54 protein-coding genes and 1 tRNA gene (2 of these 55 only partly in view) are annotated in these 55,710 nt (G+C 65.9%); 40 read left to right on the top strand and 15 right to left on the bottom strand.

Translation table 11 applies throughout. The features are described from left to right. The 3 genes from HWX25_RS13425 to HWX25_RS13435 form a co-directional block, all read right to left on the bottom strand. Window positions 1–1,206, bottom strand: the 5' portion of a protein-coding gene (locus HWX25_RS13425) for a M36 family metallopeptidase (RefSeq protein WP_175908788.1). It extends 507 nt beyond the left edge of the window; 1,206 of the gene's 1,713 nt are visible here — the first part of the coding sequence; its start codon is at window positions 1,204–1,206; the stop codon falls past the left edge of the window. A 479-nt stretch (window positions 1,207–1,685) separates the two neighbouring features. Then, a complete protein-coding gene (locus tag HWX25_RS13430) occupies window positions 1,686–2,630 on the bottom strand; it encodes a GlxA family transcriptional regulator (protein WP_175908789.1) in 945 nt (314 codons plus the stop codon). A gap of 142 nt (window positions 2,631–2,772) precedes the next feature. Next, the gene (locus HWX25_RS13435; protein ID WP_059819532.1) at window positions 2,773–3,735 is read right to left on the bottom strand and encodes a helix-turn-helix domain-containing protein; all 963 of its coding nucleotides are present in this window, start codon (window positions 3,733–3,735) and stop codon (window positions 2,773–2,775) included. A gap of 240 nt (window positions 3,736–3,975) precedes the next feature. Here HWX25_RS13435 and HWX25_RS13440 point away from each other — a divergent pair, with 240 nt between their 5' ends. Genes HWX25_RS13440 through HWX25_RS13465 form a run of 6 tightly spaced genes read left to right on the top strand, consistent with a single transcriptional unit; the run spans window position 3,976 to window position 7,930 of the window. Beyond that, the gene (locus tag HWX25_RS13440) at window positions 3,976–5,133 is read left to right on the top strand and encodes an amine dehydrogenase large subunit (protein ID WP_175908790.1); all 1,158 of its coding nucleotides are present in this window, start codon (window positions 3,976–3,978) and stop codon (window positions 5,131–5,133) included. A gap of 7 nt (window positions 5,134–5,140) precedes the next feature. Continuing rightward, entirely contained in the window at window positions 5,141–5,695 is a 555-nt protein-coding gene (locus tag HWX25_RS13445) for a MauE/DoxX family redox-associated membrane protein (protein ID WP_175908791.1), read from the top strand. Then, window positions 5,692–6,327, top strand: a complete 636-nt coding sequence (gene mauD / locus HWX25_RS13450) for a methylamine dehydrogenase accessory protein MauD (protein ID WP_175908792.1) — start codon at window positions 5,692–5,694, stop codon at window positions 6,325–6,327. The genes HWX25_RS13445 and mauD overlap by 4 nt, the downstream gene beginning before the upstream one ends. A gap of 39 nt (window positions 6,328–6,366) precedes the next feature. Further along, entirely contained in the window at window positions 6,367–6,912 is a 546-nt protein-coding gene (locus HWX25_RS13455; RefSeq protein WP_059534225.1) for a methylamine dehydrogenase light chain, read from the top strand. Next, the gene (locus HWX25_RS13460) at window positions 6,909–7,409 is read left to right on the top strand and encodes a cytochrome c (protein WP_175908793.1); all 501 of its coding nucleotides are present in this window, start codon (window positions 6,909–6,911) and stop codon (window positions 7,407–7,409) included. Before HWX25_RS13455 ends, HWX25_RS13460 begins: the two co-directional genes overlap by 4 nt. Window positions 7,410–7,420: 11 nt before the next feature. Then, complete coding sequence (locus HWX25_RS13465; protein ID WP_175908794.1) at window positions 7,421–7,930, top strand: cytochrome c; 510 nt, start codon at window positions 7,421–7,423, stop codon at window positions 7,928–7,930. 108 nt (window positions 7,931–8,038) lie between these two features. Here HWX25_RS13465 and HWX25_RS13470 read toward each other — a convergent pair whose 3' ends face one another. Further along, on the bottom strand, window positions 8,039–8,803 hold the full coding sequence (locus HWX25_RS13470) for an SDR family oxidoreductase (RefSeq protein WP_175908795.1): 765 nt from the start codon (window positions 8,801–8,803) through the stop codon (window positions 8,039–8,041). 142 nt (window positions 8,804–8,945) lie between these two features. Here HWX25_RS13470 and HWX25_RS13475 point away from each other — a divergent pair, with 142 nt between their 5' ends. The 3 genes from HWX25_RS13475 to HWX25_RS13485 all read left to right on the top strand — a co-directional run bounded on the left by HWX25_RS13475 (window position 8,946) and on the right by HWX25_RS13485 (window position 11,879). Further along, on the top strand, window positions 8,946–9,863 hold the full coding sequence (locus HWX25_RS13475) for a LysR family transcriptional regulator (RefSeq protein ID WP_175908796.1): 918 nt from the start codon (window positions 8,946–8,948) through the stop codon (window positions 9,861–9,863). A 172-nt stretch (window positions 9,864–10,035) separates the two neighbouring features. After that, window positions 10,036–11,163: an aminotransferase class V-fold PLP-dependent enzyme gene (locus HWX25_RS13480; RefSeq protein WP_175908797.1), complete on the top strand. Its 1,128-nt coding sequence runs from the start codon at window positions 10,036–10,038 to the stop codon at window positions 11,161–11,163. A 146-nt stretch (window positions 11,164–11,309) separates the two neighbouring features. Beyond that, window positions 11,310–11,879, top strand: coding sequence for a YdeI/OmpD-associated family protein (locus tag HWX25_RS13485; protein WP_175908798.1), 570 nt, complete (start codon window positions 11,310–11,312; stop codon window positions 11,877–11,879). A 263-nt stretch (window positions 11,880–12,142) separates the two neighbouring features. Here the strand turns inward: HWX25_RS13485 and HWX25_RS13490 are convergent, their stop codons facing one another. Beyond that, a complete protein-coding gene (locus tag HWX25_RS13490; RefSeq protein WP_175908799.1) occupies window positions 12,143–14,443 on the bottom strand; it encodes an NADP-dependent malic enzyme in 2,301 nt (766 codons plus the stop codon). Between the two features lie 135 nt (window positions 14,444–14,578). Here HWX25_RS13490 and HWX25_RS13495 point away from each other — a divergent pair, with 135 nt between their 5' ends. The 7 genes from HWX25_RS13495 to HWX25_RS13525 all read left to right on the top strand — a co-directional run bounded on the left by HWX25_RS13495 (window position 14,579) and on the right by HWX25_RS13525 (window position 21,631). Further along, on the top strand, window positions 14,579–15,550 hold the full coding sequence (locus HWX25_RS13495) for a LysR substrate-binding domain-containing protein (protein WP_175908800.1): 972 nt from the start codon (window positions 14,579–14,581) through the stop codon (window positions 15,548–15,550). Between the two features lie 317 nt (window positions 15,551–15,867). After that, complete coding sequence (locus HWX25_RS13500; protein ID WP_175908801.1) at window positions 15,868–16,821, top strand: choline ABC transporter substrate-binding protein; 954 nt, start codon at window positions 15,868–15,870, stop codon at window positions 16,819–16,821. A 100-nt stretch (window positions 16,822–16,921) separates the two neighbouring features. Next, window positions 16,922–17,851, top strand: a complete 930-nt coding sequence (locus HWX25_RS13505; protein ID WP_059534240.1) for a 3-keto-5-aminohexanoate cleavage protein — start codon at window positions 16,922–16,924, stop codon at window positions 17,849–17,851. Between the two features lie 86 nt (window positions 17,852–17,937). Then, window positions 17,938–18,903 carry an L-carnitine dehydrogenase gene (locus HWX25_RS13510; protein ID WP_175908802.1) on the top strand — a complete coding sequence of 322 codons (966 nt, stop codon included), beginning with the start codon at window positions 17,938–17,940 and terminating at the stop codon, window positions 18,901–18,903. Between the two features lie 6 nt (window positions 18,904–18,909). Next, a complete protein-coding gene (locus tag HWX25_RS13515; protein ID WP_059819522.1) occupies window positions 18,910–19,398 on the top strand; it encodes a thioesterase family protein in 489 nt (162 codons plus the stop codon). Between the two features lie 57 nt (window positions 19,399–19,455). After that, window positions 19,456–20,412: an alpha/beta hydrolase gene (locus HWX25_RS13520; RefSeq protein ID WP_175908803.1), complete on the top strand. Its 957-nt coding sequence runs from the start codon at window positions 19,456–19,458 to the stop codon at window positions 20,410–20,412. A gap of 22 nt (window positions 20,413–20,434) precedes the next feature. After that, window positions 20,435–21,631, top strand: a complete 1,197-nt coding sequence (locus tag HWX25_RS13525) for a TauD/TfdA family dioxygenase (RefSeq protein WP_175908804.1) — start codon at window positions 20,435–20,437, stop codon at window positions 21,629–21,631. A gap of 186 nt (window positions 21,632–21,817) precedes the next feature. Here HWX25_RS13525 and HWX25_RS13530 read toward each other — a convergent pair whose 3' ends face one another. From HWX25_RS13530 to HWX25_RS13540, 3 genes are all read right to left on the bottom strand, one after another. Next, window positions 21,818–22,120 (bottom strand): DUF4148 domain-containing protein, encoded by a 303-nt coding sequence (locus HWX25_RS13530; RefSeq protein WP_175908805.1) that lies wholly within the window; start codon window positions 22,118–22,120, stop codon window positions 21,818–21,820. 214 nt (window positions 22,121–22,334) lie between these two features. Then, complete coding sequence (locus HWX25_RS13535; RefSeq protein WP_175908806.1) at window positions 22,335–23,321, bottom strand: oxidoreductase; 987 nt, start codon at window positions 23,319–23,321, stop codon at window positions 22,335–22,337. A gap of 144 nt (window positions 23,322–23,465) precedes the next feature. Continuing rightward, window positions 23,466–23,756, bottom strand: coding sequence for a DUF3331 domain-containing protein (locus tag HWX25_RS13540; protein WP_044847789.1), 291 nt, complete (start codon window positions 23,754–23,756; stop codon window positions 23,466–23,468). A 676-nt stretch (window positions 23,757–24,432) separates the two neighbouring features. Here HWX25_RS13540 and HWX25_RS13545 point away from each other — a divergent pair. The 9 genes from HWX25_RS13545 (at window position 24,433) to HWX25_RS13585 (ending at window position 33,682) form a co-directional block, all read left to right on the top strand. Then, window positions 24,433–25,197 carry an SDR family oxidoreductase gene (locus HWX25_RS13545; RefSeq protein ID WP_059534356.1) on the top strand — a complete coding sequence of 255 codons (765 nt, stop codon included), beginning with the start codon at window positions 24,433–24,435 and terminating at the stop codon, window positions 25,195–25,197. Between the two features lie 66 nt (window positions 25,198–25,263). Beyond that, complete coding sequence (locus HWX25_RS13550; protein ID WP_059534249.1) at window positions 25,264–26,106, top strand: ureidoglycolate lyase; 843 nt, start codon at window positions 25,264–25,266, stop codon at window positions 26,104–26,106. A gap of 23 nt (window positions 26,107–26,129) precedes the next feature. Continuing rightward, entirely contained in the window at window positions 26,130–27,407 is a 1,278-nt protein-coding gene (locus tag HWX25_RS13555) for an L-fuconate dehydratase (protein ID WP_175908807.1), read from the top strand. A gap of 88 nt (window positions 27,408–27,495) precedes the next feature. Next, complete coding sequence (locus tag HWX25_RS13560) at window positions 27,496–28,272, top strand: SDR family oxidoreductase (protein ID WP_175908808.1); 777 nt, start codon at window positions 27,496–27,498, stop codon at window positions 28,270–28,272. 12 nt (window positions 28,273–28,284) lie between these two features. Further along, window positions 28,285–29,826 (top strand): sugar ABC transporter ATP-binding protein, encoded by a 1,542-nt coding sequence (locus tag HWX25_RS13565; RefSeq protein WP_059702311.1) that lies wholly within the window; start codon window positions 28,285–28,287, stop codon window positions 29,824–29,826. 30 nt (window positions 29,827–29,856) lie between these two features. Then, entirely contained in the window at window positions 29,857–30,894 is a 1,038-nt protein-coding gene (locus HWX25_RS13570; RefSeq protein WP_059534257.1) for an ABC transporter permease, read from the top strand. Window positions 30,895–30,970: 76 nt separating this feature from the next. Next, window positions 30,971–31,912 carry an ABC transporter substrate-binding protein gene (locus HWX25_RS13575; RefSeq protein WP_059534259.1) on the top strand — a complete coding sequence of 314 codons (942 nt, stop codon included), beginning with the start codon at window positions 30,971–30,973 and terminating at the stop codon, window positions 31,910–31,912. A 43-nt stretch (window positions 31,913–31,955) separates the two neighbouring features. Further along, on the top strand, window positions 31,956–32,846 hold the full coding sequence (locus HWX25_RS13580) for an amidohydrolase family protein (RefSeq protein WP_175908809.1): 891 nt from the start codon (window positions 31,956–31,958) through the stop codon (window positions 32,844–32,846). Window positions 32,847–32,920: 74 nt separating this feature from the next. Then, the gene (locus HWX25_RS13585) at window positions 32,921–33,682 is read left to right on the top strand and encodes a FadR/GntR family transcriptional regulator (RefSeq protein WP_059534261.1); all 762 of its coding nucleotides are present in this window, start codon (window positions 32,921–32,923) and stop codon (window positions 33,680–33,682) included. 16 nt (window positions 33,683–33,698) lie between these two features. Here the strand turns inward: HWX25_RS13585 and HWX25_RS13590 are convergent, their stop codons facing one another. Continuing rightward, on the bottom strand, window positions 33,699–34,940 hold the full coding sequence (locus HWX25_RS13590; RefSeq protein ID WP_059819514.1) for an FAD-binding oxidoreductase: 1,242 nt from the start codon (window positions 34,938–34,940) through the stop codon (window positions 33,699–33,701). Window positions 34,941–35,451: 511 nt separating this feature from the next. Between HWX25_RS13590 and HWX25_RS13595 the strand changes: the two genes are divergently transcribed. From HWX25_RS13595 to HWX25_RS13630, 8 genes are all read left to right on the top strand, one after another. Beyond that, on the top strand, window positions 35,452–36,159 hold the full coding sequence (locus tag HWX25_RS13595; RefSeq protein WP_175908810.1) for a YfiR family protein: 708 nt from the start codon (window positions 35,452–35,454) through the stop codon (window positions 36,157–36,159). Continuing rightward, window positions 36,156–37,424, top strand: coding sequence for a diguanylate cyclase (locus tag HWX25_RS13600; protein WP_175908811.1), 1,269 nt, complete (start codon window positions 36,156–36,158; stop codon window positions 37,422–37,424). The genes HWX25_RS13595 and HWX25_RS13600 overlap by 4 nt, the downstream gene beginning before the upstream one ends. Before the next feature lie 84 nt (window positions 37,425–37,508). Continuing rightward, window positions 37,509–38,018, top strand: a complete 510-nt coding sequence (locus tag HWX25_RS13605) for an OmpA family protein (protein ID WP_175908812.1) — start codon at window positions 37,509–37,511, stop codon at window positions 38,016–38,018. Window positions 38,019–38,162: 144 nt separating this feature from the next. Continuing rightward, window positions 38,163–38,468, top strand: coding sequence for a hypothetical protein (locus HWX25_RS13610; RefSeq protein WP_059819511.1), 306 nt, complete (start codon window positions 38,163–38,165; stop codon window positions 38,466–38,468). A gap of 456 nt (window positions 38,469–38,924) precedes the next feature. Further along, on the top strand, window positions 38,925–39,878 hold the full coding sequence (locus HWX25_RS13615) for a LysR family transcriptional regulator (protein WP_175908813.1): 954 nt from the start codon (window positions 38,925–38,927) through the stop codon (window positions 39,876–39,878). Window positions 39,879–39,941: 63 nt separating this feature from the next. Next, window positions 39,942–41,351, top strand: a complete 1,410-nt coding sequence (gene tcuA / locus HWX25_RS13620; RefSeq protein WP_175908814.1) for an FAD-dependent tricarballylate dehydrogenase TcuA — start codon at window positions 39,942–39,944, stop codon at window positions 41,349–41,351. Further along, entirely contained in the window at window positions 41,338–42,552 is a 1,215-nt protein-coding gene (tcuB, locus tag HWX25_RS13625; RefSeq protein ID WP_175908815.1) for a tricarballylate utilization 4Fe-4S protein TcuB, read from the top strand. The genes tcuA and tcuB overlap by 14 nt, the downstream gene beginning before the upstream one ends. Before the next feature lie 58 nt (window positions 42,553–42,610). Next, window positions 42,611–43,930: an MFS transporter gene (locus tag HWX25_RS13630; RefSeq protein WP_175908816.1), complete on the top strand. Its 1,320-nt coding sequence runs from the start codon at window positions 42,611–42,613 to the stop codon at window positions 43,928–43,930. Window positions 43,931–44,151: 221 nt separating this feature from the next. Here HWX25_RS13630 and HWX25_RS13635 read toward each other — a convergent pair whose 3' ends face one another. After that, window positions 44,152–44,772: a hypothetical protein gene (locus tag HWX25_RS13635; protein ID WP_175908817.1), complete on the bottom strand. Its 621-nt coding sequence runs from the start codon at window positions 44,770–44,772 to the stop codon at window positions 44,152–44,154. An 812-nt stretch (window positions 44,773–45,584) separates the two neighbouring features. On the opposite strand from HWX25_RS13635, the gene HWX25_RS13640 reads away from it, so the two are divergent. The 5 genes from HWX25_RS13640 (at window position 45,585) to HWX25_RS13660 (ending at window position 50,557) form a co-directional block, all read left to right on the top strand. After that, window positions 45,585–46,703, top strand: a complete 1,119-nt coding sequence (locus tag HWX25_RS13640) for a branched-chain amino acid ABC transporter substrate-binding protein (RefSeq protein ID WP_175908818.1) — start codon at window positions 45,585–45,587, stop codon at window positions 46,701–46,703. 173 nt (window positions 46,704–46,876) lie between these two features. Next, the gene (gene livH, locus HWX25_RS13645; protein ID WP_175908819.1) at window positions 46,877–47,803 is read left to right on the top strand and encodes a high-affinity branched-chain amino acid ABC transporter permease LivH; all 927 of its coding nucleotides are present in this window, start codon (window positions 46,877–46,879) and stop codon (window positions 47,801–47,803) included. Between the two features lie 11 nt (window positions 47,804–47,814). Then, a complete protein-coding gene (locus HWX25_RS13650; protein ID WP_175908820.1) occupies window positions 47,815–49,086 on the top strand; it encodes a high-affinity branched-chain amino acid ABC transporter permease LivM in 1,272 nt (423 codons plus the stop codon). Next, the gene (livG, locus tag HWX25_RS13655) at window positions 49,083–49,856 is read left to right on the top strand and encodes a high-affinity branched-chain amino acid ABC transporter ATP-binding protein LivG (protein ID WP_175908821.1); all 774 of its coding nucleotides are present in this window, start codon (window positions 49,083–49,085) and stop codon (window positions 49,854–49,856) included. The genes HWX25_RS13650 and livG overlap by 4 nt, the downstream gene beginning before the upstream one ends. Next, complete coding sequence (locus tag HWX25_RS13660; protein ID WP_006484776.1) at window positions 49,856–50,557, top strand: ABC transporter ATP-binding protein; 702 nt, start codon at window positions 49,856–49,858, stop codon at window positions 50,555–50,557. Before livG ends, HWX25_RS13660 begins: the two co-directional genes overlap by 1 nt. A 68-nt stretch (window positions 50,558–50,625) precedes the next feature. Here the strand turns inward: HWX25_RS13660 and HWX25_RS13665 are convergent, their stop codons facing one another. Further along, window positions 50,626–51,927 (bottom strand): aspartate aminotransferase family protein, encoded by a 1,302-nt coding sequence (locus tag HWX25_RS13665; RefSeq protein ID WP_175908822.1) that lies wholly within the window; start codon window positions 51,925–51,927, stop codon window positions 50,626–50,628. Window positions 51,928–52,004: 77 nt separating this feature from the next. Between HWX25_RS13665 and HWX25_RS13670 the strand changes: the two genes are divergently transcribed. Next, window positions 52,005–52,889 (top strand): LysR family transcriptional regulator, encoded by an 885-nt coding sequence (locus tag HWX25_RS13670; protein ID WP_175908823.1) that lies wholly within the window; start codon window positions 52,005–52,007, stop codon window positions 52,887–52,889. 231 nt (window positions 52,890–53,120) lie between these two features. Here the strand turns inward: HWX25_RS13670 and HWX25_RS13675 are convergent. Continuing rightward, window positions 53,121–53,205: transfer RNA gene (locus tag HWX25_RS13675), tRNA-Leu, on the bottom strand. Window positions 53,206–53,345: 140 nt separating this feature from the next. Here HWX25_RS13675 and HWX25_RS13680 point away from each other — a divergent pair. Continuing rightward, complete coding sequence (locus tag HWX25_RS13680) at window positions 53,346–54,671, top strand: leucine-rich repeat-containing protein kinase family protein (protein WP_175908824.1); 1,326 nt, start codon at window positions 53,346–53,348, stop codon at window positions 54,669–54,671. Window positions 54,672–54,715: 44 nt separating this feature from the next. On the opposite strand, the gene HWX25_RS13685 is transcribed toward HWX25_RS13680, so the two are convergent. From HWX25_RS13685 to HWX25_RS13695, 3 genes are all read right to left on the bottom strand, one after another. Continuing rightward, a complete protein-coding gene (locus HWX25_RS13685) occupies window positions 54,716–55,345 on the bottom strand; it encodes a LysE family translocator (RefSeq protein ID WP_059819495.1) in 630 nt (209 codons plus the stop codon). A gap of 92 nt (window positions 55,346–55,437) precedes the next feature. Next, window positions 55,438–55,614, bottom strand: coding sequence for a hypothetical protein (locus tag HWX25_RS13690; RefSeq protein ID WP_175908825.1), 177 nt, complete (start codon window positions 55,612–55,614; stop codon window positions 55,438–55,440). Between the two features lie 32 nt (window positions 55,615–55,646). Continuing rightward, on the bottom strand, window positions 55,647–55,710 hold the 3' portion of the coding sequence (locus HWX25_RS13695) for a copper chaperone PCu(A)C (protein WP_175908826.1). The gene runs 383 nt beyond the window's last position; only the last 64 of its 447 coding nucleotides appear in the window; its start codon lies beyond the right edge, outside the window; its stop codon occupies window positions 55,647–55,649.

The following is a 55,710-nucleotide window of genomic DNA, read 5'->3' on the forward strand; positions in this document are numbered from 1 at the left end:
CGCATCCTCCGCATCGTCGACACCGCCCTGTCCGAAGGTGAGCCGGCCGCTGCTCGACGAGTACGACGAGTTGTCGTCGCCCGATTCGCCGTGCGGGTCGTACTGCACGCCGCCCGTGTACTGATACGGCATCGCCTTGATGCCGAGCGTCTGGTTCACGTAACGAAGGAACGTGTCGATGTGGTAATACGTGTTCACCGCCTCGAAGTACAGGTTGCCGCGCGTGAACTCGAACGCGGGCGTCGCCTGTGCCGGGCACGCGTTGTCGCGCGGCGCATCGAAATCGACGCACGACGCATACGGGCCCGACAGCACGTAGCGTGAATTCGATTGCGCAAGATCCTTCAGCGTCACGCGTACGCGCGAGGCCGTGAGCTGCGTGGAGTCCGCGTCGTTGTTGTCCTTGTAGCCCGTGCTGCCGTAGCTGCTCTTCGTCGACGAAAGCGGATCCGGCCGGAACACGAAACCGGTGCCGTCGGTCGCATAGAACGCCTTGTCCTCGGCGCGCAGCACTTCGCCGCTGCCCGCGTCGATCAGCAGTTCCCAGTCGCCTTTCGGGCCGTCCTGAGGGCGGCCGCGCACCTTCCATGCGGTATGCGTGCCGGCCTTGTCGACGAACGCGACGAGCTGCGCGTCGAGGTTCGTGAAGCCGCCGACGCCGAGATACGCGCGCGCGCGGTCGAGCGCCTGCTGCTGGTCGACGGCCTGCGCCTTGCGCGCGGTGGCGACCACGCCGTTGATCGTGTTGCTCGCGACGTACAGGATGCGGCCATCCTTCGCGACCGTCACCGCGATGTCGCTGCCGTATACGGGCAGCCCGGCCGCCTGCTGCTGGAAGCGCACGACGGTGAAATTGGCGTCGTCGCGCTCCGACGTGACCGCGAGGCTCGCGAGCGCGGCCGGGTCGAGCCCGAGCTGCGTCGCCTGCGACGCGACGAAATCGCGCGCAGTGGCGGCGGGCGTGGCGGCCGCCTTCTTCGCGCGATACGCGGGGTTGTACAGCGTGACGGCGACGCCGTCCGCGCGGAACTGGCCGGCGGCCGTATCGGCCTTGGCCGCGGCCGGTGCCACGCCGCGCGTCAGGCTTTCGCGCAGGCTCGACGCCTGCGGATTCGCGACCTTGGTATCGGCCGCGCTGCCGCCGACGATGCCGAAACCGAGCGCGAGACCCAGGGCGAGCGGCAATGCTTTGCGTGATGTCTGCATACGTGATCCTCATCTCAACGGTTGGACACGCCCGCGCGCTTGTGGCGAGCAGGCACGACACGGCTCGCGCGCCGGCTCGATGGAACCGGTGCGGCGAAGCGGTGCAGGGAGATTCGACTGACTGAGGAGGACTAAGCGTCAGGTCGAAAGGAATCGGAACGGAACGGCGGCGGGGAAGCGAACGGCAGGCAGGTGCGGCGACGGCGAAGCGAGCATCGTCATGTCATACCCCTCGGATCGGCATTGATGGCGGTTTGGCAGCCTGCGTGGCGCGACGTGCGTCAGGCCCGGGCTCTCATCTCCTTAGGGCTGCCTATCTAATTGCGAGGTATGTTACAGAATATTTTCGACGACATTGCAATTTATTTTCGAAGGCCGCTTCGGTCCGTCGATCAATCGGCGGCATTGTTCATCGATTGACGTGAAACGCTGCCGAAGCGCGCAATAGCGCGCCGGATTGTACGTAAAAGCGGCGCTGCTCAGCGCGTCGCGCGGCGGTCGCTGCGCGGGCTCACGCCGAAACGCGCGCGATACGTGCGCGAGAAATGAGACGGCGATTCGAAGCCGCATGCGACGCACACCGACGTGATGCTCATGTCGGTCTGCTGCAGCAGCTCGCGGGCGCGATCGAGGCGCAGGTTCAGGTAGAAGCGGGTCGGCGTGTCGTTCAGCGTCGCGCTGAACAGCCGTTCGAGCTGGCGCCGCGTGATCGACACGTCCTGCGCGAGCGCGTCGGAGCCGAGCGGGCTTTCCATGTGCCGCTGCATCGTGTCGATCACGTGGATCAGCTTGCGGTTGTGCACGCCGTAGCGCGCGGCGATCTCGAGCCGCTGGCTGTCCGAGCGTTGCCGGATGCGGCTGACGACGAACTGCTCGGAGATCGCCGCCGCGAGGTCGGCGCCGTGCCGCCTGCCGATCAGGTCGAGCATCATGTCGATCGACGCGGTGCCGCCCGCGCAGGTGATGCGCCGGTCGTCGATCTCGAACAGTTCCTGCGTTGCATTCAGGCCCGGGTAGCGTTCGCGGAACGCGGAGAGCGCTTCCCAGTGCAGCGTGAGCGTTTGCGATGCGTCGAACAGCCCGGCTTCCGCCAGCACGAAGCTGCCGGTGTCGATGCCGCCGAGCGTCGCGCCGTGCCGGTTCTGGCGGCGCAGCCAGTCGCCGAGCGCGCGGTCGTAGCACACGAGCGGATCGAAACCGGCGACGACGAACACCGTCTCGACCTGCGCGACGTCCGCATACGCGGCTTCTGCTGCGACCGGGATGCCGTTGCTCGCGGCGACGGGCGCGCCGTCCGCGCTGATCACGTGCCAGCGGTACAGCTCGGTGCGAAAGCGGTTCGCGACGCGCAGCGGTTCGACCGCCGACATGAAGCCGAGCGCGGAGAAGCCGGGCAGCAACAGGAAGTGGAAATCCTCGGGCATCGGGGCGTGGGGTGGAATCGGGTGGTCGTCACGGACGGACGCGGCGCGGTGCGGTGCGGCGTGCGACCGGACATACGCACGCCGCGCCCGGCTCGCGCAAGTCGGACGTTCAACACACGATTATCGCGGGTTTTGCGAGTGTTCAGCGCGTTTTTGCGCCGCGCACCGTCCGGCGCGCCGTCGTCGAAGGCAGCTCGCCGAACTGGGCCTTGTACGCTTTCGCGAAATGCCCGAGGTGGATGAACCCCCAGCGCGCGGCCGCTTCGCTGATCGGCAGGTCGGATTGCCGTGTATCGAGCAGCAGGCGCCGCACTTGCGCGAGGCGCAGCGAGCGCGTGTAGTTCAGCGGACCGGTCTGCGCGACCGACTGGAAGCTGTTCTGCATCGTGCGCCGGCTCACGCGCAACTGCGTGCACAGGCTCAGGATGTCGACGGGCGCCTCCGGGTGCTCGATCACGTAGTCGTGCACGCGCCGCACGATGTCGGCATGGCACGCATGCGTCAGACGATTCAAAGGCTCGGGCATTCGATACGTGAGCAGATCGACGAGCACGTTCGCGACATCGCTGCGCAGCACGGACTGCGCACGCGCCGTGTCGAACGTATCGGGCGCCGACAGCACGCGTTCGAGCAGCGTCGCGAGCTGCACGCTCGCGCGTTCGCGCGCGGCGACCGGCACGTCGGCGACGCCGCGCCGCAGCGCGCGCTCGTCGAGCCGGAGATCGGCAGCATCCTCGATTTGCTGCATCAGCTCGGAATCGACGACCACGCCGATCAGCGACATGTCGTCGGGCGAATGGAGTTCGAAAGGCGAGCCGCCGCGCGCCAATACGATCGTGCCACCCTCGATGCGCGCATCGCCGAATGCGAAGGTGCCCGAGCCGGTGAGCGGCATGCCGAACACCGTATGGCCGTGCGGCAGGCGCCCGCGCTGGATGACCCGCACGTTCGCCGCTTCCTGGAACAGCTGCACGCCGTCGAGCTCCACTTGCTTGACCGCGCTGCGATACGAGCCGGAGCCGATCTGGTCGTAGCGCTGGTCCCAACCGCGCAGCGCCTCGGCATGCCGGTCCGCGTCGTCGAACATCTGATGAAACACGAGCATGGCGCCTCCGGCGGTCGTTCGGACCGCGCAAGATTAAACCGACCGCACGGTCGGTGCAATACGGATGAGCGCTATTTCCGTGGGGTTTTGGAGGGGGCGGAAGATGTCGACCTCGGGTGCCTTTCAGGCGGTTTTCCAATATCCCGAATCGGCACGCACGCGTTGCCGGTACGGGTGCTGAGCGGATTTATTGTCGAACTACAGTCGCCCCACATAACGTGAATCCCAACTGGAGGCGACATGAGAACAAGGCGACGCACCGCGGCTTTCGCGGCGACGCTGGCGTTCGCGGCGGCGTGGGCCGGCAGCGCATACGCGACGGAAAAGCCCGAGGAACTGGTCGTGCAGAAGATGCCGCCTTGGCATCCGCACGAGGTGTACGTCGTCGATATCGCAATGCCGACGATGACCGACGGGCGCATCTTCGTGTACGACGCCGATGCGAAGAAGCTGCTCGGCCAGATTGACGGCGGTTTCGCGCCCGGCTTCGCGATCTCGCCCGACCGCAAGACGAGCTTCGTTGCGACGACCTATTTCTCGCGCGGCTCGCACGGCACGCGCACCGACGTCGTCGAGATAACCGACAACACGACGCTCGACCACGCAGGCGAGATCGTGATTCCGGCGAAGCATGGGCAGCACGTGCCGTCACCGTACAACACGGCGTTCAGCGCGGACGGCAAGCTGCTGTACATCGCGAACATCACGCCGGCCGCGTCGGTGACGGTGATCGATGCGGTGTCGAGGAAGGTGCTGTCGGAGATCGACACCGCGGCATGCGTGCTCGCCTATCCGTCGGGGAACAATCGCTTCACCGCGCTGTGTGAGAGCGGCAAGGCGCTCACCGTCACACTCGACGCCAACGGCAAGGAGGTGAAGCGCACGATGTCCGACGCATTCATTGACGTCGAAAATGATCCGGCCTTCATCAACGCTTCGCGCTACCACGGCGGTTATCTATTCACGACGTACCACGGCAACGTGCGCAGCGCCGACTTCAGCGGCGACAAGCCGACGTTCGGCAAGTCGTGGTCGTTGCTGAGCGACGCCGAGCGCGCCGAAGGCTGGCGCCCGGGCGGCATGCAGCAGACGGCCGTGCAGGTCGGGCAGAACCGCTACTACGTGCTGATGCACAAGGGCGGCGACGGCACACACAAGGATCCCGGCACGCAGGTCTGGGTGTACGACCTGAAGTCGAAACAGCGTGTCGCGCGCTGGGACCTCGCGCAGCTGAATGTCGATCCGCTGGTGTCGATCCAGGTCAGCGAGGACGAGAAGCCGCTGTTCTACGGACTGACGGGCACGTCCGATCTCGTCGTGATGGACGCGCAAACGGGCAAGCCGCGGCACGTCGAGAAGCAGATCGGCAGCACGTCGACGCTGCTCGTGAACCCGTGAGGCCGCAATGATGCTCGATCCCGTACTCGCCACCAGCGCACAGGCAGGCGCGGCCGTCGTCGTGCTGCTCGGCGCCTTCGCCAAGATGCGACGGCCTGCGACGTTCCGGCAGGCGCTCGCCGGCTATCGCCTGCTGCCCGACGCGCTCACCGCGCCCGTCGCATTCGCGATTCCGCTTGCGGAAGCCGTCTGCGCCACGGCGCTGCTGTTTCCGGATACGCGCATGACCGGCGCGCTCGGCTTGATCGCATTGCTGCTCGTATTCGCGGCCGGCATCGCGATCAACCTCGTGCGCGGCCATACCGATATCGACTGCGGCTGCTCCGGTTTCGCCGCCGCGCGCGCGGACGCGCCGCGCGGCATCGGCTGGCTGCATGTCGCGCGCGTGCTGCTGCTCATCGTGCTGACTGCGACCGCGTTCGTCGAACCGGGCAGCCGCGCGGTCGTGTGGTTCGACTACCTGACGCTGTTCTCTTCCGTGCTACTGATCGTCTGCGCGCTGCTCACCGTCGACGTGCTGCTCGCCAACGTACCACGCCTTTCCCACCTGAGGAATTCATGATGCAAACCGCTCTCACCGTTTCCACAGCCTTGCTGTGGGTCACCGTTCTCGCGCTCGGCGCAATCTGCCTCGCGCTCGTGCGCCAGATCGGCATCCTGTACGAACGCATCATGCCGGCCGGCGCATTGATGATCGACAAGGGGCCGGCGGTCGGCGCGATCGCGCCGACGTTCGAACTGACCGACATTCGCGGCTCGCAGGTGAAGGTCGGCGGTATTGATGCATCGGGCAAGGCGACGCTGCTGTTCTTCCTGTCGCCGACGTGCCCGGTCTGCAAGAAACTGCTGCCGCTGTTGCCGTCGTTGCAGGCGAGTGAATCGACGCCAGTGAACATCGTGCTCGCGAGCGACGGAGATCTCGACGAACACACGCGCTTCGCACAGAAGCACGACCTCGCACGTTTCCCGTACGTGCTGTCGCAGGAGCTGGGCCTTGCGTATCAGATCGGCAAGCTGCCGTACGCGGTGCTGCTCGACGACACCGGTGCCGTGCGCGCAAAGGGGCTCGTCAACACCCGCGAGCATCTCGAGAGCCTGTTCGAAGCGAAGGAGCGTGGCGTTGCATCGCTGCAGCAGTTCGTGCACGGCGATCACGACCATGGCGGTCACGAAGGGCACGCGCAGCACGCGTGACCGGCCGACCCTCTTTCAACGTCAACGGAGAACAACCACATGGGCCTGTTTGATTCATGGTTCGAGCGGTCGGCGCGCGGCGTCGCGCAGCATAGTTCGCGGCGTAGCGCGATGGCGAAGCTCGGCAAGGTGCTGGTCGGATCGGCGATGCTGCCGCTCTTGCCCGTCGATCGCACCGCGTATGCAGCTGATGCGGCGTCGGGCGCATCGGCGGCTTCGGGTGCTGCCGCGCCGGGTGCGAGCGACGATCCGATGAGCTGCGATTACTGGAAATACTGCGCGATCGACGGCTGGCTGTGCAGCTGCTGCGGCGGTACGTCGAGCAGTTGCCCGCCGGGCACGACGCCATCGCCGATCACGTGGATCGGTACGTGCCGCAACCCGCACGACGGGTCGGACTACATCGTGTCGTACAACGATTGCTGCGGCAAGACATCGTGCGGAAAGTGCTTCTGCAATCGCAACGAGCGCGAGAAGCCGCTGTACAAGCTGTCGCTGAACAACGACATCAACTGGTGCATGGCGAACGGAAATTCGAACTACCACTGTTCGGTTTCGGTCCTGCTAGGAGCGGCGAAGCAATGAAAACGAAGCATGGTGGAAAGTTCGTTGTCGCGTGTGTGGCGGCTGTCGCGGGTTTTGCGTTGCCGGGCTTCGCCGATGCGCAGCAGGCCGTTCACTACCCGGCCGGCAAGAGCCTGTTCGATGCGCAGTGCGCGGTGTGTCACCAGGCGGGCGGCAAGGGGCAGGACGGCCTCGCGCCGCCGCTGACCGAGTATCCGGGCAGGTATGCAACGGCCGACGCGGGCCGCGTGCAGCTCGTCGCGACGTTGCTGCACGGGATGTTCGGCGAGATCACGGTGCACGACAAGCGCTACAACTTCAAGATGCCGTCATTCGCGAGTGCGAGCGATGACGATATCGCGAACGTGCTGAACTATGTCGTGTTCGATCTCAACGACAAGCACGGCGACGCGAAGCCGTTCACGGCGGCCGACATTCGCGCGGCGCGCGCGAACGAGATGGACGGCACGGCCGTTCATGCGCAGCGTGCGGTCGTGACGAAGGGGCTGGGGCTTTGAATGCCGTGCGCATGGGCTTGCGTGGCGGCCGGCGCGCGGCGGCGTGCCCGAACGGTTCGTTCATGGCACGGTGCCTGTCTTCGATGCTGGTCACTGCCGCATTCGCGATTGCCGTACCCGCGCATGCCGACGGCGTGATCGACGCGACGCTCGCGCGACAGCACTGGGTGCTCAACTGCATGGGCTGCCACACGGCGACGGGCGGCGGCATTCCGGGCAAGGTGCCGCCGCTCGCGAATTCGCTCGGTTATTTCACACATCTACCGGCGGGACGCGAGTACGTGATGCGCGTGCCCGGCGCGTCGAATTCGGCGCTGTCGGACGAGGATCTCGCCGACGTGCTGAATTGGGTGCTCACGACGATGAACCGCGATGCGCTGCCGCACGACTTCAAGCCTTATACCGCCGCCGAAGTCGCCGCGCATCGGCGTCCGGCGTTTTCGGACGTCGCGACGGTACGCGCCGGGCTGGTCCGCGCACTGCACGAGCGCGGAATCGCGGGTGTGTCCGAGCGGTACTGATCGGCTTTGCCGACGGCGCTTGGGCGCCGGCGTCGTCCGGTTGCCCCTGCTGCGGCGCGACTCGCGGGGGCGCTTCGTCGAGATGGCGGCGGTGCGCCTGCGCCACGCTCAGATCTGCTGCTGGCCGCCATCGACGAACAGCTCGATGCCGTTCACGAAGCTCGCGTCGTCCGACGCGAGGAACAGTGCGGCGCCCGCGATCTCTTCCGGCTCGCCCAGGCGCCCCATCGGAATCTGCGCGGCCAGGTAATCGGCGAGACCTTGCCGTTGCGCGGCGTCCTGGCCGGCGAGGTCGAGCAGGCCCGGCGTGCGGGTTGCGCCCGGGCTGATCGTGTTCACGCGGATGCGGCGCTCCTTCAGATCGAGAATCCAGCTGCGAGCAAACGCGCGCACCGCTGCCTTCGAAGCCGAATACACGCTGAATGCAGCGGTGCCCGCGCTGCCGGCCGTCGAGCCGGTGAGGATCACCGATGCGCCGTCGGCGAGCAGCGGCAACGCCTTTTGCACCGTGAACAGCACGCCTTTCACGTTGCGATTGAAGGTGTCGTCGAAGTGTTCTTCCGTGATGCTGCCGAACGGCAGCATCGAACCGCCGCCGGCGTTCGCGAACAGCACGTCGAGTCGCCCGTGTTCTTCGTTGATTTGCGCATAGAGCGCGTCGAGTTCGTCGAGCTTCGTGGAGTCGACGCGTACGCCCGTCGCGTTGCCGCGGCCTTCGCGGATCGCGTTGACCGCGGCATCGAGTTCGGCCTGCCGGCGGCCGGTCAGGTAGACGTGCGCGCCTTCCGCCGCGAAGCGCTGCGCGGTGGCGAGGCCGATGCCGCTGGTGCCGCCGGTGACGAGTGCGATCTTGTTGTCGAGCTTGCGTGCCATGGTGTTTCTCCTTTCGTTCAGTGAGTGGGTGACTGCGTTTCGGTGTTGCGTGCTGCGATGTAAGGAGAATATCGACGCGCCATTCGTTTCGAAATAGAATTGATCGCAAGTCAACGTTGCAGAAATGAAAAGATGAGGGGAAATGGCCAGGCTGCCTGACTTCGAAGGGCTCGCGATGTTCGCCAAGGTCGCCGAGGAAGGATCGTTCGCGGCGGCGGCGCGCGCGATGGGGGTATCCGTGGCGACCGTTTCGCGCGGCGTCGCCCGTCTGGAAGACCGTTTGGGCGGACGACTTTTCAACCGGACGTCCCGTCAACTGGCGCTCACCGAGTTCGGCCGGACGATCTGCGAAAAGGCCGGCGAGGTGTATCGCCATGCCGAAGAAGCGGAAAGTGCCGCGCGCGAGATGGCCGTGCAGCCGCGCGGGCTGGTGCGCCTCGCGGTGCCGATGTCGTTCGGGTTGCGCTGGGTCGCGCCGCTGCTGCCCGGTTTCTTTCGTGCATATCCGGACGTGTCGATCGACTTGCATCTGTCGGATGCGTCGGTCGACCTGATCGCCGACGGTTTCGATGCCGCATTGCGTATCGCCGCGCTGCCGGATTCGTCGCTGGTGGCCCGGCGGTTGTGTGCAGTGACGCAATACGTGGTGGCATCGCCTGAGTACTTGAAGCGCGAAGGACGGCCCGCGCATCCGCGCGAACTGACGGGGCGGCCATGTCTCTCGTACGCGTATCGGGCGCACAGCGATGTGTGGCGTTTCACGAACGACGCGGGTGACGAGGAGGCGGTCATGCCGAACGGTCCGCTGCGCGTGACGAATGCCGATGCGCTGTTGCCGACGTTGCTCGCCGGTCTCGCGATTGCGGAGCTGCCCGAGTTCATCGCCGGCGAATATCTGGCCGATGGCCGCCTCGAAGCGATCCTGACCGAGTGGTCGTTGACGAGAGGCGGCCTCTACTTCGTCACGCCGTCCGCGCGCGCACGGCCCGCGAAGGTCGCCGCGCTGTCCGACTACTTCGCCGAACATCTGTCGGATCCGTCCTGGCGATGGCCGAAGTGATCGATTGCCGCAGTGCGCCATGCGGCACACCAAAATCCCCTGACGTCAGACGGCTTTCGCTAGAATCGATCATCGTTCAGGTACAAGCGCAGAAATGCATCGGTGCGGCGGTATCCACTACGCGAATGCCGCTCGCGCTCATCCCATGGTTCATCCTTTACCGGAGGCGAACGTGCCAGGCTTACTTCCCGATGTCGACCGCGACGGGCTTCTCGAATATTCGGTGGTGTACACCGACCGGTCGATCAATCACATGTCGCAGCGCTTTCAGGGCGTCATGCGCGATATTTCCGCGGCGCTGAAGAAGGTCTACAACGCGAAGGCGGTGGCGATCGTTCCGGGCAGCGGGACGTTCGGCATGGAAGCCGTTGCGCGCCAGTTCGCGACGGACAAGAAGTGTCTGGTCATCCGCAACGGCTGGTTCAGCTTCCGCTGGTCGCAGATTTTCGACATGGGCCGCATTCCGTCCGAGTCGATCGTGTTGAAGGCGCGTCCGATCGAGCCGGGCAGGCAGGCGGCGTTCGCGCCGGCTCCGATCGAGGAGGTCGTCGCCGCGATTCGCGAACACAAGCCGGATCTGGTCTTTGCTCCGCATGTCGAAACCGCCTCCGGGATGATGTTGCCCGACGCGTATCTGCGCGCGGTGGCCGACGCCGTGCACGCGGTCGGCGGCATGTTCGTGCTCGATTGCATTGCGTCCGGGACGATCTGGGTCGACATGGAGGCGAGCGGCGTCGACGTGCTGATCAGTGCGCCGCAGAAGGGTTGGAGCGCGTCGCCAGGCTGTGCGCTGGTGATGATGAGTCCGCTTGCGCGCGAGCGAATCGATGCGACGACCAGCACCAGTTTTGCATGCGATCTGCGCAAGTGGCTGCAGATCATGGAAGCGTACGAGAACGGCGGGTTCGCGTACCACGCGACGATGCCGACGGACAGCCTCGCGACGCTGCGCGACGTGATCAAGGAAACGGAAGCGTACGGCTTCGACAAGGTGAGGGCGGAACAGCTCGAGCTCGGCACGCGGATTCGTGCGTTGCTGGCGGAGAAAGGGTTCCGGAGCGTGGCGGCGGAAGGCTTCGAGGCGCCGGGCGTCGTCGTGAGCTACACGGACGATGACGACATCCGGTCCGGCAAGAAATTCGTCGACGTCGGCATGCAGATCGCGGCCGGCGTGCCGTTGCAATGCGATGAGCCGGCGGATTTCAAGACGTTCCGGATCGGCTTGTTCGGGCTCGACAAGCTGCATGATGTCGATGCGGCGGTCGGGCGATTTGCTGACGCGTTGGAACGCGTTCTGTAGCGCGCGTTTTCGATCGGCCGAGGTCGGAAGCCGCCAAATCCGGCGATGACTTCCGACCCAAACAAGCCAGACGTTGCCGTTCGTGTAAGCACTGTTGGACTGCGGACGGATTCCCATGCCCGTACTCGACCATTTTGGACAGTGACATGACCGAATGCGCTCTGACATTTGCCAGTCAAACCGAATGGGAAAGCTGGTTGGCGCAAAACGGCGGCACTTCGAGCGGAGTATGGCTGCGTCTGGCGAAAAAAGGTGCCACGCAGCGAACCGTCACCTACGACCAAGCGTTGGAAAGCGCGCTCTGTCATGGCTGGATCGACGGCCAAAAACGGGCTGAGAGCGAGACGTACTGGTTACAACGCTTCACGCCGCGCTCCGAAAAAAGCATCTGGTCCAAACTCAACAAGGACCGGGCCGAAGCGCTGATCGCCGCAGGCAGGATGCGCGCGTCCGGCATGCGCGAGATCGAGAAGGCGCGGCGGGACGGCCGCTGGAAGGCTGCTTATACGTCGGCCAGCAACTCGACCGTGCCGGACGACCTGCAGGTGGCGTTGGACGCAAATTCGAAAGCCAAGGCGTTCTTTGCAACGCTGAATAGCCGCAACCGCTACGCCATCCTGTACCGGATACAGAATGCGAAAAAGCCGGAAACACGGGCGCGTAAAATCGCGGAATTCGTCGACATGCTGAACCGCGGTGAAACCTTCCATCCGTGAATCTTGTGCTTCTGATGGAGATCTTGCAAAACGCGGGCATCGAATCCGTGATGGCCGTTTCGTTCCGGCAGCCGTCATGCGCGGGAAAGGTTGTGTCCGCAACAAATGTCGAAAGTTGTGTCTGCTCGCGTGCGCTTCATTCGGCGATTCGTTGATCGTCCGAAGAATCTCGTCGGCCAGCGCGATGTCCGCACCGGTTGCAATGCAGACCTCAATCCGCCGACCGACGGGGTCGGCCGTAGCCGACCCCGCGTCAACCGCAATTACACGGCCGCGTTGCGATTCGCCTCGATCACCGTCAACGCCGTCATGTTCACGATCCGTCGCACGGTCGCACTGGACGTGAGGATGTTCACCGGCCCGTTGACGCCCAGCAGGAACGGCCCGACCGCAACGTTACTGCCGGCCTCGGTCTTGAGCAGGTTATAGGCGATATTCCCTGCATCGACGTTCGGACACACGAGCAGGTTCGCCGCACCCTTCAGCGGCGACATCGGCAGCAGCCGCGCACGCAGCGCCTCGTCGAGCGCGCAGTCGCCGTGCATCTCGCCATCCGCCTCGATATCCGGCGCATGCGCGCGAATGATTTCCAGCGCCCGGCGCATCTTCACGCCCGAAGCCGCGCTCCCCGACCCGAAGTTCGACCGCGACAGCAGCGCAACCTTCGGCGAGAGATTCAGCCACTCCATCTGCCGCGCGGCCGCGATCGTGAATTCCGCGATCTGCTCCGCATCCGGGTTGTCGTTGACGTGCGTATCGACCAGCGCGACCGTCCGCTGATTCAGCAGCAGGATGTTCATCGCGGCATAGGTCGACGCATCGGGCTTCCTGCCGATCACTTCGTCCACGAATCGCAGGTGATTGTGGTACTCGCCGACCGTCCCGCAGATCATCCCGTCCGCATCGCCGAGCCGCACCATCATCGCGCCGATCAGCGTCAGGCGGCGCCGCATTTCGACGCGCGCCATTTCCTTCGAGATGCCGTCGCGGCAGCGCAATTCCCAATACGTCGTCCAGTATTGCGGGAAACGCTCGTCATATTCCGGATTGGTCACTTCGACATCCTGACCGAGACGCAGGCGCAGGCCGAACCGCTCGATACGCGCGAGCAGCACCTCCGGGCGCCCGACCAGGATCGGACGCGCGAGCTTCTCGTCGACGATGACCTGCACCGCGCGCAGCACGCGCTCGTCCTCGCCCTCGGTGAACACGATGCGTGCCTTGCCGCCGTCACGCACGAGCTGACGCGCGGTCGCGAACAGCGGCTTCATGAACGCGCCCGAGTGGTAGACGAACTGCTGCAGCTGCTCGACGTACGCGTCGAGATCCGCGAGCGGGCGCGTCGCCACGCCGCCTTCGATCGCGGCCTTGGCCACGGCCGGCGCGATGCGAACGATCAGGCGCGGATCGAACGGCTTCGGAATCAGGTATTGCGGACCGAAGGACACTTCATCGCCGCCATAGGCCGCCGCGACGATGTCGTTCTGCTCTTCCTGCGCGAGGCCGGCAATCGCGTGAACCGCGGCGATTTCCATTTCGCGGGTGATCGTCGTTGCGCCCACATCCAGTGCGCCGCGGAAAATGTACGGGAAGCAGAGAACGTTGTTGACCTGGTTCGGGAAATCCGAGCGGCCCGTCGCGATCACGACGTCGTCGCGCGTCGCATGCGCGAGTTCCGGGAAGATTTCCGGCGTCGGATTGGCGAGCGCGAGAATCAGCGGGCGCGCGGCCATCGCCTTCAGCATCTCCGGCTTCAGAATGCCGCCGACCGACAGCCCAAGGAATACGTCGGCGTCGCCGATCACTTCGGACAGCGTGCGCGCGTCGGTTTCCTGCGCGAAGCGTTCCTTGGCGGGATCCATCAGCGTGGTGCGGCCGCGGTAGACGACGCCTTCGATATCCGTCGCCCAGATGTTCGCGACCGGCAGCCCGAGGTCGACGAGCAGGTCCAGGCAGGCCAGCGCCGCGGCACCGGCGCCCGACGTCACGACCTTCACCTCGGAAATCGACTTCCCGACCACCTTCAGCCCGTTGATGAATGCGGCGGCCACGGTAATGGCGGTGCCGTGCTGGTCGTCGTGGAAGACCGGAATCTTCATGCGCTCGCGCAGCTTGCGCTCGACGGTGAAGCACTCCGGCGCCTTGATGTCCTCGAGATTGATGCCGCCGAAGGTGGGCTCGAGGCCGGCGATGATGTCGACGAGCTTGTCCGGATCGGTCTCGTTGATCTCGATGTCGAACACGTCGATCCCCGCGAACTTCTTGAACAGCACGGCCTTGCCTTCCATGACCGGCTTCGACGCGAGCGCGCCGATGTTGCCCAGACCCAGCACGGCGGTGCCGTTGGTGATGACGCCCACCAGATTCCCGCGACTCGTGAAGCGATGCGCGTTCAGCGGCTCGGCGGCGATCGACTCGCACACGCTGGCGACGCCCGGCGTGTAGGCGAGCGCGAGATCGCGCTGCGTCACGAGCGGCTTGCTGGCGACGACGGAGATCTTCCCCGGGGTCGGAAACTCGTGATAGTCGTACGCGGCCTGCTGCTGAGTCTCTGTCTGTTTCATGTTTTTGGGTCCGGGCGTGCGCGCCAGGCCAGTCCCGACGCGATCCATGAGGTGATTCTAGGGATCAGCCATAAGGAGATGATTCTGTTTTAATATCGGTCCATCACTTTTTCATGATGGTATGGCGGTTCGGCAATGACATTCGACGCGAACGACGTGGTCCGGCGGCTCGGTGCGCGCCTGAAGATGCGGCACCTGATGCTGTTGCTGCAGATCCAGCAGCACGGGTCGCTGACGCGCGTCGCGGAGCACATGGCCAGCAGCCAGCCTGCCGTGACGAACGCGCTGTCCGAGCTGGAAAGCATGTTCGGCACGCCACTGTTCGAGCGCTCGTCGCGCGGGATGCGGCCGACCGCGCTCGGCTCGGTCGTTCTCGAGCGCGCCAAGGCGATGCTGAAGGACCTCGACCATCTCGCTCGCGAGATGGAGGCGGTCGCCGCCGGCCACGCGGCCCACCTGCATATCGGCGTGATTCCGTTTATTTCGGGCCAGATGCTGTCGGCGGCGCTCAAGCGGCTGCAATCCCGGATGGAGCGCCGCCTGACCGTGACGATTCATGAAGGCACCAGCGACCAGTTGCTGCTTCAGCTCAAGGACCACAGCGTCGATCTCGTGATCGGGCGGGCGTCGTCGGCGGTCGATCTGGGGCAGGTTTCCTTCGAAGTTCTGTACCAGCAGCAGCCGCGGATGATCGCGAGCCGGCGCCTCGCCGCGAAACTGGCGCGCATGAAGCTCGACTGGGAGAAGCTGCGCGAGCTGGACTGGATTCTCGGCGCGCCGCATACGCCGATGCGGGAGCAGGTGACGGACCTGTTCCTGTCGGCCGGCATCGCGCCGCCCGTGCCGATCGTCGAAAGCTACTCGTCGAAGCTGATCGGCGAAATGATCGCGTCGAGCGACGACGCCGTATCGATCGTGCCGGCCGATATCGCCGAAGAAATGGTGCGCATCGCCGGCGTGGCGATCGTGCCTTACTCGCTGGTCTGGACGTTGCCGCCCATCGCGCTGTTTACGCGCGCCGCCGATTCGCATGCGCCGACGCGGGATCTGCTGGTCCAGGCGCTGCGCGAGATCTGCAGGGAAACCTACGTCGAGGTACCGCGATAACGTGTCGGGTGCCGGCCCGCACCGGCCCGGCCGGAATCGACATCACGCGCGTTCCGGCGCCACAGCCGAAGCACGCTCCGTCGGCATCCATCACGCCGCATCCGGGCAACCCCCGCTTCGCCAAAATTCGCCTCAAACCCCCGCCGTACAAGCCATTGCACGCGCATAGTGGTTTCCACTCATAGTCGCAAATAGTCAAGAAAAGGTCGCCGCCGGTCGTCTTTCGACCAATATGGCTCGTTACTTTTACTCCCACGATGCAGGCCGGGACGCACTCCGCGAACCCGTCGGACATCGGTCCAATCGGGAGAGAAACCATGAAGTCGACAAAGATCGCCGCGTTCGTCGCGGCCGTGCTGGCGACCGGCGCATTCGCGACCGCGGCGCACGCCGAAACGGAAGCAGCGACCTGCCGCAACGTACGCTTCGCGGACATCGGCTGGACCGACATCACGTCCACCACGGCGCTCGCGTCGACGGTGTTCGAAGGGCTCGGCTACAAGCCGACGACGACGATCGCATCGGTGCCGATCTCGTTCGCAGGCCTGAAGAGCAAGCAGCTCGACATCTCGCTCGGCTACTGGTGGCCGGTGCAGCAAAAGCAGCTCCAGCCGTTCCTCGACAGCAAGTCGATCAACGTGGTCGAGCCGCCGAATTTGTCGGGCGCGAAGGCGACGCTCGCGGTGCCGAGCTATGAATACCAGGCCGGCCTGAAGACCTTCGAGGACATCGCGAAACACCGCGCGGAACTCGACGGCAAGATCTACGGGATCGAGCCGGGCAGCAGCGCGAACGCGACGATCCAGAAGATGATCGACACGAACCAGTACGGTCTGGGCGGCTTCAAGCTGGTCGAATCGAGCGAAGCGGGGATGCTCGTGACGGTCGAGCGCGCGATCCGCGAGAAGAAGTGGGTCGTGTTCCTCGGCTGGGAACCGCATCCGATGAACATCCAGATCAGCATGAACTACCTGTCCGGCGGCGATGCGAGTTTCGGCCCGAACTACGGCGAAGCGCGCGTGTACACGCTGACGGCGCCCGACTTCATCTCGCGCTGCCCGAACGCGGGCAAGCTCGTCGAGAACCTGCGCTTCACGACGCAGCTCGAGAACCAGCTGATGCAGTCGGTGATGAACAAGACGAAACCGGCCGACGCCGCGAAGGCATACCTGAAGAAGAATCCGCAGGTGCTCGATGCCTGGCTCGCCGGCGTGAAGACGTTCGACGGCAAGGACGGCCTGCCTGCCGTGAAGGCGTATCTCGGCCTGTAACGGCTCGTGCGCGACGCAAGCGGGCGGCGCGCAGCGACAAATAATCTGCAGTACGACGGAAAACGAGCGACACGAACAGCATCAAGCGAGGGCATTCAGCATGAACCACGAAGTCATCATCACCTGCGCGGTCACCGGCGCGGGCGACACGGTCGGCAAGCATCCGGCGATTCCGGTCACGCCGAAGGAAATCGCGGCCGCCGCGATCGAAGCGGCGAAGGCCGGCGCGACGGTTGCGCACTGCCACGTGCGCGACCCGCAGACGGGCCGCGGCAGCCGCGACCCGAACCTGTACCGCGAAGTGGTCGACCGGATCCGCTCGGCGGACGTCGACGTGATCATCAACCTGACGGCCGGCATGGGCGGTGATCTGGAGATCGGCCCGGGCGAGGACCCGATGCGCTTCGGCAAGGGCACCGATCTCGTCGGCGGCCTCACGCGCCTCGCGCACGTCGAGGAACTGCTGCCGGAAATCTGCACGCTCGACTGCGGCACGCTGAATTTCGGCGACGGCGACTACATCTACGTATCGACGCCCGCGCAACTGCGCGCCGGCGCGAAACGCATCCAGGAACTCGGCGTGAAGCCGGAACTGGAAATCTTCGATACGGGCCATCTGTGGTTCGCGAAGCAGTTGCTGAAGGAAGGGCTGCTCGACGATCCGCCGCTGTTCCAGCTGTGCCTCGGCATTCCGTGGGGCGCGCCGGCCGACACCGGCACGATGAAGGCGATGGTCGACAACCTGCCGCCGGGCGCGCACTGGGCCGGCTTCGGGATCGGCCGCATGCAGATGCCGATGGTCGCGCAGGCGATGCTGCTCGGCGGTCACGTGCGCGTCGGCCTCGAAGACAACATCTGGCTCGATCGCGGCGTGCATGCGACCAACGGCACGCTCGTCGAGCGTGCGCGGGAAATCGTCGAACGCCTCGGCGGCCGCGTGCTGACGCCGGCCGAAGGGCGGCGCAAGCTCGGCCTGCCGGCGCGCGGCGAGCGTCCGCTCGAACGCCGCGCGGTGACCGAATTCGCGTGAGTTTGCAAGGCTGATTTCGATTCAATGCGGCGGCGCGCACGGGCGCGGTCGCCGTCCGATTTCCCCAGATTTGAAGGATGCGTGACATGGCAGTGAAGACCGACATCAAGACGTTCGCCGCGATCGGCACCGGCGTGATCGGCAGCGGATGGATTTGCCGTGCGCTCGCGCACGGTCTCGACGTGGTCGTGTGGGACCCCGCGCCGGGCGCCGAGGAGCGGTTGCGCGCGAACGTCGCGAATGCGTGGCCCGCGCTCGAACGCGTCGGCCTCGCGCCGGGCGCCGATCCCGCGCGGCTGCGCTTCGAGTCGACGATCGAGGCCTGCGTCGCCGACGCGGACTTCATCCAGGAAAGCGCGCCCGAGCGCGAGTCGCTGAAGCTCGAACTGCACGAACAGATCAGCCGCGCGGCGAAGCCCGACGCGATCATCGCGTCGTCGACGTCGGGGCTGCTGCCAACCGACTTCTACGCGCGTGCGACGCACCCGGAGCGCTGCGTGGTCGGCCATCCGTTCAATCCGGTCTACCTGCTGCCGCTCGTCGAGGTGCTCGGCGGCGCACGCACGTCGCCGGAAGCGGTCGAGGCCGCGATGGCGATCTATCGCAAGCTCGGCATGCGGCCGCTGCACGTGCGCAAGGAGGTGCCGGGCTTCATCGCGGACCGGCTGCTCGAAGCGCTGTGGCGCGAGGCGTTGCATCTCGTCAACGAAGGCGTCGCGACGACCGGCGAGATCGACGATGCGATCCGCTTTGGCGCGGGCATCCGCTGGTCGTTCATGGGCACGTTCCTGACCTACACGCTGGCCGGCGGCGATGCCGGCATGCGACACTTCATGCAGCAGTTCGGCCCCGCGCTCGAACTGCCATGGACGAAGCTGGTCGCGCCGAAACTGACCGACGAACTGATCGACAGCGTCGTCGAAGGCACGAGCGAGCAGCAGGGCACGCGCAGCATCAAGGAACTCGAACGCTATCGCGACGAGTGCATCACCGAGGTGCTGAAGGCGATCGCCGCGGTGAAGGCGCGGCACGGGATGCGATTCGAGGACTGAACGAACATGACCGGCGATACCCCGCTGACGATTTACCACGACGTCGTGCGGCCCGAGTGGGTCGACTACAACGGCCACCTGCGCGACGCGTTCTATCTGCTGATCTTCAGCTTCGCGACCGATGCGCTGCTCGACCGCATCGGTCTCGACGATGCCGCGCGTCGCGAGCGGGGCCGCTCGGTCTACACGCTCGAAGCGCACGTGAACTATCTGCAGGAGATCAAGGAAGGCACGCGCGTGCGCGTCGATGCGCGGGTGTTCGCGCATGACGCGAAGCGGCTGCACCTGTATCTCGAGTTGTTCGCGGACGGCCATGACGGCGCGGTGTCGGCGAGCGAGCAGATGCTGCTGCATGTCGACACGCGCGACGGCGCGAAATCGGCGCCGTTCGACGACGACGTCGCCGCGCGCGTGGCCGAACTGCATGCGTTGCAGCGCGATTGCGCGGCGCCCGCGTATGCGGGGCGCGTGATCGGACTGCCGCCGCGTCGCTAGCGTCGACGTTCAACGTTCAAATTTCAGCGTTCAACCCTCGACCGCGGAGCGCACACGATGCTCGAACCGGAAATCGCGACGTTCGTTGCAGCCGTCGACGCGTGGTATCCGGCCGACGCGGCGGCGCGTTCGCCCGTCGAGCAACGCCGCGTCTACGATCGCTTCGCGGCCGCATGGACGCCCGACGAACTGCCGCCCGGCATCGTGCAGCAGGACGCCGCGTGGCACGCGCCGGACGGCCGCGCCATCGCACTCCGGCGCTACGCGCCTGCGCACGGCGAGCCGCGCGGCACCGTGCTGTTCTTTCATGGCGGCGGCTTCGTCGTCGGCTCGCTCGACAGTCACGCGCTGATCACCGCGCAACTGGCCGCCGACACGGGGCTGGCCGTGATCGCGGTCGACTACCGGCTCGCGCCCGAGCATCGTGCGCCGGCCGCGCTTCAGGATTGCCTGGCCGTCACGCGCGCCGCACGCGACGCAACCCGCTGGCCATTCGGCTCGTGCGCGCGACCGCTAACGCTCGCGGGCGACAGTGCGGGCGGCAATCTCGCGGCGGCCGTCGCGACCGCTCTGCGCGACGCGGGCGAAGGCGGCATCGACGGGATCGCACTCGTGTATCCGATGCTCGGCATCGAACCGCAAGCGCCGGCGCGCGAGACGGAAGCGCACGCGCCGATGCTGACGCTCGACGACGTTCATCGCTATCGCGCGCTGTATTGGGGCGATGCGGATGAAACCGCGCTGAACGACGATCCGCTGCTGCGCGCATCCGTGCCGCTTGCGGCGACACGCTTCGGCGGGCTGCCGCCGGTGCTCGCGATCGGCGCGGAACACGATCCGCTGCGCGACGATGCGCGCGTCTACGTCGAACGCATCCTTGCGGCCGGCGGCGCCGCGCGTTACTGGAGGGGAGAGGGGCTGGTGCACGGCTGCTGGCGCGCGCTCGGAACGAGCCCGCAGGCGGCGCGGATGCACCGGATGATCGGCGGGTTTCTGCTCGCACCACACGCGTAGCGGGCGTTTCCGGGAGGCAACGATGCAGGCAGCGCAACACCGTATCGAGGACTGGCGGACCTTTTCCGCCGACGCGGCCATTGCGGCGGCGACGATCGGCGATGGAGCGGTGGACGTCGAGTGGAGCGACACGCGACGATCGCCGTTTCACTTCGACTGGCTGCGCGACAACTGCGCGTGTTCCGCGTGCGTGCACGCGCTCACGCGCGAACAGGTGTTCGAGATCGCCGACGCGCGCGAGGATCTGTCGGCGCTCGCCGTGCATGTCGAAACCGACGGCGCGCTGCGCGTCGAGTGGAACGACGGACATCGCAGCACCTGGTCGCCGGGATGGTTGCGTGCGCATGCATACGACGATGCGTCGCGCGCGGAACGCCAGGCCGCGCACGGGCGGCACGTATGGGCCGGCGACGATGCGACGGCGATCGGCGTGTTCGCGTGGCGTGACGTGATGGAGGACGACGGCGCGTTGCGCGCGTGGCTTGCCGCGTTGCAGCGCACGGGATTGACGCTCGTCGAGGGCGTGCCGGCCGAACTCGGCCGGGTCGACGAGATCGCGCGTCGTGTCGGCCTGATCCGCGAAAGCAATTTCGGCGTGCTGTTCGATGTCGAATCGAAGCCGCGACCGGACAGCAATGCCTATACGTCGCTCAACCTGCCGCCGCACACCGACTTGCCGACGCGTGAATTGCAGCCGGGCGTGCAGTTCCTGCATTGCCTCGCGAACGACGCAACGGGCGGAGACAGCATCTTCCTCGACGGCTTTGCGCTCGCGCAAGCGCTGCGGCGCGACTACCCGGCCGATTTCGAATACCTTGCCTCGACGCCGTTCGAGTTCTGGAACAAGAGTGCGAACAGCGACTACCGCTGCTCGGCGCCGGTGATCGGCCTCGATGCACGCGGCAACGTGACGGAAGTGCGCGTCGCGAACTTCCTGCGCGGGCCGCTCGATGCGCCGGCCGGATCGGTCGCGGCCGTCTATCGCGCGTACCGGCGGTTTCTCGCGCTCGCGCGCGAGCCGCGTTTCCGGGTGCAGCGCCGCCTGCGGGCGGGTGACATGTGGGCGTTCGACAACCGGCGCGTGCTGCATGCGCGCACCGAGTTCGATCCGTCGACGGGCCGCCGGCATCTGCAGGGCTGCTACGTCGATCGCGACGAACTGCTGTCGCGCTGGCGTGTGCTGTCGCGTGCGGCGCCTGCTGCAACCGCTGGGCGTTGACCGACGCATACGGCAACGCCACGCATACCTCGCCGTGGAAAAAGCGCCCGGACGCAGCGCGCCCGGGCGAAGCCACCCGCTGCCGGGCGGCGGAGGTATGCGTTTCACAAAACAAGACGAGCCCGCATCAGGGGCTCGTCCGGGTACAGCTTCGTCGCGCGATGCGCCCGCTAGGGGCGCGTCGGCTTACTGGCCGAAGAAGATCGAGTCGCGCGCGTTCGACGACGCTGCGGCGACCGGGGCGCCCGAGTGGACGACCGGAACCGGTTGCGCGCCGTAGCCGCTGGCGTCGACACCATGAACACGCGCTTCCGCCGACTGGATGTCGTTCGGGTAGTACGGGCTCGACACGCCCGGCTTGTAGCCGGCTTGTTCGAGCTGGACCAGTTCGTTGCGGACTTGCGCGCGGGTCACGGTGCTTTGCGCGAAAGCGCCGAACGAAGCGGACAGGGCGACAGCGGCAACGACTGCGGAAACGAGCGATTTCATGATGACCTCCGGTGTTTTATTGGGTTCGCTTTCGACACCATGTCTGCAGCGATTGACTAAATGTTAGTCACCGGGTCGTGCAGGGTAAACGCTGATTTTGACGATAGATTGTTTCCGGACTGGTAACAGTGAGCCGTTCAATCATGCTTTCACCAAGCTTTCATTTCTGCAGGTGCAATAAGCATGACAAATGTTGAGGCGAGCGGCGCGTGATTCAACGCACCTCGGTCGCCGGGTCGAACGGCGTGGCGGGCGGGCGACCCGCGGCCACGCCCGAGCTCAGGAAATGCACGCCCGTCGCGGCTTCGGATGCCTCCCACAGCAGCGCGGCGGTCGCCACATCGCGCGCCGCGCGCGGCACGCTCGCGGGCGCCGGCAGGCCGCGCGACTCGAACCAGCCGGACGGTCCGATGTACGAGCCGCCGGTGAGGTCGGGCGACGTCGCCGCGTGAATCGCGGGAAGCGCACCTTGATCGGCCGGTTGCGCGAGATAACGGTTCGCCGCGCGCATCAACGCGGCGCGCGTGGGCGAACTGTCCATCGCGGGGCCCGCGAACTGCAGATTGGTCGCCGCGTAGCCGGGGTGCGCGGCGACGCTGATGCCCGCGAACGCCGCGCGCTGGAAGCGGCGCTGCAGTTCGATCGCGAACACGAGGTTCGCGAGCTTGCTGTCGCAGTAGGCGAGATAACGGTTGTAACCGCGCTCGGCCCGCAGGTCGTCGACGCGGATCCGGCCGCCGCGGTTGAAGCCGCTCGACATCGTCACGACCCGCGCGCGCCGCGCGGCGCGCAGCGCGGGCAGCAGATGCCCGGTCAACGCGAAATGGCCGAGGTGATTGGTGCCGAACTGCATCTCGAAGCCGTCCTGCGTGTGTCGCAGCGGCAGGAACATCACGCCGGCGTTGTTGCAGAGGATGTCGACGCGGCCGTGGCGGTCGGAGACGTCGGCGGCGAAGCGCTGGATCGACGCGAGATCGGCGAGGTCGAGCGGATCGACTTCGACCCGGGCGGCGGGATGGAATCGGCGGATCGCATCGGCAGCCTGCGCGCCGCGCGTGGCATCGCGGCAGCCCATCACGACCGTCGCGCCCTTGGCGGCCAGCGTTTCCGCGATCTGCCAGCCGAGCCCGCTGTTGGCGCCGGTCACGACCGCGACTTTGCCACCTTGCGCCGGGACGTGGCGCGCGCTCCATGCATGCATGTCTGCCTCCATCGGCGTGGCCGGTGCGCCACGACGTGTAATCGTTACATTGAATGCTGTAACGATAGTCCGCGCGGGCGGGGCAGACAAGCGGGGGAACTAGACCGGCGGTTCTAGGCCGGCTTGCGTGTCGCGCGACGGACGTTACCGGCTGCCGGCCAGGGCGAGCACTTCGGCGGCGGAGATCATCGCGGCCGCGTTTGCCGGTGCCGGGCGCTCGGCCGGGCGAAAGACTTCGTCGCCGCGCTGGATGACCTGACGCGACAGCGCGCAGGTGCCGGTGCGCTGCGCGAAGCGGCGGCGCCAGCGCTGTTCGCCGTAGTGACAGCGGCCGGGTTCGACCCAGCGGACGACGAGCAGCGTATCGGAGCGTTCCAGAATTTCGACGTGGACGTCGGCGGGATCGAGCACAGGCAGGGATTTGGAGGCCTTCATTTGCCGTTTCCTAAAGCTCGTGCGGTTTCGCTCGTGGCAGTGGATGTCACTACCCAACGGCGATTCCGTAGCGGTTTCCATGAGTGGTGCGCTAAATGTAAGCGTCTGTGACCGGAAAAAACATCCTGTCTGGCTCAAATTACCTTTTGCCGATTTAGAAACAATCGACGCGCATTTTCTTGAAAAACCAACGACAAAAGCGCCCCGGACGCGAACGCCCGGGGCGGAAAATCGGCCCGCGCCACCATGTCTGCTCGCTCAGTCACGTGGACACCGCGGGGGACGGAGGTGCCCGTCAGGGATCTGCGACGGGCGGGGTGCGGTGGTCCGGGCAGCGCGGTCCGGCAACGCCATGATCGCGCGCGTCCCCCGTTGACACCCTGACGGGAACATGACTTTTTTGTCAGTTTCGCCGCGACGGCGGCGCGACACAGGCGCCCGAGGCCGGCGCAAACCCGCGCCGGCATTGGCTTTGCGGGGCAAGTGATTGCTCTGCGGAATCGGAAAAAGACGGTAACCGAAGTACCTCGCACCGCCTGCCGGCCCGATTTTGCCGTTCGGGAAAATACTGAATCACGCGATCGTGACAAATCCGGAATCTGTTCCTATGATTGGTTGGACCTTTAGTCCTTTGTGCCAATTAGTCGGCTCGCCGGCTTCTACAGGAGTGGTGCTCATGAGATTGCAGGGCAAGCGCGCGCTGGTGACGGCGGCCGGGCAGGGTATCGGCCGCGCGACCGCGCTGCGGTTCGCAAGCGAGGGGGCCGACGTGCTGGCGACCGACATCAACGAAGCCGCGCTCGCGCAACTCGCGGCCGACGCCGAACGCGCGGGCGGCAGGCTGGCCACGCGGCGGCTCGACGTGACCGATGCGGGCGACGTGTCGGCACTCGCCGCGCAGGAGCGTGCGTTCGACGTGCTGTTCAACTGCGCGGGGTTCGTGCACCACGGCTCGATCCTCGATTGCGACGATGCCGCGTGGGCGTTCTCGCTGAACCTCAACGTCACGTCGATGTACCGGCTGATCCGCGCGCTGCTGCCGGCGATGCTGGCAGCGGGCGGCGCGTCGATCATCAACATGGCGTCGGCCGCGTCGAGCGTGAAGGGCGTGCCGAACCGCTTCGTCTACGGCACCACCAAGGCGGCCGTGATCGGCCTGACCAAGTCCGTCGCCGCCGATTTCGTCGAGCAGCGCATCCGCTGCAACGCGATCTGCCCGGGCACGATCGAGTCGCCGTCGCTGGAACAGCGGATCGCCGAGCAGGCGCGCACGCGCCAGGTGTCGACCGACACCGTGCGCGAGGCGTTCGTCGCGCGCCAGCCGATGGGCCGCATCGGCACCGCGGACGAAGTGGCTGCGCTGGCGTTGTATCTCGCGTCGGACGAAGCGTCGTTCACGACCGGCGCGATTCACCTGATCGACGGCGGCTGGTCGAACTGACCGCGTCTAGGCGACCGCGTCTAGCCGACCGCGCCGTTTCATTCACTTTCCGTTTCCTCACACAACATGAAACTGCTGAGATTTGGCGACAAACACCACGAAAAGCCCGGCCTGCTCGATGCGCAGGGAAAGATTCGCGACCTGTCTGGCGTGATCGACGACATCGCCGGCGATGCGCTCACACCCGCGTCGCTCGCGCGGCTGCGTGATATCGACCCGTCGTCGCTGCCGCTCGTCGAAGGCACGCCGCGACTCGGCGCGTGCGTCGGCCGCGTCGGCAAATTCATCTGCATCGGGCTCAACTATTCCGACCACGCGGCCGAATCGGGCATGGAAGTCCCGAAGGAGCCGGTCGTGTTCGGCAAATGGACGAGCGCGATCTCGGGCCCGAACGACGACGTCGAGATTCCGCGCGGCTCGGAGAAGACCGACTGGGAAGTCGAGCTCGGCGTGGTGATCGGCCAGGGCGGCCGCTACATCGACGAGGCCGACGCGCTGTCGCACGTCGCCGGCTACTGCGTGGTGAACGACGTGTCGGAGCGCGAGTACCAGCTCGAGCGCGGCGGCACGTGGGACAAGGGCAAGGGCAACGACACGTTCGGCCCGCTTGGGCCCTGGCTCGTGACGGCCGATGAAGTGCCCGATCCGCACGCGCTGCGGCTGTGGCTCGAGGTGGACGGCCACCGCTACCAGAACGGCACGACCGCGACGATGGTGTTCCGTGTGCCGCATCTGATCAGCTATCTGAGCCGCTTCATGAGCCTGCAGCCGGGCGACGTGATCTCGACCGGCACGCCGCCGGGCGTCGGCCTCGGGCAGAAGCCGCCGGTCTATCTGCGCGCCGGGCAGGTGATCACGCTCGGCATCGACGGGCTCGGCGAGCAGCGCCAGCGCACCGTGCAGGCCTGATTTCCTTTTACGGACCGTTCGTCATGCCTATCATTCGATCGATGCGCGTCCTCGACGTGCGCTTCCCGACCTCGCAGCAGCTCGACGGCTCCGATGCGATGAACCCGGACCCCGACTATTCGGCCGCGTACGTCGTGCTGGAAACCGACCACGACGGGCTCGAAGGCCACGGGCTCACGTTCACCATCGGGCGCGGCAACGAAATCTGCTGCGCGGCGATCGACGCGATGCGTCACCTCGTCGTCGGCCTCGACCTCGACTGGATCCGCGAGGACATGGGCCGCTTCTGGCGGCACGTGACGTCGGACAGCCAGTTGCGCTGGATCGGCCCCGACAAGGGCGCGATCCATCTGGCGACGGGCGCCGTCGTCAACGCGGTGTGGGACCTGTGGGCGAAGGCGGTCGGCAAGCCGCTGTGGCGGCTCGTCGCGGACATGAGCCCCGAGGAAATCGTGCGTGCGATCGATTTCCGCTACCTGACCGACTGCCTGACGCAGGACGAGGCGCTCGAGCTGCTGCGTCGGCAGGCGCCGGGCAAGGCCGCGCGGATCGCGACGCTCGAGCGTGAAGGCTACCCGTGCTACACGACGTCGGCGGGCTGGCTCGGCTACAGCGACGACAAGTTGCGCCGGCTGTGCCGTGAGGCGGTGGACGCCGGTTTCGACTACGTGAAGCTGAAGGTGGGCGCGAACCTGGAGGACGACATCCGTCGCGTGACGATCGCGCGCGAGGTGATCGGCCCGGACCGCAAGCTGATGATCGACGCGAACCAGGTGTGGGAAGTCGACGAGGCGATCGACTGGGTGCGCGAGCTGGCCTTCGCGAAACCGTGGTTCATCGAGGAGCCGACGAGCCCCGACGACGTCGAAGGGCATCGCAAGATCCGCGAGGCGATCGCGCCGGTGCAGGTTGCGACCGGCGAGATGTGCCAGAACCGCGTGCTGTTCAAGCAGTTCATCGCGCGCGGCGCGATCGACGTCGTGCAGATCGACGCATGTCGGCTCGGCGGCGTGAACGAGATTCTCGCGGTGATGCTGCTGGCCGCGAAGTACGGGCTGGCGGTGTGTCCGCATGCGGGCGGCGTCGGGCTGTGCGAATACGTGCAACATCTGTCGATGATCGACTACGTGTGCATTTCCGGCACGAAGGAAGGGCGCGTGACCGAATACGTCGATCATCTGCACGAGCATTTCGTCGAACCGTGCGTCGTGCGCGGCGCGGCGTACATGCCGCCGACGGCGCCCGGCTTTTCGATCGAGATGAAGCCCGAATCGCTGGAACGGTATCGATTCCGCGGCTGAAGCGCGTGGCATGCGGCATGCGGCACGAGAACGCACGATGCACCGCGCGCGGCCCGCGCGGCGACAACATGAACGACGGAGACGCGAAGTGGATTTGAATCTGCAAGACAAGATCGTGATCGTGACGGGCGGCGCGTCGGGCATCGGCGCTGCGATCTCGATGCGGCTGGCCGGCGAAGGTGCGATTCCGGTGGTATTCGCGCGCCACACGCCGGACGACGGCTTCTGGCGCGAACTCACGCGCAAGCAGCCGCGTGCCGCGTGCATGTCCGTCGAACTGCAGGACGACGCGCAGTGCCGCGACGCGGTCGCGCAAACCATCGCGCGCTTTGGCTGCATCGACGGCCTCGTCAACAACGCGGGCATCAACGACAGCGTCGGGCTCGATGCCGGGCGCGACGCGTTCGTCGCATCGCTCGAACGCAACCTGGTCCACTACTACGTGATGGCGCATTACTGCGTGCCGCACCTGAAGGCGACGCGCGGCGCGATCGTCAACATCTCGTCGAAGACGGCCGTCACCGGGCAGGGCAACACGAGCGGCTATTGCGCATCGAAGGGCGCGCAACTCGCGCTGACGCGCGAATGGGCCGTCGCATTGCGCGACGACGGCGTGCGCGTGAACGCCGTGATTCCGGCCGAGGTGATGACGCCGCTCTACCAGACCTGGATCGCCGGTTTCGACGATCCCGAAGCGAAGCTCGCGGAAATCGCCGGCAAGGTGCCGCTCGGCAAGCGCTTCACGACTGCCGACGAGATCGCCGACACGGCCGTGTTCCTGCTGTCGGACCGCGCGTCGCACACGACGGGCCAGTGGCTGTTCGTCGACGGCGGCTATACGCATCTCGATCGCGCGATCGGCTGAGGGCATCGAGTCATGCAACCCGATCTGAACCCGACCGCCGCACCCGCCGCGCTGATTGCGCTGACCGGCATCGGCAAGCGCTTTCCGGGCGTGCAGGCGCTCGACGATTGCCGGTTCGACCTGCATGCCGGCGAAGTCCACGCGCTGATGGGCGAGAACGGCGCCGGCAAGTCGACGCTGATGAAGATTCTCGCCGGTGTCTATCAGAAGGACGAAGGCGAGATCCGGATGGACGGCCGCGCGGTGGAGATCGACGATCCGCGCGCCGCGCAGGCGCTCGGCATCGGCATCATCCATCAGGAACTGAACCTGATGAACCACCTGAGCGTCGCGCAGAACATTTTCATCGGGCGCGAGCCGCGCGGCCGCTTCGGCGTGTTCGTCGACGAGGACCAGCTCAACCGCGACGCGGCCGCGATCTTCGCGCGGATGCGGCTCGATCTCGATCCGCGCACGCCGGTCGGCCGGCTGACGGTCGCGAAGCAGCAGATGGTCGAGATCGCGAAGGCGCTGTCGTTCGACTCGCGCGTGCTGATCATGGACGAGCCGACCGCCGCGCTGAACAACGCGGAGATCGCCGAGCTGTTCCGCATCATCGGCGACCTGCGCGCGCACGGTGTCGGTATCGTCTACATCTCGCACAAGATGGACGAACTGCGCCAGATCGCCGATCGCGTGACGGTGATGCGCGACGGCAAGTACGTCGCGACCATGCCGATGGCGGACACGTCGATGGACGCGATCATCGCGATGATGGTCGGCCGCCAGCTCGATACGACGTTCCGCACGCCGCCCGATACGTCGGCCAACGAGGTCGCGCTCGAAGTGCGCGGGCTGTCGCGCGGCCGCGCGATCCGCGACGTCGGCTTCACGGTGCGGCGCGGCGAGATTCTCGGCTTCGCGGGGTTGATGGGCGCGGGCCGCACCGAGGTCGCGCGCGCGGTGTTCGGCGCGGATCCGGTCGACGCGGGCGAGATTCGCGTGCACGGCAAGACCGTGACGATCCGCACGCCGGCCGACGCGGTCGCGCACGGGATCGGTTATCTGTCGGAGGACCGCAAGCACTTCGGGCTCGCGGTCGGGATGGACGTGCAGAACAACATCGCGCTGTCGAGCATGCAGCGCTTCGTGCGCCGCGGCATGTTCCTCGATGCGCGCGGGATGCGCGACACCGCGCAGTCGTACGTGCGGCAGCTCGCGATCCGCACGCCGTCGGTCGCGCAGCCGGCGCGCCTCCTGTCGGGCGGCAACCAGCAGAAGATCGTGATCGCGAAGTGGCTGCTGCGCGACTGCGACATCCTGTTCTTCGACGAGCCGACGCGCGGCATCGACGTCGGCGCGAAAAGCGAGATCTACAAGCTGCTCGACGCGCTCGCCGCCGACGGCAAGGCGATCGTGATGATCTCGTCGGAGTTGCCCGAGGTGCTGCGCATGAGCCACCGGATTCTCGTGATGTGCGAAGGGCGCGTGACCGGCGAGTTGCGCGCGGCCGACGCCACGCAGGAAAAGATCATGCAGCTCGCGACGCAGCGCGAGTCGACCGTATTGTCCTGATTCAGACGCCGATCCTTAGGCTTACAGACCATGTCCAACGATACGCATCCCGTCCCGCCCCTTGCTTCCGGCGACACGCCGGCCGCCGCATCGAGCCTGAAGTCGCGCTTCTTCAACCCGGCCGCGCGGCAGAAGCTGCTCGCGTTCGCGAGCCTCGTGCTGCTGATCGTGTTCTTCAGCTTCGCGTCGTCGAACTTCCTCGAAGTCGACAACCTCGTGGCGATCCTGCAGGCCACCGCCGTGAACGGCGTGCTGGCCGTCGCGTGTACCTACGTGATCATCACGTCGGGCATCGACCTGTCGGTCGGCACGCTGATGACGTTCTGCGCGGTGATGGCCGGCGTCGTGCTGACGAACTGGGGCATGCCGCTGCCGCTCGGCATCCTGGCCGCGCTGTGCTTCGGCGCGCTGTCGGGCAGCGTGTCGGGCTTCGTGATCGCGAAGATGAAGGTGCCGCCGTTCATCGCGACGCTCGGGATGATGATGCTGCTCAAGGGGTTGTCGCTCGTGATCTCGGGCACGCGGCCGATCTACTTCAACGACACGCCGGGCTTCACGTCGATCGCGCAGGATTCGCTGATCGGCAGCCTGATTCCCGCGCTGCCGATTCCGAACGCGGTGCTGATCCTGTTCCTCGTTGCGGTCGGCGCGTCGATCGTGCTGAACCGGACCATCTTCGGCCGCTACACGTTCGCGCTCGGCAGCAACGAGGAAGCGCTGCGCCTGTCCGGCGTGAACGTCGACGCGTGGAAGATCGCCGTCTACACGTTCAGCGGCGCGGTGTGCGGGATCGCCGGGCTCCTGATCGCGTCGCGGCTGAATTCCGCGCAGCCCGCGCTCGGGCAGGGCTACGAGCTCGATGCGATCGCGGCCGTCGTGATCGGCGGCACATCGCTGTCGGGCGGCGCGGGCAGCATCGTCGGCACCATCATCGGCGCGTTCATCATGAGCGTGCTGACCAACGGCCTGCGCATCATGTCGGTCGCGCAGGAATGGCAGACGGTCGTCACGGGCGTGATCATCATCCTCGCCGTCTACGTGGACATCCTGCGCCGGCGCCGCCGCTGACGCACGCACGAACACACATGTGCTTCACCGCCGGCCCGTCCGGCATTTCAGTCGATACCAACCAAGGAGACGCGAAGTGATCAGGAGCAAGGTGTTGAACGCGATCGTCGGACTGACGTTCGCCGTGGGCGTGACGGCCGGCGCGCAGGCGCAGGAAACCTACATCCCGCTGATTTCGAAGGGCTTCCAGCATCAGTTCTGGCAGGCTGTGAAGGCGGGCGCGATGCAGGCGGCGAAGGACTACAAGGTGAAGGTGACGTTCGAAGGCCCCGAAACCGAGGCGATGGTCGACAAGCAGATCGACATGCTGTCCGCCGCGATCGCGAAGAAGCCGGCGGCGCTGGGCTTCGCGGCGCTCGACAGCAAGGCCGCGCTGCCGCTCCTGAAGAAGGCGCAGGCCGAGAAGATCCCGGTGATCGCGTTCGACTCGGGCGTCGACAGCGACATCCCGGTGACGACCGCCGCGACCAACAACAAGGCCGCCGCCGCGCTCGCCGCCGACAAGCTCGCCGCGCTGATCGGCGACGAGGGCGAGGTGGCCGTGGTCGCGCACGACCAGACGAGCCGCACCGGCATCGATCGCCGCGACGGCTTTCTCGAACGGATGAAATCGGCGCACCCGAAGGTGCGGATCGTGACCGTGCAGTACGGCGAAGGCGACCAGCTGAAGTCGACCGAAGTGACGAAGTCGATCCTGCAGGCATACCCGAAGCTCAAGGGCTTGTTCGGCACCAACGAAGGCTCGGCGATCGGCGTGGTGAACGGCGTGCGCGAGATGAAGCGCAAGGTCGTGATCATCGGTTACGATTCCGGCAAGCAGCAGAAGGACGCGATCCGCAGCGGGATGATGGCCGGCGCGATCACGCAGAATCCGGTCGGGATCGGCTACAAGACCGTCGAGGCGGCCGTGAAGGCGATCAAGGGCGAGAAGCTGCCGAAGGTCATCGATACCGGTTTCTACTGGTACGACAAGACCAACATCGACGACCCGAAGATCACGGCGGTGTTGTACGACTGAACGTGACGTGACACGGCGAACGACGGCGAAACGCGAGGACACCATGGGCGCAGTGCGCATCGATTCTCATCAGCACTTCTGGCGTTATCGCGCGGCCGACTTTCCGTGGATCGGCGCCGGCATGGGCGTGCTCGCCCGCGATTACATGCCCGACGCGCTGTGGCCGCAGATGCATGCGCAGGCGCTCGGTGCATCGATCGCGGTGCAGGCGCGCGTCGGACGCGACGAGACGGCGTTCCTGCTCGATCTCGCCCGCGACGAAGCGCGCATCGCGGCCGTGGTCGGCTGGGAGGACCTCGGTGCGCCGGCGCTCGCCGACCGTATCGCTGAATGGCGCAGCCCGAAGCTGCGCGGCTTTCGTCACCTGCTGCAGGACGAAGCCGACGTCGGCGCGTTTGTCGCGGATCCCGCGTTCAATCGCGGCGTCGCCTGGCTGCAGGCGAACGGCTACGTGTACGACGTACTCGTGTTCGAACGTCAGTTGCGCGACGTGCGCGCGTTCTGCGCGCGGCACGATGCGCACTGGCTCGTGCTCGATCACGCGAGCAAGCCCGCGCTCGCCGAGTTCGACCGCGACGACACCGCGCTCGCCCGCTGGCGCGCCGGGCTGCGCGAGCTTGGCGCGCTGCCGCACGTCGTGTGCAAGCTGTCGGGGCTCGTGACCGAGACGGACTGGCGGCGCGGCCTGCGCGGGCAGGACATCCGCCATATCGAGCAATGCCTCGATGCGGCGCTCGACGCGTTCGGCCCGCAGCGGCTGATGTTCGGTTCGGACTGGCCCGTGTGCCTGCTCGCGGCGTCGTACGACGAAGTGGCGTCGCTGGTCGAGCGCTGGGCCGAAGCGCGGTTGTCGGCGGCCGAGCGCGACGCGTTGTGGGGCGGTACGGCCGCGCGGTGCTATGCGGTGCCGGGCGATACGAAGCCCGGCATATAGAATAGGCGCGAACGGCCTGACGATCCCGCATTCGTCAGACCGTCCGCCACGCAACCGCTTACCTGTATCAACGTATGTCCATCCAGCCGATTCAGAACCGCCGCCTCTACCAGCAGATCGCCGACAAGCTCAGCGCGATGATCGAGTCAGGCGACTTCCCGCCGGGCAGCTACCTGCCGCCCGAGCGCGAACTGGCCGAGCAGTTCGGCGTGTCGCGCACGTCGGTGCGCGAGGCGCTGATCGCGCTCGAGGTGAACGGTCTCGTGAGCGTGCGTGTCGGCGACGGCGTGAAGGTGCGCCAGCCCGAGGCGGCCACCGCACCGCAACCGCAGATCGACACGACGGTCGCGCCGTTCTCGATCGTCGAAATCGATCCGGAGCTCGGCATCGCGATCGACCTCGATACCGAAATCCCGCCGTTCGCGCTGCTGCAGGCGCGCCGGCTGATCGAGCCAGAAGCCGCGTCGCTCGCCGCGAAACATGGCTCGGACGCGCAGATCGAAGGGATTCACGAGGCGTTCCTGCGCAACCAGGAAGACAACCGCAGCGGCTCGCTCACGCATCCGGGCGACCGGCTGTTCCATATCCGTATCGCGGAAGCGAGCGACAACCCCGCGTATGCGCTGATGATCAAGCAGCTGCTCGCGCACAAGTACGACCTGATGTTCCAGCGGCTGCAGTCGCTGTACATGCCGAACGACATGCCGCATCGGTCGGAGCTCGAACACCGCGCGATCCTCGACGCGATCCGCGCGCGCGACCCGGAGGCCGCGCGCCGCGCGATGGCCGAGCATCTCGACGAAGTGATCCGGATCTTCGGCCGCGCGCTCGACTGAGCGCGGGCGATCGGCATCAGAAGCGGTCGGCGCGGTAGGGCGTCGGATCGGTGAACGGCGTCTCGCCGGTCATCATCTCGGCCAGCAGGCGGCCGGAGACGGGGCCGAGCGTCAACCCGTGATGGTTGTGCCCGAACGAGAACCACAGCCCGCGATGCGCGGGCGCGGGGCCGATCACCGGCCGCATGTCGGGCGTGCACGGCCGGAAGCCGAGCCACGGGTGCGGGTCGAGCCGCTCGCCGAAGCCGAACACCGGGCGCGCGACGCGTTCCGCGCGATCGAGCTGCACGCCCGTCGGCGGCAGGCCGCGTCGGGCGATCTCGACGCCGGTGGTCAACCGCAATCCGCGCCGCATCGGCGCGATCACGTAGCCGTATTCGCGATCGACGATCGGCGCCGATGGCGCGCCGCGTTCGGACGGCGCGTAGTGCATGTGATAGCCGCGCTTCTCGCGCAGCGGAATCTTGTAGCCGAACTTGCCGAACACCGTGTCGGACCACGGGCCGAGCGCGACGACGACGGCCGGCGCAGCGATCCTGCCGTCGTGCGTCGTGACCTGCCAGCCGGGCGACAGCGCGTCGAGGCTCGCGGCATCGCCGGTGAGCAGCGTGCCGCCGCCTTGCACGAAGAGTTGCGCATAGGTTTTGACGAGCGCGGACGGATCGACGACGCTTTTCGGATCGAGCCAGTGCAGCGCGCCGCAGAAGCCCGCGGCGAGGCTCGGTTCTTGTGCGCGAAGTGCCGCGGCATCGAGCGGCGTGATGCCGAGCCCGTGGCGGCGCGCGGTGAGTCCCGCATCGGCGACCGCGCGGTCGAACGCGGCCGGCGTGCGGAACGCTTCCATCCAGCCGCTGGCGCGCACCAGTTCGCCGGCGCCGGCGCGCGCGATCAGCGCGTCGTGCTCGACGATGCAGCGCTCGATCAGCGGCAGCATGTCACGCGAGGCTGCCGCGTGACGCAGCGGCGCCGATTCCCACCAGAAGCGCGCGAGCCACGGCGCGAACGCAGGCAGCGACGCGCTGTGCCAATAGAGATCGGTGGAGCGGTTGAGCGCATAGCGCATCAGCGTGAACGGGCTGCGCGGGAACGGATACGGTTCGATCGACGAGCGCTCGATCAGCCCCGCGTTGCCGAAGCTCGTGCCTTCGCCGGGCGCGCCGCGGTCGACGAGAGCGACCTTGCGGCCGCGATCCTGCAGGTGCAGCGCGGCGGAGACGCCGACGATGCCCGCGCCCAGAACGATTACGTCGAAGTCCATGAGGGAAGACGAGATAGACGGTTGATGATCGACACTCGGCGTCGGCGACGCGCGCGACGGTCCGGTGCGCGGAACTGCAATCGAATGATCAGCAAGGATACTCGGGAACGCGGTGATGTGCGAATTGCGCTGCGATGTCCTCCCGCACGCGTGAATGTTCGTCGTGTCGAGCGTCGCCTGACGGATCCGTTGCGTCCGGCGACGGAATCGCGCTATGACTTCCCCCGGCTTCGCATCGGTGCGCGGGGGAAACCGGTCCGGCAGCGCCACTGCGGAACGTATGAAGTTTGCGTCGCGCTGTCGTCCCGTCGGCTGATCAATCTCCGGCATCGCATCGCCACGAACAGCGCCGATTCCGCATACTTTCCGACATGAATCGCGGGTGTATCCCACTGGTTTGGGATACGAATTTTTACCTAAGATGGAAGCACTCGTGCGCGCGACACGGTGCCTGCGCGCGCACGGCAGGCAGGAGGCAGGGCCGGGAACGACTGCAGCAGATGTTTCCATCATGGATGCGAGTGTGTGCGCGACGGCCGCGAGTCATGCGGCCGCATCGACGCCAGCGGGCGCGGCGGCAATCGCCGCGCGGACGGCGTCCGGCCGGTCGGGCCGAGTCGCCGGATTGCGCCACGCGTTCATCGCAATCGTTTGCGTTCTGAGCGTTGCCCCGGCCGTTCTTGCCGGGGCGCCTGGCGATGCCGACGAGCCGAACGACACGGTGCGGCTCGTCGGCACCACGACACCCGTCAATCCCACGAGTCCCGCCTTTTCGTCACACGACTCCGCCGTACGCCAGGTCGTGCTCGGCATCGTCAGTTTCACGCGCTGGCCGACGACGCCCGTTCGCCTGCATCTGTGCGTGACGGGCAGGCCCGACTACGCCGGCGACCTGTCCGACTCGATGCAGGCCGGCTCGACCGTGCTCGACGTGCAGCGGGTCCGCTTCGACGACCCCGCGCTCGGCGTCGCATGCGACGTCGTGTATCTCGGCGCGCTCGGAAGCGACGAGCGAAAGCGGGTACGAACCGCGCTGGTCGGCCGTCCGGTGCTGACCATCGCCGAACACGATCCGTCGTGCACCGCAGGCAGCATGTTCTGTCTCGCGGTCGAAGGCGAACACGTCACGTTCGACATCAATCTCGACGCCGTCGCGCGCAGTGGCGTGCGCGTGCATCCGAACGTGCTCAATCTCGCGCGGCGGACGCTGACGCCATGACACGTTCCGCACCCTCCATTTCGCCTTCGCGTGTGTCGCGCCCGACGCTGCAAAGCGTGTTGCGCCGCGCGCATTTGCGCCTCGCGTTCGTCGCGGTCGCGATGGCCGCCGTGTCGCTGATCGTCGTCGCCGTGATCGCGCTGCGCGCGTACGCCGGCAACAACCTGAACCTGCTGGCGCGCTCGCTCGGTTACACGGTCGAGGCGGCGCTCGTGTTCGGCGACCGCGTCGCGGCGAACGAGGCGATCGCGATGATTGCCACCGACGAGGACGTCGCGCAGGTGGTGGTCACCGATGGCAAAGGCCAGTTGTTCGCGACGTGGAAGCTACCCGCCGAAGGCCGGATCGCCCGGCTCGAGCGCGGCGTCGCGGCGCTGGCGCTGCCGGGACCCGTGAGCGCCCCGGTGATGCACGACGGCATCGTCGTCGGCCAGGTCATCGTGCGCGGTCGCGGGCATCAGTTCTTCGGATTCCTGCTCGGCAGCATCGGCGGCATTCTCGGCGGCCTGGCCGTCAGCGTGCTCGGCGCATATGTCAGCTCGAAGCGTTTGCTGCGCAACATCGTCGCGCCGCTGCGCGCGCTGGCCGGCGTCGCGCACGCCGTGCGGCGCGAGCGCGCGTTCGCGCGTCGCGTCGAGCCGGTGGCGATCGCCGAACTGAATCAGCTCGGCGACGACTTCAATGCATTGCTCGACGAATTCGAAGACTGGCAGAACACGTTGCGCGACGAAAACGCGTCGCTCGAACACAAGGCCACGCACGATGCGCTCACGGGACTGCCCAACCGCGTGCAGTTCGAGTCGCGTCTGTCGCTTGCACTCTGCGACGCCGTCGTGACGGGGCAGCGGGTCGCCATCCTGTATCTCGACTGCGACCGCTTCAAGGAAATCAACGACGGCCTCGGCCACGATGCCGGCGACGCGGTGCTGATCGGCGTGGCGGCGCGGTTGCGCGCGCAGGTGCGCGAGACCGATCTCGTCGCTCGGCTGGGCGGCGATGAATTCGCGGTGATGCTGACCGCTGTGCGCGATACGGACAGCGTGTGCCGGATCGCCGACGAGATCTTGTCCGGCATGGTGCCGTCGATCGAACTGCCCGACGGACGCATGGTGGCCACCATGATGAGTGCCGGTATTGCGCTGTATCCCGATCATGCGTCCGACGCGAGCGGCTTGCTGCGCGCGTCGGATGCCGCGATGTACCGCGCCAAGCGTGCGCGGCCGGGGTCGTGGCAGCTGGCGGAGGGCGTAGCGGGACGGGTTTGATGTCTATCGTTTCGCGCCGCGGGCGAGGCCGCGGCGGCGGGATAATAAGCGCGCGCGAAGCGGGCGCGTACGAAGGGGGCGATCATGGATGACTCGTTGCCTGTGAGCATTGGGAGGATGTGCGTCGCGAGCGCGGTGCTTCTGTGCCTGCTGCTCGGCGGATGCAAGACGTCGCCGCTTCATCGTGGGCTCACGCAGACGCAGGTCACGGCGCTGAAGTCGGCTGGCTTCCAGGAGACCGAGCAGGGGTTCGAGTTCGGGTCGACGGGGCCGATTCTGTTCGATTTCGATCGGTACAACCTCAAGCCGGATGTCAGGCGGATCGTCGAGCGGATCGGCAGGACGTTGAGGTCGGCGGGGATCAACGGGGTGCGGGTTTATGGATACTCCGACGAGGAAGGGGAGGCTGCTTACGATCTCGAGTTGTCACGGCGGCGGGCGGAGGTGGTGGCGATCGAGTTGGTGGATGTCGGGCTGGACGGAAAGCGGATTGCGGTTGTCGGGAAGGGGAAGAGCGATCCGGTGGGCGATAACCGGACACCAGCGGGGAGAATGCAGAATCGGCGGGCGGCGATCGTGGTTTCGCCGAGGTGAGGTGCGTCACGTCTGGATGATCAGCGACGTCAGTTGCCCTGCGCGCGCCACTTCCGTCTTTGTATCGATCGACTTGATCAAGCTTGTGTGCCGCGTGTGGTGCAATGCGAGCAAACTGAGTCAGATCTATCGCGAGGAAGGCACATGCTCAACATAAGCGCAACGTTTCATATCTCGGCGGACGTCGCCGAGCCCAAGGTTCGTGGCGTGCGTAGCGGGTACGCACCCCACCACAGGCTGCCGTTCATTGACCATCTATTCAGTGGACACCATTCCTACGTAGACAACGACCTGCACTACCCGGGAGAGGCCCTGAAGGCTGACATTGCATTCGCGAGTTGGGCGCAATTTTCCGAACACGTAAAAGTCGGAGAGAGGATTGAGGTCCTCGAACTTGAACGGGCAGTGGGCTATCTGATCGTCAACGAAATTTACGGCCATCAAGGCTGAGTGCGCTACAACTGTGAATAGCCGCTGTCCTGCAATTCGAGGAGCAGCTTCCGGTCGCTGCGATCCCTGCGTCCGGCAGTAGTCGGCCATGAGCGGTTGGTCAAGCGAGCCGTTGGAAGCTCATTCGAGAGTCCGTTTTAACACCAGTTGCAGACGCTACAGGGGACGCGTTGTGGCACCTATGCCGATGGGCAAAGCTACGAGGGGTTGGCTTCAGGTATGGCGGTCTTGGAAACTCATAGTCTGCAATTCGAAGATTTGAGCTAAGTTGGGTGCTCAATCTAGCTCCTGTTGGCTACGTTCCATGCAATCTCGCTCTGTGTTTGTGGGACCTGTTACTTGATATGAGCGACCGCTTCAATGGCGCACGGACTTTGAAAATCCGACCTCGAAGCGGAGGATTGTCCGACGACGTTCTGTCAGAATACCCGATTAATCCCCCTGACCGACCGCGGAATGGAACTCAGACAACTACGCTATTTTCTCAGCGTCGTGGAACACGGAAGCATGGGCAAGGCAGCGCTTGAACTCGGCGTGGTGACCTCGGCATTGAGTCAGCAGATCAGCCGTCTCGAAGGCGAACTGTCCACGCGTCTGCTGCAACGCACCTCGGGCGGCGTCGTTCCGACCGACGCAGGTTTGGCGTTCTGGCGTCAAGCGCAACTCGCGCTGCGTCATATCGACGATGCCGCGCTCGCTGCACGCTCAGCCCGTCTGTCGGGCCATGTCAGCGTCGGCATGGCGCCGAGCACGGCGAGCGTGCTGGGTGTCGCATTCATGCAGGCCATGCGCTCGCGCTATCCCGATGTGCGGCTGCACATGGTCGAAAGTCTCTCCGGCTATCTGGCATCCATGTTGAGCGCGCGTCAGATCGATCTCGCCGTGCTGTTCCGCGAGGAGTCCGCGCAACGCTGGAGTGTGCTGCCGCTGCTGGATGAGCGGCTGTTCCTGATCGGCGCGAGCGATCTCAATGGCATGCCGACGAGCGCATCCGTCCGGCTCAAAAATCTCGGCAGGCTTCCGCTGATTCTCCCCAGCAGCACGCACGGGCTGCGTTCGCTGCTGCTGTCAGCATTCAGACGCGCCGAGTACGAGCCGAACATCGTCGCCGAAGTCGACGGCCTCGCGCTCCTGATGGACTTCGTCCGCACCGGCATCGGCGCGACGATACAGCCGGGCGCGGCGCTCGCAAGGCCCGAGAACGTGATATTGACGAGCGTGCCCGTCGCCGAGAAATACGCCACGCGGCCCAACATGCTCGCCAGCATCTCCGATGACGAACTGTCTCCCGCCGGTCTCGCCGCGCGCGTGGTGCTCGCCGATGTCGCCCGTCAACTAGTGCGGGAAGGCCGCTGGCCCGGCGCACGGCTGCGGGAACGTCAGCCTTCACAAAAAGTGAACACCCGTTGACGGCTGGCTCGTAGCGGCGCGGACACGAGGCCTTTACGATTTGCCAAAAAGGAGGCAAGTCTGATGGTCGATGTGCTCGTAATCGGAGGAGGCAATGCCGCGCTGTGCGCCGCATTGATGGCGCGCGAAGCGGGCGCCTCGGTGGTGCTTCTCGAATCCGCGCCGCGCGAATGGCGCGGCGGCAACTCGCAACACACGCGCAATCTGCGCTGCATGCACGATGCCCCCCAGGACGTTCTCGTCGATGCCTATCCGGAAGAGGAATTCTGGCAGGACCTGTTGAAAGTCACCGGCGGCATCACGAACGAGCATCTCGCGCGGTTGACGATCCGCGCGTCGTCGTCGTGCCGGCCGTGGATGCGGAAGCACGGCGTACGCTTCCAGCCGCCGCTGTCCGGTGCGCTGCACGTGGCACGCACCAATGCGTTCTTCATGGGCGGCGGCAAGGCGCTCGTCAACGCGTATTACCGCAGCGCCGAAGCACTCGGCGTCGATATCCGCTATGAAACGCCCGTCGATTCGCTTGAACTCGACGGTAGCCATTTCATCGCAGCGCGAAGCGGCCGCCAGCGCTTCGAGGCGCACGCCTGCGTGCTGGCGGCGGGCGGCTTTGAATCAAATCGCGAATGGCTGCGCGAAGCGTGGGGGCAAAACGAGCGCGGCGAATGGCCCGCCGACAACTTCCTGATTCGCGGCACGCGCTTCAACCAGGGCGTGCTCATCAAGCATATGGCTGACGCCGGTGCCGACATGATCGGCGACCCGTCGCAGTCGCATTGCGTCGCCATCGATGCACGCGCCCCGCTGTATGACGGTGGCATCTGCACGCGCATCGACTGCGTGTCGCTGGGCGTCGTGGTGAATCGTGACGCCGAGCGCTTTTACGACGAAGGCGAGGATTTCTGGCCGAAGCGCTATGCAATCTGGGGACGGCTCGTTGCGCATCAGCCGGGGCAGATCGGCTATTCGATCATCGACTCGAAAGCAATCGGCCGCTTCATGCCGCCGGTGTTTCCGGGCGAAAAGGCCGACACGCTGCCGGAACTCGCGCGCAAGCTCGGGCTGCCGGAAGCACGTTTCATGGAAACGCTCACGCGCTATAACGATTCGTGCCGCGACGGCACCTTCGATCACACCGCACTCGACGACTGCCACACGGAAGGTCTCGAGCCGCCCAAGACGCATTGGGCGCGTCGCATCGAGACGCCGCCGTTCTACGGTTATGCGTTGCGGCCAGGCATCACGTTCACGTATCTCGGACTGAAGACCAACGACCGCGCGCAGGTTCATTTCGGCGGCACCGCCAGTGAGAACCTGTTCGTGGCCGGCGAAATGATGGCCGGCAACGTGCTCGGCAAGGGCTATACAGCGGGCGTCGGCATGTCGATCGGCACGGCCTTCGGGCGCATTGCCGGGACGCAGGCTGCCCGCGCCGCACTCAAAACAACGGAGGCAACCCGTGCAGCAGTCTGACCCGCTCGCGCCCGAACACACGCGCATGGCCTTTTCGGTCGATACGAAAAAAACGCCACGCGACAGCACAGCGCGCGTGATTCCCATTGTGCCGATGAGCGCCAGCGAAACCGAAGTCGCTCGGCAGATGCAGATCTGCAACGCCTGCCGCTACTGCGAGGGCTTCTGCGCCGTGTTCCCTGCCATGACGCGCCGCCTGGAATTTGGCAAGGCGGACGTCAACTATCTGGCGAATCTCTGCCACAACTGCGGAGCGTGCTATCACGCGTGCCAATACGCGCCGCCGCATGAGTTCGGCGTGAACGTGCCGAAAGCGATGGCCGAAGTCCGGCTCGAAACCTACACCGAGTATGCGTTTCCCGCGTCGTTCGGCGCGCTGTACAAGCGCAACGGCTTGACTGTGTCGGTCGCGCTGGCGGCCGGGCTCGCGCTGTTTCTGCTGCTCGGTACGGCATTGCACGGCGGCTTGTCCGGCGATGTCGCACCCGCGAACTTCTACGCGATATTCCCGCACAACCTGCTCGCGGTGATGTTCGGCATCGTTTTCCTGTTCGCCATTCTCGCGCTCGGTATGGGCGTCACGCGCTTCTGGCGCGACGTATCGGCAGGAACGGCGAGCGCGAGCGCGCCGGCCGTCGCGGAAGCGGCCAGGAACGCACTGACGCTCAAGTACCTGGACGGCGGCCACGGCGACGGCTGCAACGAAGGGAACGATACGTTCACGCTGGCGCGGCGCCGTTTCCATCACCTGACGTTCTACGGCTTCATTCTGTGCTTTGCGGCGACCGCCGTCGCGACGCTCTATCACTACGCCTTCGGCCTGGAAGCGCCGTATCCGTTTCTGAGCGTGCCGGTGCTGCTGGGAACCGCAGGCGGAATCGGACTGATTGCGGGGCCGGCGGGACTGCTGTGGCTGAACCTGAAACGCGTTCCGGAGCGCGGCGATGCCCGTCAGCGTCCGATGGACCGCGGCTTCATCGCGCTCCTGCTTCTGACGAGCACATCCGGTCTCGCACTGCTCGCGCTCCGCACGACCTCGGCGATGCCGTCGCTGCTCGCGATTCATCTTGGCATCGTGATGGCGCTGTTCGCCACGCTGCCTTACGGCAAGTTCGCGCACGGCATCTTCCGCTCGGCGGCGTTGCTCAAATCGTCGATAGAGAAGCGGCAACGCAACACACTGAGCCTCAGTTCGGATTAGCAAGTCACTAGGGTGCGCCTTGGGCGCTCTTCACTATAGATAAGAAGCAGGAGACGCAATGAACCGTACCGAACCGATCGCCGCGACGTCCGGCGTTTCGCCCATGACGAGGGCCGCCGCCGTGTTGCGTGTGACGAGCGGCAATTTCATCGAACAGTTCGATTTCTTTCTGTTCGGCTTCTACGCGACATCGATCTCGAAGATATTCTTCCCGTCTACCAGCGAGTTCGCCTCGCTGATGCTCACCTTCGCCGTGTTCGGCGCGGGCTTTCTGATGCGTCCGCTCGGCGCGATCTTTCTCGGCGCGTATATCGACAAGGTTGGACGACGCACCGGGCTGATCGTTACGCTGTCGATTATGGCGAGCGGCACCATTCTGATTGCCTGCGTGCCTGGGTATGCGACCATCGGTCTGCTCGCGCCGGCGCTCGTGCTGCTCGGGCGTCTGTTGCAGGGTTTTTCCGCAGGAGCCGAACTCGGCGGCGTATCCGTCTATCTTGCGGAAATGGCAACGCCCGGCAACAAAGGTTTCTACACGAGTTGGCAGTCGGCGAGCCAGCAGGTGGCCATCGTCGTGGCGGCGGCCATCGGTTACAGTCTGAACGAGTGGTTGTCCGCACAGCAGATCGCCGCATGGGGCTGGCGCGTGCCGTTCTTTATCGGCTGTGCGATCGTGCCGTTCCTGTTCGTGTTGCGCCGCTCGCTGCAGGAAACCGCAGCGTTCGAAGCGCGGCGGCATCATCCTCAGGCACTCGACATTTTTGCGATGCTGCTCGGCAACTGGCGCACCGTGATCGGCGGCATGCTGCTGACGGCAATGACCACCACCACCTTCTATCTCATCACGGTCTATACACCGACCTTCGGCAAGTCGGTACTGAAGCTGTCCACCTCTGACAGCTTGATGGCGACGCTGCTTGTGGCTGCATCGAATTTCGTCTGGCTTCCGATCGGCGGCACGATCTCCGACCGCATCGGCCGCAAGCCGTTGCTGCTCGCCATTTCCGTACTGGCGATTTTCACGGCGTATCCGGCGCTGTCCTGGCTTGCCGATGCGCCGAGCTTTGCGCGCATGCTGATCGTGCTGCTGTGGTTCTCGTTCTTCTTCGGCATGTATAACGGCGCGATGGTCGCCGCGCTCACCGAAGTGATGCCGGTCGAAGTGCGCGTCGCGGGTTTCTCGCTGGCGTTCAGTCTCGCGACGGCGCTGTTCGGCGGCTTTACGCCGGCGGTATCGACATATCTGATTCAGGTCCTGCACGACAAGGCCGCCCCCGGCTACTGGCTGAGCTTCGCCGCGCTCTGCGGCTTGTGCGCGACGCTCGGGCTGTACCGTCGCCGCGCGGACAGCAACGCGTCGGCGGCATCGTCGGCCTGATAACGATTGCATCAGCGCGTTTCAGTCACCCCGGCTTCGCGCCGGGCTTTCGTTTTCCAGCGGGGGCAAGAAGCGTCGATGCGGTCCAGCTTGCGCAGCAACGCAGGTCACGCCATCTTGCCGTTGGAGCGGCGTGTCCCCCACGCAGCATGTGCCCGTGTCGCACTGAGCAGCGCAGCACGCTGAGCAGGGCAGCAATCACTATCCGCCACCACCAACCATCACCAAGCGATATTGCAAGACGACCGCGACGCTCCCGCACCGCCGGTAGCCGTGCAATGCGAACCCGCGCCGTTGTCGTAGAACGTCCGCGTCACCGGCTGCGGCATCGATGGGTCGTACGGATTCGGCGCACCGTGCGGACCGCGCGCGGCATCGAAAGGTCGCGTGGGCGCATATGAATTCTTGCCGCCAGGCGCTTGCGACCCGTTGGCCCTCAGATAATCAGTCCAGTTCTGCGCGCGCTGTTCGTATCGGGGCAATGCGCGACCGAAGCTATCGCTGCCGCCCGCGCCGAGCGCAACGCGATTCGAAGGCCATGCAGAATCGCCGGCCCCGTGTTCAACCGAAGGCTGCGGCTCGAGCGTATCGCCCGAAACCCGCAACGGCCGCGTATCCGGCGTATCGAACGGACTACGTTCAGGCGGCGCCGCGTACTTCACGCGCCGCGTCGTTAGCGCGGCACGCGCGTCATCCCTGGCCACGGCCCGGCGTTCCGAACGAAACACATTGGCCCCGCCAGAACGATCGACCAGCGAATCGCGGCCCGAGGCGTCGGCAGTCGAAACAGAAATCGCACAAGCGAGCGCGGCGGCGGAAGAAAAACGGAGAGGATGATTCATCGGGATCCGAACCAGGTGATGTGCAATGAGAAAAAACGGCAGATCACTGGCTGGCGGCTCGGCGACGTGTGGGCGTCGAAGCGGCCCTGAAGCGACTGCGAATCGCGGAAGGGGCGACTCACTGGAAGGCTGGCTGGATTGCAGAAGCGAGGTCGAATTATTTCATAAAAATCACAAACAGCTTTCGTGTGACTGATGGATGTCGGCAAATAGAAGGATTGGCGGCGCAATTGCATCGCCCCGACACGGTGCACGCCGACACAATCATCAGTCGATTGATCTTTGGCGATCAGACCCTAAGCATCTAAAAATGCACACGACGCACGACGACAAATCGCCGAAACCTAAACCCGGCAAGGAATCCGTCGACAAGCCCACCCAAAATCGCAACCCGATTGCACCCGCCGCAAACGTTCTCCGCCCACCTAAGTTGCTCCCCCATCGCCACCTCGCGCGAGCCAAGTTTCTCCGTGTTTTCCCTCATAGAAGCGGCATTTTTGACAGACGATTTAAAAACCCCCATATAATTTCGACTGCCTTGCCAACGGCTGTCGGACCATCCCTCCGGACGAGCAGTTGGCAAGCGGGGCAGGCGAAACGCTTGCGCAATGCAAGACGCATCACGATGTCTTTCCGAACCAGACGTCCCCCTTGGGGGACTGCAAGAGCCGGGCCCCGCTACGCAACATCCATCCGCAGGTCCGTCTTCATGTGTCTCGGGCGTGTCCCATGTCCTCGCCCCGGGTGCTGTTCGATTGCGCAAGTCATGCCGCCTTTGCCCGTATGACTAAACAACATCGAGGAGCTCCCAGATGACGCTGTCCCGTCTTACGTCCATTTCCGCCGCCGCCGTGCTGTTCGCCGCCGGCGCCGCCGCCGCGCAAGCGGAAACCGTGAAGATCGCCATCGCTGGTCCGATGAGCGGCTCGGTCGCCCAATACGGCGACATGGTGAAGGCCGGCGCGCTGACCGCGATCGAACAGGTCAACGCGGCCGGCGGTGCGGGCGGCAACAAGTTCGAAGTCGTGCAGATGGACGACGCATGCGAACCGAAGCAGGCCGTCGCCGTCGCCAACAAGATCGTCAGCCAGAAGATCAAGTACGTGATCGGTCACGTGTGCTCGGGTTCGACGATCCCCGCATCCGACATCTACGAAAACGAAGGCATCGTGATGGTCACGCCGTCGGCCACCGCGCCGCAGCTGACGGAAGGCAAGAAGCGCCACTTCATCTTCCGCACGATCGGCCGCGACGACCAGCAAGGCCCGGCCGCCGCGCACTACATCATCAACAACGTGAAGCCGAAGAAGGTCGCGGTCCTGCACGACAAGCAGTCGTACGGCCAGGGCATCGCGTCGTCGGTGAAGAAGGACCTCGAAGCCGCGAAGATCCCGGTCGTGCTGTTCGAAGGCATCAACGCCGGCGATTCGGACTACTCGGCGATCATCACGAAGCTGAAGTCGCAAGGCGTCGATTTCGTCTACTTCGGCGGCTACCACCCGGAAATGGGTCTGCTGATGCGCCAGGCGCGCGAGCAGGGCGTGAAGGCCACGTTCATGGGGCCTGAAGGCGTGGGCAACAAGGACGTGACGGCAATCGCCGGCCCGGCTTCGGAAGGCATGCTGGTCACGCTGCCGGCCGACTTCTCGGCCGACCCGGCCAACGCGGCGCTCGTGAAGGCGTTCGCCGACAAGAAGCGCGACCCGAACGGCCCGTTCCAGATGCCGTCGTACGCAGCGGTGAAGATCATCGCCGACGCGATCGCCGGCGCGAAGACGACCGACCCGACGAAGGTCGCCGCGTACATGCACAAGACGACGTTCGACACGCCGATCGGCAAGGTCGCGTATGACGCCCAGGGCGACCTGAAGGCGTTCAAGTTCGTCGTCTACACGTGGCACAAGGACGCGACGAAGACCGCCGCCAAGTAACAACGGAGTATCCGCCCGCGCACCCGCTCTGCCCGTAACCCGGGCGGAGCGCGTGCGCATTTGGCCGTTCCGCGGCCGACGGGCGGCCCGAGACGACACCGTGCGTTGCGCGCGGCCGAACGCCGTGATCCGGCGACGGCACGCGACCCAGCGCCAACGGGAGCTTCCCGCACATGACTGACTTCTTTCCTCAATTCGCCCAGCAGCTGGTCAACGGCCTGACGCTGGGTGCGATCTATGCGCTGATCGCCATCGGCTATTCGATGGTCTACGGCATCATCGGCATGATCAACTTCGCCCACGGCGAGATCTACATGATCGGCGCCTACGTGGGCCTCGTGACCCTCACCGCCATCGGCATCTCCGCCGGCTATCCGCTGCCGCTCGTGCTCGGCGCCGCGCTGATCGTGTCGGTGATCGTCACCGGCCTGTACGGCTTCGCGGTCGAGCGCGTCGCGTATCGCCCGCTGCGCGGCGGCCCGCGCCTCGTGCCGCTGATCTCCGCGATCGGCATGTCGATCTTCCTGCAGAACTACGTGCAGATTGGCCAGGGCGCGCGCGACGTGTCCGTGCCGGTGCTGATCTCCGGCGCATTCGACATCCACCTCGGCGGCGACTACGACGTGACGATTCCGTATGCGCGTCTGTTGATCGTCTGCGTGACGATCGTGCTGATGATCGGGCTGACGCTGTTCATCTCGCATTCGCGGATGGGCCGTGCCTGCCGCGCATGCGCTGAAGACATGAAGATGGCGAACCTGCTCGGCATCGACACGAACCGCGTGATCTCGTTCACGTTCGTGCTCGGCGCGATGCTGGCGGCCGTCGGCGGCGTGCTGATCGGGCTGACGATCGGCAAGCTGAATCCGTACATCGGGTTCGTCGCGGGCATCAAGGCGTTCACCGCCGCGGTGCTGGGCGGGATCGGCAGCATCCCGGGCGCGATGCTCGGCGGCGTGTTGCTGGGCCTCGCCGAAACCTTCGCCGCAGGCTACATGCCGGCCGAGTACAAGGACGTCGTCGCGTTCGGCCTGCTCGTGCTGATCCTGCTCTTCCGTCCGACCGGCCTGCTCGGCAAGTCGGACATCGAAAAGGTTTGAGGGAGACGCAGATGAGTCAAGTCATTTCCGTTCGCCGCCCGGCCGCCGACGCTTCGGTCGGCCAGGCGCTGAAGAATGCCGCGGCCGCCGCGCTGCTGACGGCGATCCTCACGATTCCGGTGCTCGGCCTGCAGTTGAAGCTCGACGGCTATCAGGTCGTGCTGGCGCCGCACTGGCGTCCGGTGTGGATCGCGGTCGCGGCCGTGTTTCTGTTCCAGTTGTTCAAGCCGTGGCTCGTGCGCGCGAAATCCGTCGTGAAGCTGCCGGCGATGCCCGCGATGGGCGCGCAGCAGCAGCGCGCGATCATCTGGGTACTGCTCGCGGTCGGCCTCGTGTGGCCGTTCTTCGGTTCGCGCGGTGCCGTGGACGTCGCGACGCTCGCGCTGATCTACGTGATCCTCGGCCTCGGGCTGAACATCGTGGTCGGTTTCGCGGGGCTGCTCGATCTCGGCTATGTCGGGTTCTACGCGGTCGGCGGCTATACGTACGCGATGCTGAACCAGTATTTCGGGCTGTCGTTCTGGGAGTGCCTGCCGATCGCGGCGATCGCCTCGGCGACGTTCGGCTTCCTGCTCGGCTTCCCGGTGTTGCGTCTGCGCGGCGACTATCTCGCGATCGTCACGCTCGGCTTCGGCGAAATCATCCGCCTGCTCGCCAACAACCTGACGAGCCTCACGGGTGGCCCGGACGGCATCTCGAGCATTCCGAAGCCGACGGTGTTCGGCTTCGAGATGGCGCGCTCGGCGAGCGTCGAGGGCGCGAAGACTTTCCATGAACTGATCGGGCTGGAATACAGCGGCGAGCACATGGTGATCTTCCTGTACCTGATCGCGCTGGTGCTGGTCGGCTTCACGCTGTTCGTGACGAGCCGCCTGATCCGCATGCCGATGGGTCGTGCGTGGGAAGCGCTGCGCGACGACGAGATCGCATGCCGTTCGCTGGGCCTGAACCCGACGCGCATCAAGCTGTCGGCGTTCACGCTCGGCGCGGCGTTCGCGGGCATCGGCGGCGCGTTCTTCGCCGCGCGTCAGGGCCTCGTGAATCCTGAATCGTTCACCTTCATCGAATCGGCGCTGATCCTCGCGATCGTCGTGCTCGGCGGGATGGGTTCGCAGCTCGGCGTGATTCTCGCGGCGATCCTGCTGACCGTGCTGCCGGAAGTCGCGCGCGGCTTCGCCGAGTACCGGATGCTGATCTTCGGTCTGGTGATGGTGTTGATGATGATGTGGCGTCCGCAGGGCCTGCTGCCCGCGAGCCGTCCCCACGTGGAGCTGCCGCAATGAGCGCGAATACGGAACTGTTGAAGGTCGCCGGGCTGCAGATGCGCTTCGGCGGGTTGCTCGCGGTGGACGGTATCGATTTCGACGTGCGCCGCAACGAGGTGTTCGCGATCATCGGGCCGAACGGCGCGGGCAAGACCACGGTGTTCAACTGCGTCGGCGGCTTCTACAAGCCGACCGGCGGCGACGTCGTGCTCGACGGCCACGCGATCGCCGGGTTGCCGAGCCACAAGATCGCGTTGAAGGGTCTCGTGCGCACGTTCCAGAACATCCGCCTGTTCAAGTCGCTGACGGTCGTCGAGAACCTGCTCGTCGCGCAGCATCGCAAGGTGAAGTCGGGGATGCTGCACGGCCTGTTCGCGACGCCCGCGTATCGCCGCGCGGAGAAGGAAGCGCTCGAACGCGCGGCCGTATGGCTCGACCGGATGGGGCTGACGGCGGTCGCCAACCGGCAGGCCGGCACGCTGTCGTACGGGCACCAGCGGCGCCTGGAGATCGCGCGCTGCATGATCACCGAGCCGCGCCTGTTGATGCTCGACGAGCCGGCGGCCGGTCTCAACCCGCAGGAGAAGATCGAGCTGCAGCACCTGATCGACAAGCTGCGCCACGAGTTCGGCGTGTCGGTGCTGCTGATCGAACACGACATGAGCCTCGTGATGGGCGTGTCGGACCGCATCCTCGTGATGGAGCACGGCCGGCCGATCGTGATCGGCACGCCGGAAGCGGTTCGCAACGACCCGCGCGTGATCAAGGCGTATCTGGGGGAAGAGTGATGCTGAAGCTGGAACAGGTCCATACGCACTACGGCGCGGTCGAGGCGCTCGCGGGCGTGTCGATCGAGGTGAACAAGGGCGAGATCGTCACGCTGATCGGCAGCAACGGCGCCGGCAAGACGACGCTGATGATGACCGTGTGCGGCACGCCGCGCGCATCGTCGGGCCGCGTGCTGTTCGAGGGCAACGACATCACCGCGATGTCGACGCACCAGATCATGCGGCAGGGGATGGCGATCTCGCCGGAAGGGCGGCGCGTGTTCCCGAGCCTGACGGTGCTCGAAAACCTGAAGATGGGCGGTTTTTTCGCGAGCCGTCACGAGATCGACGACGGCATCGAGCACGTCTTCAAGCTGTTTCCGCGCCTGAAGGAGCGCGCGGCGCAGCGGGCTGGCACGATGTCGGGCGGCGAGCAGCAGATGCTCGCGATCGGCCGCGCGCTGATGAGCAAGCCGCGCTTGCTGCTGCTCGATGAGCCGACGCTCGGTCTCGCGCCGCTCGTGATCGCGCAGATCTTCGACATCATCCGGACGATTCGCGACGAAGGCGTCACGGTGTTTCTCGTCGAGCAGAACGCGAACAAGGCGCTCGGCGTGGCCGATCGCGGCTACGTGCTCGAAACGGGGCGCGTGGTGCTCGCCGATACGGGCGCGAACCTGCTCGCGAACGACCGGATCAAGCAGGCGTATCTCGGCGGTTGATGCTGGATGCCGCCGGCCTGCAACGGGCCGGCGGCACGTGGTTCCGCTGACGCCGACGGGCGGCCCGCTTACAGCGCACGCGTGATCGCCTGTTCCAGTAGCGACAGCCCGAGATCGATTTCCGCTTCGCTGACCGTCAGCGGCGGCGCGATCCGGAACACGCCGCCCATGCCGGGCAACTGCACGATGTTCATGCTGAGCCCGAGGTTCATGCACTCGCGCGTGATCTTCGCGCCGAGCCCGTCCGCCGGTTCCTTTGTCTTCCTATCCTTGACGATCTCGACGCCGAGCAGCAACCCGCGTCCGCGCACGTCGCCGATGCAGTCGAAGCGTTCCATCAGATCGAGCAGCCCGCGCCGGAGCCGGTCGCCCATCACGTTCGCCCGCTGGACGAGGCCGTCGCGCTGCACCACGTCGAGCACGCGCAGGCCGACCGCCGCCGGCAGCGGGTCCGACACGTGCGTCGTGTAGAACAGGTAGCCGAGTTCGTGCGCGCGTTCCTCGATCCGCGCGGACGTGACGACGGCCGCGAGCGGCAGCCCCGCGCCGAGCGTCTTCGACAGCGTGAGGATGTCGGGCGTCACGCCGTCGCGCTGGCACGCGAACATCGTTCCGGTGCGCCCGACACCGGTTTGCGCTTCGTCGAGGATCAGCAGCATCCCGCGCTCCTCGCACTTGCGCTTGAGCGCCGCCATGTAGCCTTCCGGCAGTTCGATGATGCCGCCCGAACTGAGAATCGGCTCCGCGATGAACGCGGCGAGGTTGCCGCTCGACTGGCGATCGATCAGGTCGAATGCGTAGTCGAGTTCGGCGAGCGGATCGTAGGCGCCGTTGCGCTCGAAGCGCGGCCGGTACGTGAACGGCGCCGGAATCGCGAACGAACCGACAGTGGCGGGGCCGACGCCCTTGCGGCCGGCGCTGTACGTGGCGGACGCCGCCGCGCCCGTCATCCCGTGCCACGACTGCGCGAAGGCGACGATCTCGTGCTTGCCGGTGACGAGCTTCGCCATTCGGATCGCCGCTTCGTTTGATTCCGCACCGGTGCTCAGCAGCAGCGCGCGATCGAGCCCGGGCGGCGTGATGTCGGCGAGGCGCGTCGCGAGATCGACAACGGGGCGCGACAGCATTCCACTGAACAGGTGATCGAGCTTGCCCGCGTATTCGACGATGACGGAAACGATCTCCGGATGGCTGTGCCCGAGCACAGCGCTCATCTGCCCCGACGTGAAATCGAGGATCGCGCGGCCGTCGGCGTCGTAGACGAAGCTGCCTTGTGCGCGCTCGATGATCATCGGCTCGAACGTGCCGCCGTAGCGGATCAGGTGCTGCCTGGCGTTGTGCCAGAAGATTGCGTCGTCGTTCAGGGACATCGGGCTTCTCCGGACAAGGGCCAGGGAACGCTTGCAGTCTAGGCGCCGGTCTGGTTTTATGGAAACGAATAGTGTTTATGCAAGGTAGAAAAGGAGCTAATACCTTGGGACGTTCGCTCGACATAGACCTGCTACGCTCGTTCGTCGTCATCGCGGAGGTGCGCTCGCTGAGCCGCGCGGCGGCGCGGGTCGGCCGCACGCAATCCGCGCTCAGCCAGCAGATGCGGCGGCTCGAGGAGAGCGTCGACCAGCCGTTGTTCCAGCGCACCGGCCGCGGCGTGGTGCTGACGCATCCCGGCGAGCGGCTGCTCGTGCATGCGCAGCGCATCCTGCGGCAGCACGACGAGGCGATGGCCGACCTGTGCGGCACCGGGTTGTCGGGCACGATCCGGTTCGGCTGTCCGGACGATTACGCGGCCGTGTTCCTGCCATCACTGCTGCGACAGTTTTCGAGCCAGCATCCGCAGGCGATCGTTGAAGTCGTGTGCGGGCCGACGCCGCGGCTGCTCGAACAACTCGACAAGCGGGCGGTCGACCTCGCGATGATCTCGATGCCGGACGACGATTCGAGCGACGATTTCATCCGCTGCGAGCAACTGGTCTGGATAGGGTATCCAGGTCTCGATGCCGCACAGTTCGATCCGTTGCCGCTCGCACTGTCCGATCCCGATACGCTCGATCACATCGCGGCCTGCGACGCGTTGCAGCGAGCGGGCCGCGATTATCGTGTCGCGTATGCGAGCAGCAGCCTCGCGGGGCTGACCGCGCTGGTGCGTTCAGGGCAGGCATTCGCGGTGATGACGCAGACGGCGGTGCCGGCCGATCTGGCGATTCTGGCCGGCGATCGCGGGCTGCCGCCGTTGCCGGCGGTGGGTATTACGCTGCGGTTCGACGGGAAGCGGCCGGCGCATCTGACGGCGACGTTTGCGGAGCATATCCGGGCGGTCTTGCCGGTGCTGTGACGCGAAGTCGTCGCGCCGGCAACGCCGGCATCGACGCGATCTTTCACAGACGCGCGTCCGGCAACCATGCCGACTCTGTCCGACGGTGATGTCGCGTTGTTCGAGGCGCCGACGTTTGTCATCCATCTGACCGAGCGCTTCGTCGCGGATCGCCGAAGCAATAAAAAAACCCGCGAAGCCATGCGCTGTCGCGGGTTTTTATAGATGCATGAAACACGGAAAAACCGTATCTGGTGCCGACGGCGAGACTCGAACTCGCACAGCTTTCGCCACTACCCCCTCAAGATAGCGTGTCTACCAATTTCACCACGTCGGCACTGCAAGGGGCCGAATTGTAGCGTTACATTGCGCGTTTGTGAAGGGGGTGTGACACGGCGAGCGGAGACCCGAATGCGATCCCGGTAGAATTCGGGCGATCGGTCCGACGACCATCGCCATGGCTACCCGTTTTCCACCGTGACCACCACCCTCGAACAACTGCAGGCCGGCCAGCTGTCGGGCGCCCGGCAACTCAAGCTCGCGTGCGGGCTGACCGAATTTCCGCGCGAGATCTTCGATCTGGCGGACACGCTCGAAGTGCTCGACCTGTCCGGCAATGCGCTGTCGGCGCTGCCGGACGACCTGTCGCGGCTGCATCGCCTGCGCATCCTGTTCGCGTCCGGCAATCGCTTCACCAAATTTCCGGACGTGCTCGGCACGTGCGCCCAGCTCGACATGATCGGCTTCAAGGCGAACCGGATCCACACGGTGCCGCGCGGGTCGCTGCCGCGCGCGCTGCGCTGGCTGATCCTGACCGACAACGAAATCGATGAGCTACCCGCCGGGATCGGCGATTGTGCGCGCTTGCAGAAGCTGATGCTCGCGGGTAACCGGCTGCGCGCGTTGCCGCCCGAAATGGCCGCGTGCCGTGCGCTCGAACTGGTGCGGCTGTCGGCGAACCGGCTCGACGCGCTGCCGGATTGGCTGTTGCGCCTGCCGCGCCTCGCGTGGCTCGCGTCCGCGGGCAATCCGTTCGGCGCCGCGCCGGAAGCAGCGGCGTCGGCCGAGCCGGGCGTCGCGGACATCGACTGGACGTCGCTCGCGTTCGAACAGAAGCTCGGCGAAGGCGCATCGGGTGTCATTTATCGTGCGCAGTGGCGGGCGGACGGCCAGGTGCCGCGCGCGGTCGCGGTCAAGCTGTTCAAGGGGGCCGTGACGAGCGACGGCCTGCCCGATTGCGAAATGGCCGCGTGCCTGCACGCCGGGCGTCATCCGAACATGATTCCGGTGATCGGCAAGGTGCACGGCCATCCGGAGGGCACGCACGGCCTCGTGATGGAACTGGTCGATCCGGCGCTGACGAACCTCGCCGGGCCGCCGAGCTTCGCGTCCTGCACGCGCGATGTATATGGGGCCGATGCGCGATTCGCGCCGGCCGAGGCATCGCGGATCGCGCGCGGCATCGCGTCGGTTGCAGCGCATCTGCACGCGCGCGGCATCATGCACGGCGACCTGTACGCGCACAACATCCTGCACGACGGCAAGGGCGGCGCGCTGCTCGGTGATTTCGGCGCGGCGTCGGTCTACGACGTGAACGACCGCGTGCGCGCGGCACGGCTCGAACGGCTGGAAGTCAGGGCGTTCGGCTATCTGCTCGGCGAGTTGCTGGCGCGATGCGAGCCGCGTGCGTGGGAAGGTTCGCATGCGCTCGACGCGCTGGCGGCCGCCTGCTTGAACGAGGAGATCGACGCGCGGCCGTCGTTCGGCGAGATTGCGGCCGTGCTGGCCGCATCGAAGGGCTGACGGTTCCGCCGGTGCCATGGCACCGGCCGTCACCGCAGGAATGTTTACGCCTGCCGCGCAGTCAGCAGCTTGATCCCGAGGCCGACGAACAGCAGCCCGCTGGCACGCTTGGCCGCGCGTACCCACGGGCCGACACCGATGCCGCGATGGAGCCGGCGCACACCGAACGAATAGACGCTGTGCACGACGACGACGGTGCATGCGATCGTCACGTACATCACGACGAACTGCATCGCGAGCGGGCGACCATGTGCAATGAACTGCGGCATGAACGCCGACAGGAAGATCATCGTCTTCGGGTTGCTGCCCGACACGAATAGCGCCTCGCGGAACAGCTTCCTGCGGTCGGGCTCGACGATCGCGGCCCGGCCGTCGGGCGAGCGCGCGTTGCGGTCGCCGCGCAGTTGCCGGATGCCCAAAAAGATCAGGTACGCGGCGCCGACGACCTTCATCGCGATGAACAGCGGCGGCATCGCGGCCAGCACCGCGCCGACACCGAACGCGACGAGCATGACCACCGCGCCTTGCGCGACGAGGTTGCCCGCGATCGTCGCGGCGGTGCCGCGCGAGCCGTAGCGCACCGTGTTGCGGATGACGAGCAGCACGTTGGGGCCCGGCGACAGCGTCGTCGCGAGATAGGCAGCGGCAAACAGCATCCAGGTCTGAATCGACATGCGTTGCTCCGAGAGGCGGTTCCGGCGGTCGGGATGAAGCGATGATGCCACGCCAAAATGACGTGGCGCGCCGCCGGAACCGGCGCGGCGCGTCAGCGTGCGTCGCGCACGCAGTATGCGGCGATCGACGACGGCGAATCGATCGCGGACGGTCGCGTCATCCACGCGATCCACGCCGCCCATAACCCGCAGGCGATCAGCACGGCGACGTTCAGCGGCGTCCGGTAGCGGACGATCAGGCTGGCCAGCGGCACGCGTTCCTTGCTCATGTGCATCTCCTTCGGTCGTTGCGGATGCGGCGTTACTGGCCGGAGTAGGAAGGCGCTTTCGCGTCGCAGGTCACGGACACCGTCGCGCCGTCGGCG

The organism is Burkholderia sp. BCC1640 (genome assembly GCF_902833125.1).
In the GTDB taxonomy this organism is placed as follows: Bacteria; Pseudomonadota; Gammaproteobacteria; order Burkholderiales; family Burkholderiaceae; genus Burkholderia; species Burkholderia diffusa.

What these genes read in the sequence shown, in the direction of transcription:
- HWX25_RS13505 (WP_059534240.1), top strand. Translation starts at nt 16,922, where the DNA reads ATGAACCACGAAGTCATCATCACCTGCGCGGTCACCGGCGCGGGCGAC.
- HWX25_RS13630 (WP_175908816.1), top strand. Translation starts at nt 42,611, where the DNA reads ATGAACCGTACCGAACCGATCGCCGCGACGTCCGGCGTTTCGCCCATG.
- HWX25_RS13580 (WP_175908809.1), top strand. Translation starts at nt 31,956, where the DNA reads ATGGGCGCAGTGCGCATCGATTCTCATCAGCACTTCTGGCGTTATCGC.
- HWX25_RS13530 (WP_175908805.1), bottom strand. Translation starts at nt 22,120, where the DNA reads ATGAAATCGCTCGTTTCCGCAGTCGTTGCCGCTGTCGCCCTGTCCGCT.
- HWX25_RS13690 (WP_175908825.1), bottom strand. Translation starts at nt 55,614, where the DNA reads ATGAGCAAGGAACGCGTGCCGCTGGCCAGCCTGATCGTCCGCTACCGG.
- HWX25_RS13545 (WP_059534356.1), top strand. Translation starts at nt 24,433, where the DNA reads ATGAGATTGCAGGGCAAGCGCGCGCTGGTGACGGCGGCCGGGCAGGGT.
- HWX25_RS13555 (WP_175908807.1), top strand. Translation starts at nt 26,130, where the DNA reads ATGCCTATCATTCGATCGATGCGCGTCCTCGACGTGCGCTTCCCGACC.
- HWX25_RS13565 (WP_059702311.1), top strand. Translation starts at nt 28,285, where the DNA reads ATGCAACCCGATCTGAACCCGACCGCCGCACCCGCCGCGCTGATTGCG.
- livG (WP_175908821.1), top strand. Translation starts at nt 49,083, where the DNA reads ATGAGCGCGAATACGGAACTGTTGAAGGTCGCCGGGCTGCAGATGCGC.
- HWX25_RS13535 (WP_175908806.1), bottom strand. Translation starts at nt 23,321, where the DNA reads ATGCATGCATGGAGCGCGCGCCACGTCCCGGCGCAAGGTGGCAAAGTC.
- HWX25_RS13665 (WP_175908822.1), bottom strand. Translation starts at nt 51,927, where the DNA reads ATGTCCCTGAACGACGACGCAATCTTCTGGCACAACGCCAGGCAGCAC.
- HWX25_RS13440 (WP_175908790.1), top strand. Translation starts at nt 3,976, where the DNA reads ATGAGAACAAGGCGACGCACCGCGGCTTTCGCGGCGACGCTGGCGTTC.
- HWX25_RS13455 (WP_059534225.1), top strand. Translation starts at nt 6,367, where the DNA reads ATGGGCCTGTTTGATTCATGGTTCGAGCGGTCGGCGCGCGGCGTCGCG.
- HWX25_RS13520 (WP_175908803.1), top strand. Translation starts at nt 19,456, where the DNA reads ATGCTCGAACCGGAAATCGCGACGTTCGTTGCAGCCGTCGACGCGTGG.
- HWX25_RS13445 (WP_175908791.1), top strand. Translation starts at nt 5,141, where the DNA reads ATGATGCTCGATCCCGTACTCGCCACCAGCGCACAGGCAGGCGCGGCC.
- HWX25_RS13590 (WP_059819514.1), bottom strand. Translation starts at nt 34,940, where the DNA reads ATGGACTTCGACGTAATCGTTCTGGGCGCGGGCATCGTCGGCGTCTCC.
- HWX25_RS13435 (WP_059819532.1), bottom strand. Translation starts at nt 3,735, where the DNA reads ATGCTCGTGTTTCATCAGATGTTCGACGACGCGGACCGGCATGCCGAG.
- HWX25_RS13650 (WP_175908820.1), top strand. Translation starts at nt 47,815, where the DNA reads ATGAGTCAAGTCATTTCCGTTCGCCGCCCGGCCGCCGACGCTTCGGTC.
- HWX25_RS13570 (WP_059534257.1), top strand. Translation starts at nt 29,857, where the DNA reads ATGTCCAACGATACGCATCCCGTCCCGCCCCTTGCTTCCGGCGACACG.
- HWX25_RS13600 (WP_175908811.1), top strand. Translation starts at nt 36,156, where the DNA reads ATGACACGTTCCGCACCCTCCATTTCGCCTTCGCGTGTGTCGCGCCCG.
- HWX25_RS13500 (WP_175908801.1), top strand. Translation starts at nt 15,868, where the DNA reads ATGAAGTCGACAAAGATCGCCGCGTTCGTCGCGGCCGTGCTGGCGACC.
- HWX25_RS13615 (WP_175908813.1), top strand. Translation starts at nt 38,925, where the DNA reads ATGGAACTCAGACAACTACGCTATTTTCTCAGCGTCGTGGAACACGGA.
- livH (WP_175908819.1), top strand. Translation starts at nt 46,877, where the DNA reads ATGACTGACTTCTTTCCTCAATTCGCCCAGCAGCTGGTCAACGGCCTG.
- HWX25_RS13460 (WP_175908793.1), top strand. Translation starts at nt 6,909, where the DNA reads ATGAAAACGAAGCATGGTGGAAAGTTCGTTGTCGCGTGTGTGGCGGCT.
- HWX25_RS13470 (WP_175908795.1), bottom strand. Translation starts at nt 8,803, where the DNA reads ATGGCACGCAAGCTCGACAACAAGATCGCACTCGTCACCGGCGGCACC.
- HWX25_RS13525 (WP_175908804.1), top strand. Translation starts at nt 20,435, where the DNA reads ATGCAGGCAGCGCAACACCGTATCGAGGACTGGCGGACCTTTTCCGCC.
- HWX25_RS13495 (WP_175908800.1), top strand. Translation starts at nt 14,579, where the DNA reads ATGACATTCGACGCGAACGACGTGGTCCGGCGGCTCGGTGCGCGCCTG.
- HWX25_RS13540 (WP_044847789.1), bottom strand. Translation starts at nt 23,756, where the DNA reads ATGAAGGCCTCCAAATCCCTGCCTGTGCTCGATCCCGCCGACGTCCAC.
- HWX25_RS13485 (WP_175908798.1), top strand. Translation starts at nt 11,310, where the DNA reads ATGACCGAATGCGCTCTGACATTTGCCAGTCAAACCGAATGGGAAAGC.
- HWX25_RS13670 (WP_175908823.1), top strand. Translation starts at nt 52,005, where the DNA reads ATGCAAGGTAGAAAAGGAGCTAATACCTTGGGACGTTCGCTCGACATA.
- HWX25_RS13610 (WP_059819511.1), top strand. Translation starts at nt 38,163, where the DNA reads ATGCTCAACATAAGCGCAACGTTTCATATCTCGGCGGACGTCGCCGAG.
- HWX25_RS13595 (WP_175908810.1), top strand. Translation starts at nt 35,452, where the DNA reads ATGGATGCGAGTGTGTGCGCGACGGCCGCGAGTCATGCGGCCGCATCG.
- HWX25_RS13475 (WP_175908796.1), top strand. Translation starts at nt 8,946, where the DNA reads ATGGCCAGGCTGCCTGACTTCGAAGGGCTCGCGATGTTCGCCAAGGTC.
- HWX25_RS13515 (WP_059819522.1), top strand. Translation starts at nt 18,910, where the DNA reads ATGACCGGCGATACCCCGCTGACGATTTACCACGACGTCGTGCGGCCC.
- HWX25_RS13685 (WP_059819495.1), bottom strand. Translation starts at nt 55,345, where the DNA reads ATGTCGATTCAGACCTGGATGCTGTTTGCCGCTGCCTATCTCGCGACG.
- HWX25_RS13605 (WP_175908812.1), top strand. Translation starts at nt 37,509, where the DNA reads ATGGATGACTCGTTGCCTGTGAGCATTGGGAGGATGTGCGTCGCGAGC.
- HWX25_RS13430 (WP_175908789.1), bottom strand. Translation starts at nt 2,630, where the DNA reads ATGCCCGAGGATTTCCACTTCCTGTTGCTGCCCGGCTTCTCCGCGCTC.
- HWX25_RS13640 (WP_175908818.1), top strand. Translation starts at nt 45,585, where the DNA reads ATGACGCTGTCCCGTCTTACGTCCATTTCCGCCGCCGCCGTGCTGTTC.
- HWX25_RS13465 (WP_175908794.1), top strand. Translation starts at nt 7,421, where the DNA reads ATGGGCTTGCGTGGCGGCCGGCGCGCGGCGGCGTGCCCGAACGGTTCG.
- HWX25_RS13550 (WP_059534249.1), top strand. Translation starts at nt 25,264, where the DNA reads ATGAAACTGCTGAGATTTGGCGACAAACACCACGAAAAGCCCGGCCTG.
- HWX25_RS13490 (WP_175908799.1), bottom strand. Translation starts at nt 14,443, where the DNA reads ATGAAACAGACAGAGACTCAGCAGCAGGCCGCGTACGACTATCACGAG.
- mauD (WP_175908792.1), top strand. Translation starts at nt 5,692, where the DNA reads ATGATGCAAACCGCTCTCACCGTTTCCACAGCCTTGCTGTGGGTCACC.
- HWX25_RS13585 (WP_059534261.1), top strand. Translation starts at nt 32,921, where the DNA reads ATGTCCATCCAGCCGATTCAGAACCGCCGCCTCTACCAGCAGATCGCC.
- HWX25_RS13635 (WP_175908817.1), bottom strand. Translation starts at nt 44,772, where the DNA reads ATGAATCATCCTCTCCGTTTTTCTTCCGCCGCCGCGCTCGCTTGTGCG.
- HWX25_RS13510 (WP_175908802.1), top strand. Translation starts at nt 17,938, where the DNA reads ATGGCAGTGAAGACCGACATCAAGACGTTCGCCGCGATCGGCACCGGC.
- HWX25_RS13660 (WP_006484776.1), top strand. Translation starts at nt 49,856, where the DNA reads ATGCTGAAGCTGGAACAGGTCCATACGCACTACGGCGCGGTCGAGGCG.
- tcuA (WP_175908814.1), top strand. Translation starts at nt 39,942, where the DNA reads ATGGTCGATGTGCTCGTAATCGGAGGAGGCAATGCCGCGCTGTGCGCC.